The following is a 47,321-nucleotide window of genomic DNA, read 5'->3' on the forward strand; positions in this document are numbered from 1 at the left end:
ACAGTAAGGACCCGCGGAAGATAACTCATCCATTTCGCCGGTTCTAACCACCGCTGGCCATGTTCCTCCTCCTCGAAGTATCCCCAATACTCCTCGTCGTCGCGCCTTGCCAGCGGCGCCCAGTCCTCGCCGAAACACACGAGTTATTCTTCAGCGGGCCCTTAGACGTCGAGGTAGCGCCGGTGCAGCAGCTCGTCCAGTACTTCCAGCGCGCATTCGTCGCAGTAGGCGTAATGGCTCTTGAACTGCTCGAGCGCGTCGCTTGCTCTCGAACGTGGTCCCGGCTCCAGATGCTCCGCGTCGCCCCTCAACAAGGCCAGCATCCCGCGCAAGACCTCGGCGATCTGCTTGGCTCGTTCGGCAAAGTACGATGCCTTGACCCGCTCCAGGTAGCGCCCCGACACGACGGAGTGGTCCACCTTCTGTCCGGGATGATCTATGGCGTGCGCGGCGATCGCGTTGATGAGGTTGCGGCGAAAATCCTCCGCATCGCGTACTTCCAGGATGCCCTCGATCGATTTCATGAGCTGCGCGTCTGGATCCTCCAACTGACCGGTAACTGGGTTCTCGTAGCGCTCGTTCTTGACCCACAGCGACACGTGCGTGATGTAGCGCTCGAACAGGTCCCTGTACTGGGCTTCGTCGACCAGCCCTGAACAGGTACGCACCGAGTCATCGACCTTGAACAGCCACTCGTCGCGCACGCTGTCAATGAACGAGCGGTGGTCGTAGTAACCATCGTCCGGTTTCCGCTCCAGGTACTCGTAGTCCTTCTGGTCGCACAGCTCCTCAAGACACTCGAGAACAGCGAGTGGGGACAGGCAGCGGTAGTCCGGGTGCTGAGCAGCGTCGAGAAGCCGTGTCCTGATCTCCCGCGGGGACGCGCCTGTCGCGCCCTCGTACACGTCGCTTGCGTCGACTTCGTGAACGATGTCCGCCAAACCGGCACGCAGCTCCTTGCCCTCGTCGGCGGATAGACGCGAAGGAACGGTGGCGTCGGCATACAGTCGCAGCTTCTCCATCGGCGTCAGCGAACAGGCGATCTTGGCGAGTGCGTGGTTGCGGTAGTTCTTTGCCTCGGGGCGCAGCAAGCGCGTGAGTACAGCCCACATGGCGGCGACCATGGTGGTGTGGGGTGCCACCGGTCGCTGCATTTGAGGCACGATCTGCGCGTCGTAGATCTGCTGCTCCTGGCGGTAGTCCAACAGATAGGGCATGCGCACAGGCTGCAATCGGCCCCGAAAGGAGCGATACTCCGGGTGCTCGCGGAACGCTCTGAGGTGCAGGTCGTTGGAGCTTGCCACCAAGACCGAGTTCACCGGCAGAATCGAGTACTGCAAGGCCACTTCCCCGGTCTCGATCGCCAGCAGCAGGTACTTCCAGGCCTCCAGGGGACGCGTCAGCAGGTCGCTGTATTCGATCAACCCACCGGAACCGTCAACCAATTCGCCGGCGGTTTCGAAGAGCGTGACGGTGCTAAGCGATCCAGGCAACGATGCGAGGGAGCGATCCGCGGTCAGCTGGCGTTCCCGCGCATCCACAGCCATCTCAGGGCCTATGGTAACCGCCCCTGTGCGGAACCGACGGGATATGTAAAAGCGCTCGACCTGCACGTGGGCGAGTACCTTGCGCAGATCTCCGCTGTAGGCCGTCAGCAGGGCCTCGAAGATGTCCTTGTTCTTCTGGCTCAACTGGCCGTTCCAGATGAGATCGGGCAGCGTGTCGTCAAGGTCGTGCGCCCGATAGGCCCTGGACAAGAACTTGCGTCGTTCGTCCAGCGGCAAGAGCAAGAGCGGATGCTCGCGAAGCTCGCTAGCGAGCTTGACATCTATCTTACCGGGCTCGAGGTTCGCAAAAGTGTGCTGCGCGCTGGAAGCTTCATCCTCGGATCCGAAGCCGATGGTCTGGCCGTCCCTCCCTCTGGGAAAAATCCAAGCGCTCCGGTAGAGGGCGCCTTCATCCGAGGTCGAATAATGCTCTGTGGCTTTCATCAGGCAGGCGACAAAAGTGCTCTTCGCGCTGCCGTTGGGACCGTAGAGGAGCACCAGACGGTTGGCCCGCCCCTCGCGCACGAAATTCGACACGATTCGATAGAACGCTTCTTGAGCTTGCTCCTGGCCAGCGAGCAGCTCCCGTCTGCGCTGGCCGTCGCTCGCCTGAAACTCCAGATCGAATAAGCGCCAGCGCCGCGACTTGCCGTAGGGCCGCTCCACGCTGTAGTGACCGAAGTAGTCGAAGCAGCTCTTGAGATAGCGAGCCGCGTCGCGTGTGTGGCGCCGGGGGTGCTCGAGCACCTGTCCCAGGTATTCGTCGTACGACAGCACGCGCTTCTCGGCCAGGAAGCGGTCACGAACTGCAGCGCTCAAAGACTCGAGCTCGTGGTCGTCCTTGCTCATTTAGGGGTCGGCCTTGTCGGACGGGGCGACCCGCAAGGCCAACACGACCCGTCGCTCTTCGGGAATGCAGGTCTCCTCCGTGCACACGGCGAAGGCCACCCTCGCTTCAACTTCGTGGGTCCCCGGCCCTCTCGGCGTAAGCGGAACATCGAAGCGAGCGCGTCGCTCCCCGAAATGGGTGGCATCGACTTTTGCCAGGCGCGCCTTTGGCAGCATCAGATTCGCAGATGCAGTCAGTTCGACCGTGCATGGGAAATCCTGATTGATGTGGAACTCGCCGCGGGGCTCGAGCGTGATCAGGGCCTGGCCGAGCTCTCCATCACGGTAGCTGCCAACCGGCGAAGCCTGCAGCCGGAAATGGCTCTCCTGGACACGCGGCGAAGGCGGCCCCGCTTGCAGGGCTGCCTGGCCCGGGGCGCGCTGCTCGGAGGCGCTCCGTGACGATGGTGCCGGCGCCTGTTCCGAGCCTGCCGCCCCATTGCTCCCCTTGCACGCTGGCAGGGCCGCAGAGCAAGCGACCAACATGACGTACGCGCGTGCCCACCCCAGCCTGGAGCTTCCGTTTCCGGCTATGCGCTGCACAGCATTGAAATGAACCGCGGTCTTCGTCGGTGCGCCTTGCCAGCGACCGCCAGCCCTCGGCGCCAATCGATCACGATCCCTGGCAAGCGGCACCAGTACTCGCTTACGCGAGCGGGGCGGCGCAACAGCACCGCCTCGAGATGGGAAGAATCTACCCGCCAGAAGTTCCTTGCCTGAGTGGCCCGCAGGGCACGGCGGTGGTTCAACTAGCCTGCATCGGTCGCCCGTCAAAGATCGCCTCCATCTGCCAAGGGCTCGTGACAGAATAGCTGGTCGAGACCGGTCGCGCAGGGTGGATGCGATTCGCCGGCGCGCCCGGAGGAAAAGCCGCAGCAACAGTAGCGCTATTGCGAGGATTCTTGCGAGGACGAAAGCCGCGAGCGCGCCGCCCTGCACGGCCGCAACCGACCGAGTCTCCAGTTCGGTGCGCCGGGTCCTCGACCCCAGCTACCTGGCACGAACCGTACGTTGTATCCTGGTAGCCCCGGGGAGGCTATCCACGCCCCTCACCCGCTCGAGCCAGTGGGAGGTGCGCCGCAACACGGGCCGGCTCGCAGGAGCGAGATGCCAGTGAGCGGCGATTTCTCCGAGATCGTTCCGATACCACTTGACATAAGCAACCAGACGCGCATTCAGTAATCGCTGCTGGTTGCGGGCTACGCTGTCCACTCCCGCTTGCCCGTACGCCGATGGCAGTTCCAGCTCGTTCGGCGCCTCACCGAGCAGTGGCTGCTCGACCTGCGTCCGGAGCCGATAGGACGTGTGCTGTTCCGGGTCCACCTCCACGAGAATGTTCGAGACGCGAACCACGCCGATGAAGTCCGCCCATCGAACGCGATCATGCAGTTCTCGCTCCCAGTTCATACGCCAGCGCCCCGAGAGCGCTCGTGGATCGTGGACGAAGTCCACGCCGTCCTCGTAAAGCTGTGCATGCTCGGCCGTAAACTCCGAGACGGGCAGTCGAAGCGCCCCGTCCGCGCCGCACCCGACGAGGAAAACGACCATCGTCAAGCACGCACTGCGCAGCCCGCCCTTCATGCGAGCTCGAGTCCTTCGTAACCGCTCTCACGCGCTCGATGGGACGACGAGTCGGACTCCAGTGCTGGCGGAGGCAAACTGGGCGGAGACAAACTGCGCCACAAGCGCCCTAGATCGGCGGCCAGCGGGGCGGACACGCTGACGAGATCGCCCTGCGAGGGATGGGAAAAGCGCAGCGTCTGGGCATGCAAGGCCTGCCGGTGATGGCCCAACCTGGCCTCGAGCGATGGCGTCATGCCGGTTTCGATGTACTCGAGGAATGGACCTTCGCCTTCGGGACCGTAGAGCTTGTCTCCGAGGATCGGGTGCCCGAGAGCGGACAGGTGCACGCGAAGCTGATGCTGGCGGCCCGTCTGGGGCTCGAGCTGCAGCAGCGTGTGGCGCAGACTCCGGGCCAGCACCCGATAGCGCGTAAGCGCGGGCCGTCCACCCCCGGCGACGCACGCCTGCATGAGCAGGTGAAGCCCCCCTGCGCTGCGCACGACGGGCAAGTCGATCACGCCGGAATCCAGCTGCACGACACCTCGAACGATGGCCACGTACCGCTTGCGAACGAGCCGCCGTTCAAAGGCGATCTTTAGCGCGCGCTCAGACTGCGGATGGCGCCCGCACAACACTACGCCGCTGGTCTCTCGGTCCAACCGGTGTGCGATCCGGGGAGCCCCATCCGGAAAGCGTTGCCGCAGCAGCCAGCTAAGCGTGTTGCGGTGATACGTCGCCGATGGATGCACCGGAAGACCCGCCGGCTTGTCGACCGCGACGATCGAATCATCCGACATCAGGATCCTGAACTCAAGAGGAACCTCAGGCTCAGCGAAGCGCCGGCGCACCAGAAGCACCACTTCCCCGCCACGGACGAGCTCTGCTGCGCGCCGTCGAGAGCCATCCGCGCGAAAGGCGCACGCTCGCACGATCTGTTGCGCGCGAGTGCGAGACAGCCGCGGAATGCGCCAGCGAATGAACCGGTCCAGGCGCATGGCGCTCACCTGGCTTGGCACGCGAAAAGTGAGCACGATCGAATCAGGCGAACAACCGGGCGGTGGAGCCACCGGGAGACGCAGGGCTCTGTGCTGGCGCGCTCCCCGAGGCATCGGGGTCAGGCCGCCTTGGTCACCCGCCCCGAGCGAATGCAGCGCGTACAAACGACGATGTGTGTCGCTCGGCCGTCTACGAGCGCGCGCACGCGCTGCAGGTTTGGCCGCTGCCACTTGCGCGTCTTGATGTTGGAGTGACTCACCTTGTGAGCCGCCTGCCTTGTTTTGCCACACAATGCGCAGCCATGTGCCATGACGCCCTCGAAGCCGAAGCTTGGACCGCAGCCTGTAGCACCGGCGTCGTGCCACCGCAACCGCAGGCAAGGGACCTAGGTCGCGAGCGGGCCCCGGATCGCGTATAAGCGCTGAGGCATGCTTGAGGACATCGGTGGCGCATGGCTCGCGCCCCTGGTCGCCGCAGCGACCATCGCCTGCGGCGGCGCGGCTTCCGAACAGCGTCCTGCCACGACCTCCGGCAGCACTCTTCACGAGGGCTTCAGGCGAATCCAGCTGCACGAGGCCGCAATCACGCGACGGGCAGACCGGCTGGCCAGGGCTCGCCTCACCCGCCAGCAAACCTGTGCCGAGGTAACTGCCCTGTGTGCGGATGCACGAGAGCTGTGTAGCGTTGCAGACACCCTCGACGATGCCGATGCCGCCGAACGCTGCTCGAGGGCGTTGAGCCTATGCGCCAACTTTGGTCGAAGCGCCTCGCGCACGCATCGCTGCGGCGGCCGGCCGGTTCAGTGGCCACGCGGTGCCTCGTGAATGTCGATCCGGGCCATGGCGGCCAGGATGGGAGCTGGGTTCCGGATGCCCAAGACGCGCTCGATCGCGGGGGCAACGGCCAGTTCGAGGTGCTCGCGGCAAGGCGCCCGCCCCTGCTCGGGCGCGGATCACTTCAAGCCCTCACGGCACCGCTACTCGCAGCCATCGCCTGGGCCGGAGCCGTCTTCCGCGAAACCGTGGTTCAGACCCCTTTGGACCCCTGGTCGCTGCTCATGCGTATGCTTGCCCTGGCCCTCACGGTGCGTGCGGTGCTGCTCGGCATCGGTTTCGCCCGCACGCTACGCGACTGGCTCAGCGCCAGGCGCTGGGCGATCGTCCTGGGTCCGGAGGGTCTGCTCGTGCGAAGTCCACATGGCGATGAGGTGGTCGGCCGCGAGCTGATTCTGGCCATCAAGCGGCAAGGCAGCTCGCGCCGGCACGACGGGGGCGACCGCTTCGGCCATGTCTACGTCATCTGTGACGGTGCGCGGCGAACCGCCGCCGGTCCGACCCCGAGCTACCTCAATATCCCGCCCTTCTTCGAGGCGAGCTCCGGCGTGCTAGCCGAGACCCTGATGCGCTGGCTAGCCCCCATCGGTCCCCGGCCTCCGGCGGCGGCATCGATTCAGAACCGCGTGCCCGAGGTGCCCGGGCAAACAGCCGCGTCCTCGTCTCGACTCTACGACCGCGTGGCGGCCGGCGAGTGGCCCAGGGGAGTGGCGGCGATCCCCCATGGACCGGCGTGGCTCAAGCGAGGGCCCTATCTTTCGCTGCTGCTTGGGGTTGCCCTCATCGAAGGCACGCTGCGCCTGCCCCCCTCATCGCTGGCACGGCTCGGACTGCTGCATCCCGTGGTCATCGCCGCATGCCTGCTGCTCGTGTGTCTGGGGTGGATCGGCCTGACCAAGCGAGCGCTGCGGCCGCGCAAGGGAATAGCCTTCATCGTGACCCCGTCGGCCGTGCTCACGCGCACGGTCAGCGGGGTTGTCGAGGTGCCGTGGCGGACGGTGCAGGCTTTGCGCATCGACGTGCGTCGCAGCTGGTCGCTCGTGCAGGGCTACCACGAAGTGCGCCGCCTGGTGCTCGTGCGCAAGGACGCCAGCAACATCAGCCACGACGAGGCCTTCCTGGCAGTACCCGCCGAAGTGGCCCTAGCGCTCTGCCAGGCCTACAAAGCAGGCCGAGCACCGGTGCGGCCTGGGTAGTCCGCGTCGGTCACCGGCCTCCGGCCGCGAGCACTAGCACTATAGTGTGCTAGCTCCAGCGCAGCTCCGTGATCTCGTAGACGCGTAGACCCCCGGGAGCCTGGACCCTGACCTCGTCGCCGACTTCCCGGTTGATCATGGCCCGGGCAACAGGCGAGGTAACCGAGATGGTACCCTTGTCGATGTCCGATTCCACGGGTCCGACAATTCGGTACTCCAGCTGCCTGCCCGAAGCCACGTCCTCGAGCGTCACGCGAGCACCGAATTTGACCCGGTCACCCTTCATCTGACTGCTGTCCACGACGTCCGCGCGCGCCAGCTTGTCCTCCAGGTCCGCGATCCGCGCCTCGATCAGCCCCTGCTTGTCCTTGGCCGCATGGTATTCGAAGTTCTCCCGCAGATCGCCATGCTCGCGAGCCAGGCCGATCTCGTTTGCAACCCGAGGCCGCTCGACCTCCTTGAGCCGTTTCAGCTCGCCAGCGAGAGCACGGTGGCCCTCCAGGGTCATCGGTACCCGTTCCATACCTATTTACTCCCCGTACACCCGCGCCTACCACGGGGCAAGTCAGTGGAATCGGATTGGGCCTAAGGGCCCGCGGGAGAATAGCTCGGGTGTTTCGGTGAGGACTGGGCGCCGCTGGCGAGGCGCGACGACGAGGAGTATCGGGGATACTTCGAGGAGGAGCAACATAGCCAGCGGTGGTCAGAACCGGCGAAATGGATGAGTTATTCTTCCGCGGGCCCTAAGGGCGCCTGGAGCCTGCAGCTTGCCGCTCGTGGTATTCCTGCAGCGAGCGCACGCGGGGTTCTGCGTTGGTCTCGGTGGCCACGGCACCCGCTGCCGCAGCCGCAGCCGCGATCGTGGTGAAATAGGGCACTCCGGACATCAGGGTCTGCCTGCGCAGCGAGAAGCTGTCCTGAATCGCTTCCTCCCCCGATGTCGTATTCACGACAATGTCGATCTTGCCCGCCTTGAGCAGGTCCGCAATATGGGGGGAGCCTTCCTTTACCTTGTTGACGTGTTCGACAGGAATACGCGCGCCCCTCAGTGCGCAGCGAGTCCCGGTGGTCGCGATCAGGTTGAAGCCCTTCTCCCACAGGCGCAGCGCAATCTCGCAGGCTGCGGGCTTATCGGCATCTCGCACGCTGATGAACACGGTTCCGCAGTTGGGCAGGCCGTTGCCGCTGGCCAGCATGGACTTCAAAAAGGCTTCGGGAAAGGTGTCGGCGATGCCCATGACTTCGCCGGTGGAGCGCATTTCCGGACCCAAGATAGTGTCGACTCCGGGAAACTTCGCGAAAGGGAAGACAGATTCCTTGACTGCTACGTGCGGCGGTGTCAGCTCGCGATCGAAGCCAAGCTCGCTCAGCGTCTTTCCAGCCATGATCTTGGTCGCCAGCTGGGCGAGCGGCCGGCCGATTGCCTTGCTGACGAAAGGTACTGTCCTCGACGCTCTTGGGTTCACCTCGATCACATACACGGCGCTACCGCGAATCGCGAACTGCACGTTCATGAGGCCAACGACACCGAGCTCCACGGCCAGTGCACACGTCGACGAGCGGATGACCGCCAGCACCTCGGGGGGCAACGTATGGGGTGGCAGCACCATGGTCGAGTCACCGGAATGTACCCCGGCAGCCTCGACGTGCTGCATCACTCCAGCGATTACGACCTGAGTGCCGTCCGAGAGACAGTCCACGTCCACCTCGATGGCGTCTTCGAGGAATTCGTCGACGAGAATCGTGCCGATCTCGCTGTCCTCGAGCGCCTCGAGCGCCAGACGAAGGTAGCGCTCGAGCGCCTCGCGCGAATGCACGATCTCCATGGCCCGCCCGCCGAGCACGTAGCTCGGTCGAACCACGACCGGCAGCCCCAAGCGATCCACCGCGTCGATCGCCTCGTTAGCGCCGCGCGCAATGTAGCCCCGCGGGCGGCGCAGCTTCAATGCCTCCAACAAGTCGTCGAACTTCTCCCTGTCCTCGGCTCTATCGATGGCTTCCGCCGGCGTTCCGAGCACCCGGACCCCCGCTCTGGCCAGCGGCACCGCCAGCTTCAGCGGGGTCTGGCCGCCAAACTGGACGATCACGCCGCCGGGACGTTCCGCTCGCACGATCTCCATGACGTCTTCGAACGTAAGGGGCTCGAAGTACAGCCGGTCCGAGACGTCGTAGTCCGTTGACACCGTCTCGGGATTGCAATTGACCATGATGGTCTCGATGCCCAGATCCCTGAGCGCAAACGCCGCATGAACGCAGCAGTAGTCGAACTCGATCCCTTGCCCGATTCGATTCGGTCCGCCGCCCAGGATCATGACCTTCTGTCGGTTGGACGACTGAACCTCGGAGCGCTCCCCCCACGTCGAATACAAGTAGGGCGTCAACGCCTGAAACTCAGCGGCACAGCTGTCCACGCGCGCATAGACTGGATGCAGCGCCGCCTCCTGCCGCTGCCGCCGTAGCGCCTGTTTGCCCTGGCCGACCGCCCGAGCAATGGCAGCATCCGACAATCCGAGCGACTTCGCCGAGGCGAGCGTCTCCAGGGGCAGCGGCGCGTCCAGTCGAGCGAGTCGCTGCTCCTCCTCCACGATTTGCGCCAGTTGAGACAGGAACCACGGATCGATCCCGGTAGCGGCCTGCACCTCGCGCTGCGTGGCGCCACAGCGGAACGCGTCCGCGAGGAACCAGAGTCGATCGCTGAGCGGCGTGCCAATAATCTGCAGCAGGGCCTCGCGCAGCTCCTCCCTCCCCGCCGCTCCCGCTTCCGAGGCCGCGCGGGGCAAGCTGTCAAGCTGCTGGCCCTTCCCCTCGTCGTCGGCAAGCCGCCCGGCAAGCTCGCAATAATCGATCTTACCAATCAGTGATGTCAGTCCATCGCGACCATTCTCGAGCGCCCGCGAGGCCTTCAGCAGCGCTTGCTTGAAGGTCTTGCCGATCGCCATCACTTCGCCCACGGATTTCATTTGGGTGGTCAAGCGTGGATCGGCACCCGGAAACTTCTCAAACGCAAAGCGCGGGATCTTGACGACCACATAGTCAATGCTCGGTTCGAACGCCGAGTTGGTCCCGGTCACATCGTTGCGCAGCTCGTCAAGCCGGTAGCCTATCGCTAGTTTCGCTGCGATCTTTGCGATCGGGTAGCCCGTCGCCTTGGAAGCCAGGGCGCTCGATCGAGATACCCTGGGGTTCATTTCAATCACCACGACCCGCCCGTCGTCCGGGTTGACTGCAAACTGGATGTTGGAACCTCCCGTGTCCACGCCCACTTCCGTGATCACCGCCCGCGCCATGTTGCGCAGCCGCTGAAATTCCTTGTCGGTCAGCGTCATGGCGGGCGCCACCGTGATGGAGTCGCCCGTGTGCACGCCCATCGGATCCAGATTCTCGATCGTGCAGATCACAGCGAAGTTGTCGGCATGGTCTCGAATCACCTCGAGTTCGAACTCTTTCCAGCCGAGGACGCTCTGCTCCAGGAGACACTCGTGCGTTGGACTTTGTTGAAAAGCCCACTGGATCGCTGCCTCGAACTCTTCCGCCCGCTGCACTACCCCCCCACCGGATCCCCCCAACGTGTACGAGGGTCGCAGGATCACAGGAAGACCGATCTCGGCGACGGCCTCTCGAGCCTCCGCCAGAGTCCGGACAAGCATCGCGTGAGGCACGTCCAGGCCGATCCGCTCCATCGCCCGCTTGAAACCCTCACGATCCTCTGCTTTGCGGATCGCCTCGACGCCGGCGCCGATCAACCTGACGCCATGGCGCTGCAGCACGCCCCGTTCAGCCAGCGCCAGCGCTACGTTCAGCGCGGTCTGGCCACCGAGAGTTGGCAGCAAGGCGTCGGGCTGCTCCCGCGCGATAACGGCTTCGACGGTTCGCTCGTCCAGCGGTTCGATGTAGGTCCGATCAGCAAAATCGGGATCGGTCATGACCGTCGCCGGATTCGAATTGACCAGGATGACCTCGTAGCCCTCTTGACGCAGAGCCCTGGCCCCCTGCGTGCCCGAATAATCGAACTCGCATGCCTGCCCTATTACGATCGGTCCAGACCCAAGTAGGAGTATGCGTCGAATGTCGCTGCGCCGCGGCATCCGCGCCCAGCTACCAGAGCCCGCGGAGCACCGCAAGTCCGTACGGGTAAGGCGCCCTGTGGCGCTCAGCCACTCGAATCCTCACACGCGCGCAGCGTGGCCAGCAGCCGTCGGCCCATGACCCCATGCGGAATCGAGTGGACGATCCTTCCGCCTCGAGGGGCAAAATCCAGCCTCAACACAAGGGCTTGCCTACCTAATCCGTTCAAGAAGCGCTCGCCCCACTCCACCAGCACCACAGCATCGCCACCCACTCGCTCGCGCAAACCGATCTCCTCCAGCGCCCGCCCGTCAGGCAGCCGGTAGAGATCCGCGTGAACGACAGGCACCCGACCCGGCAGCTCGTGCACCAAGGCGAACGTCGGGCTTGTCACTGCCACGCTCGCGGGCACGCCGAGTCCTCTGGCCACAGCGCGAGCCAGGAACGTCTTGCCGGCGCCGAGTCCACCTTCGAACAGCAACAGGTCGCCCGGCCGCAGGGCCTTGGCCAGCGCCCTGCCGAAGCGCCGGGTATCGCGCCGTGTCGAGAGCTCCCGCTCATCGCTCGCTGGCATGGCACCGGTGCTGTCCACGTCGTCAGGACCCACCCTATCCTGCAGCGCCTCCTTAGCCGATGTTGATCCGAGTCCCCAGAGCCTCCCTGAGACGAAAATACTCGTCCGCAGTGCTGAACAGCACAAGCTCCCTGACTTTGTCACGCGGGTTCAGGTCGCCCCCGGGCATTCCCGGATCGGCTTGGATCATGCGCGAGGCGATCTCGAGATCGTCGCACATCAAGAGCCCCGCACGGCAGGCGGTGATCTCCACGGACTGCATCCAGCGCTTGAGATCGGTTTTCGCCCCTCCTTGAAGGAGCCGTTTACCAACACTCACCAGCAAATGGTGATCGGCTGGCTCGGTGCCTTTGCGGATTTGTGCGGCCCACTGCTCCACGTGCTTGTCCTGGATGTCGACTCCCGCCAGACGCATCGCTGCAAGAAGAACCAACTTGAGCTCTTCCCTGGAAGCGAAAAGGGTCCGAATGAAATGTTCCCCCCTGTAGTATGCGAGATGCCTGCCCACGACGAACATCAGGTCATTCGGGCTGAACCCCGACAGCAGCGCGCTCCCGCATACCGAGGCTGGCGGCGAGGTAGCGACATAGGCGAGCCCTCCCTGCCGATCGGGGCACACGAAGAGCCTGGGTGTGAACGGCAGCCCCAGCACCTGAGCGACAAATCCGAATGTCCGCGCAAACGTCAGCGTGGTACCGGCAAAATTGGTGACCTGCTGCTTCCGGTTGAGCCCCCACTGCTTGTCGCTCTTGTGCTTCAGCTTCAGCACCGCGGGAGCCACCCCTTCAAAGAGCTTGCCCACCAACGGATCCTCGCCAGGATGGAAAAGATCCTTCAACCAAAGCTCGTTGCTCAGACGAGATGAGGGCCGTATGGGTCCTTTGGATTTGTACTGCTCATAAAACTGCAACTGTTGGTTGTCTGCCTTCTGCAGAAACCTAGCCGTCGCCGCGACACACCAAGCCTTGTCGTAGGCTCTTGCGTCGAAGTACAACTTGTACAAATGGCGGTAGGAGTCGACTCGATAAGGATCTGCTCGTAGCAGCTTCTGGTGCTCGGCAATCGCATCGTTGATGCGGCTGGGCATCGCGGCATAGATCTCGGCCAGAATCTGATGCTCCTGCATGTTGTCGGGCTGCAGCGAGCTGGCCATCTTGAAAGCCTCCGCGGCCGCCTCGAAGTTCCGCTGCCGATCCCGGTAGATGACACCCAAAGCGTGCCAAAGGTTGAACTCGAGCCCCACATCGCCCTTGCCCGTGACACGATGCAGCATCTTGCGGTACGCCCGCTCGAGTCCCTTCCAGTCTTTCTGTTGCGTCGCCAGCCTGTTGATGGCCTCGAACGCCTTCAGCTGGCCCATCGGATCAGCATCCAGCGCAGCGTCGAAGTGCGAAATCGCCCGCTCGGGATCCTTTAGCTCATCGCGTACGATGACCCCGACGGTGTAGGCGTATTTGCCCTTCGCCTCGGGGCGCTGCTCGAGCTCCGACACACGCTCGATGATCTCGATCGTACGCTCCCATTGCCGCGTAATCTGATACAGCGATAGCAGCTTATGCAGCACGCGATGGTCCTGGGGGCGTAGTGTCGCGGCTTCCTCGTAGGCGTCGATCGCCTTCGGGGCCGCGTTGAGCTTCTCCTTCCAGAGGTCGCCAATCCTCACCAGCATGTCGAAGCGCTCGGACTCCTCGGCCACTTCCAGGATGCGCTTCTTGAAGTGAACGACCTGCTGGAAGTCACCGACCTTCTCGTGTGCTTCAACGAGCGCCTCGAGCGTAGGACGATGATAGCCGTCCTCCTCCAGCGCCTTATCGAACATATTGAGCGCTTTGCGATGGTCGCCTTGCTTGAGCTTGACGACTCCCAGCTTGTGAAAGACCTCGGTGATCTCGGGACCGTCCAGCTCGTCTCGATGGTGGACCAGCAATGTTTGAAAGTACTTGAAAGCGTGGTCCCAATCCTGGGTCCGGTAGTACGTGGCAGCAAGCCCCCACAGCGAGGGCAGATGCGTCTTGTCGAGCTCGTAGGCCTGAGCATAGGCCCTGATCGCCTTGTCGTCGTTGTTGAGCTCGCGCTCGCAGATCGCGAGCTTGTACCACAGCTCTTGTCGTTCGCCGTGCTCCCGCTCCGTACCCCTCCTAACGAGCATCTCGAGCAATGGTTCTGCCGCCTGCCAGCGCTCGTGTTTCGCGTACTCGTCGACCAGAGGCAGCGCGGCCTCCTCGTTGTCCGAGTCCCGAGCCAAGGCCCGCTCGAAGCTCTCAATCCCCCGGTCGTGCTCATCAAGCTGATCGTCGTATATGCGTCCCAACTCGACGTGAAGCGCGGATACCTGGCGATCACTCTGATCGATTTCAGCGGCCCGCTCCAATACTCGCGCAGCCGCGCGCCATTCCCCCGCGTCCCGGTGGATCGCAACCATCGCCTGCAATGCGGGTAGGTGATCGCTCTTGATCTCGACTGCCCGCTCGAACGCTTCCAAGGCGGCCTTGCGGTCCCCCATCTGCCCGTCGAGGATTTGGCCCATTCGGAAATGCAGGCTTACCAGCCGGTCGGGATCGGAGATCACCGTGGAAAGCTGCTGCATGTAGTCCAACGCCTGAGCCGGCTCTCCTTGTCTGTCGTAGAAGGTTGCCAACGAGTCCAGCGCCTCGCTGTTGCGGTCGTCGAGGGCGAGGATATTCAGGTACGCGTCGATAGCCCGATCGGTGTCCTTGAGCTCCTTTGAGTAGACATCCCCAATGCTGCAATAGAGCTCGATCTTCTTGCCACGATCGGGCGTCGCGGCGATGTGTCTCTCGTACGTTTCAACCAGCCGGTCCCAGCGCTGCAACGAACGGTTGAGCTTGCTGAGTGCCTCCAGCGTTGGCAGGTGCATGGGGTCGATGTCTACGATTTGCTCAAGGCGCTCAGCCGCTCGGTCCGGCTTTCGGAACTCATCTGCCCACATCGTGGCCATTCGTTCGAGCAAGCCGATCTGCTCCTTCTCGGTTGCGCCTACCACAAGCATGCGCTCCAGCACGCCCAGAAGCTCCTGCCAGCGCTGCGTCTTGCCGTACAGACGCTCCAGCCCTTTGAGCGCTGCGATGTTCTCCTCGTCCGCTTCCAGAACCTTCTCGTACAAGCCAACAGCGGAATCCAAGTCCTCCAGCTGCTCCTCGTAGATTGCCGCTATCTGAAGTCGTGTGGCCTGAGCCGCCTCCACGTCCTCTTGCGCGTTCAGCTTTCGCTCCAGCACATCGAGCAGCTGGGACCACCTGCGCTCCTATCCATAGAGATGCTCGAGCGCCTCCAGGGCCCTCGGCTGGCTCGGAAACGCTTGCAGCGCTTGCTCGTAGTAGCCGATCGCGCGCTCGGGCTGTCCCAGATGCTCTCCGTGCAGCTCGCCCATACGAACGAGCACCTCGGCGAGATCGCGAGCCTCCTCCGTCATCTCGGAAATCTTGGCGAGCATCTTGCCGTAGACGTCCCACTGTTCAGTGCTCTGGTAGAGATCCGCCATGCCCTTCATCGCGGACAGATTGCGAGGCTCGATTGCCAGCACCTGCTCCAGATACGGAATGGCGTAGTCGGGGCGTCCTTCGCGGTTGTACCAGCGCGCGCACTTGAGACAGACCGCGATCTTGGTATCCGTCTGCTCCTCGCCAAGCGTCCCCAAGACCCCGTTCGCCGTTGTCAGCAGCTCGTTCCAACGTTGGGTCAGGCCCGCGACGCGTTCCAGTCGCTCGGCGACCTCGTCCCGCGTGAAATCCTGAGTCCATGCCAGCTGCAGCGCGTCGAACGCCCGATCGCGGTCCCCCAGATCCTGTTCGTAGATCTCCGCGAGACCGCATAGCAGCCTCACGCGCGCCTCGAGGTCCTCGTCCGCCTCGATTCGATGCAGATAGAGGTCCACCAGCTCCTCGAAACGGGCAGCCTCGCGGTAGGCGCCATCGAGGCGCTTGAAGGCTCGCTCGTGAAGCGGATCGATCTCCAAGACCGCATGCAGCGCCTTGGCGCTGCGGTCTTCGTCGCCAAGCTGCTCATCCGCCATCTCGGCGACTGCCAGCAGCACTTCGATACGCGATTGGTCTTCGGTGAGGGCCTCGGCGCGCTTCTGCAGCACAGCTACACAATCGTCCCACTGTCCCTCCCGTCGGTGAATCAGCTCCAGAGCATCCAGGGCGGCCAGGTTGCGTGGGTTCACATCCAACACAAGCTGGTAGGATTCCACCGCCTCAGCGGGCTGTTGGAGCTTGTCGAGGTACAGTGTCCCTAGCTGCATATGAACTTCCTCGAGCGTGGCCTCGTCCAAGGTCGTCGCCCCCACCTCGCTCACACGGTGCAGTGTATCGACCAAGTCGTTGAACGAACCCGCCGCACGATGGATCTCGGCGATTGCGAACAGCGCGGCCGTGCTTCCCGGCTCGATGTCGAGCACCCGCTCCCAGCTCTCGAGCGCGCTTCGGTCCCGCCCGAGCTTCTCGTACCAGATTCTGCCCAGGTCGGCGTAGATGCTCACGCGCAGGTCGTCGCCCTCCACCACCGCGGCTTCGCGCTCCAAGACTTCGACCAGATCCGTCCAATTCTCTCGGGAAGCATGGATATTGCCCAGTGCGTTGAGCGCTTCAGGTTGCTCGCCTCCGAGCTCCAACACCTGCTCCCAAAGCGCGATGGCACGGACGGGATCGCCGAGGCGGTCGTGAGCCAATCTCGCCATGCGCCCGAACACCTGCGCACGCTCGGAATCTCCAAACACCGTTTGGCTTTCAAGCTCGAAAGCCTTGTATAGACTCGGCCAATCCGCTCGTCGCGTGTAGATGCTCTCGAGCGCGAAGATCGTTGGCTGGTGATCTGGCGCGAGGTCCTCGACGATGTGGACAAAGACGCGGATCGCGTCCTCGCCGCGGCCGAGGTCACGATCCAGCACCTGTCCTAGCCGGAAGTTGAGCTCGACCAGATCCAACGGATCCTCGGTGATGGCGATGCGTCTGGTCAGGATCTCGGCCAAGGCCTCGTGGGCACCGTGCTCTTGGTAGAGCCGATCCAGCGTCTGCAGGACCTCCGCCTCCCCCGGGTCGTGGGAGATGACAAAGCGGCCGGTCTCCTCGGCTCGATGCACATCATGCAGCTCGTGCTCGTAGATCCTCACTAGCGCCCTGCCGCAGCCTGTAATGACCTCGGGATCCTCGCTGGATTCCAGAACACTGGCGTAGGTGTTGGCCAGGATGTCCCAAGCCTGCAGGGAGCCGGCCAAGCGCTCCGCCTCGTGACGCGAGTGTTCGTGCAGCGGGTCCTCTAGAAGCGCGCGCTGCACCCAGAAAAACGCCTTACGAAGGTCCTCGGCACGGTCTTCGGCGGTTTCGGCCATACGGTGCATCATGGCGACGCGCTCCGAAACGTCGGCCTGGTAGCGCAGCTGAATCTCCTGAATGTCCACCAAGCGCCCGTAGTTTTCCTGATCGCGGTAGAGCGGCTCTAGGATCTCCCCCACGGCGAGCGGTTCGATACCCGCATCGAAGAGGCCCTCGAGTGCTTGGATCGTCTCGGCGTGATCGGGTGCGGCGGCCAAGACTTCCTGGTACTGCTTCAGTGCCTCGCCTACCCGACCCAGAAACGTCTCGTGGACCTTGCCCAAACGATACCGCAACGAAAGCACTTCGTCGGGCGTCCCCGCAAGCTCGACTTCCTGCAGCAGGATCTTGGCCAGCTCCCCCCAGCGACGCGTAGCCCCGTACAAACGATCCAGCGATTGGATGGCCTCGACGTGTCCCGGGTCAGCTTCGTACACAGCGCGGTAGCGTTCGATTGCCGTGTCCTGATCCACGACGCGCTGCTCGTAGATCTCAGCGACGCGAAACATCAGCTCCACCACCGAATCGGGATCGATCTCGCTTAGAATCTGAAGTTGCGCGTCAAGCAGCCGCGCCACTTCCCCCCAGGCCTGAAGCTGCTCCGCCAAACGCTCCAGGGAGTGCAAGGTATCGGGGTTCTCCCTGTCGGCCGACAATGCCCGAGCGTAGGCGTCCAGCGCATCCTGCGGGCGGTCGAGATGCACCTCGTTGAGTTCTGCGACCTGGTGCAAGAGCTCGACCTTGCGTACTCGATCCTGCTCGTGTGCAGCCTGCACTTCCAGCACACCAACAAGCTTCGCCCAGTCCCCTTCGCCTCGATACAGCGGCTCCAGGACCTCCGCCGCACTCAGCGCCTCGCGGCCACCTGCCACCATGCGCTCGAGCGCCTTTACGCTGGGAGCATGCCACCCCAGATCGTCAACGATGGCCCGATAGCATTCGATGGCCCGTTCGGAATCCTGCAGCTTGGTGTCCCAGAGCTCACCGACCCGGAAGCGGAAGGATGCGCTTTCGTGCGGATCGCTTGTCAGGGCCGCCTCTCGCTCCAGGACCGAAAGCAAGTCTCGCCAGCTCTCGGTGGTGTGATAGAGCGCATCCAACCTGGCGAGCGCAGCCACATCATCCGGATCCACTTCGAGGATGCGCTGGTAGGTATCGATCGCCTGGGGCACGTCACCGAGCTCGCGCTCGTACACGGCCCCGACCTCGGCGTAGAGCGCCTTCTTGTCCTCGGGGTCGTGGACCATATCGGCCTTGCGCTCGTAGACCGCGAGCAGCTCCTGCCACTGCTCGAGCCGAAGGTGCAACTCGATCAGCTTGTCAACCGCAGCCACATCTTCGGGATCAACCTCCAGAACCCTCCTGAAGGTTTCGACCGCGTCTTGTGGGCGATCAAGGAGCTCCTCGTATATGAAGGCGGCCCGGAAACAGTGCTCTTTTCGTTGCTCCGGAGCCTCGAGCATCGCGGCCTTCTTGAAGTAGATTGCCGCGAGATCCTCGTAGCGCTCTGCCAACTCATACAGTCGCTCAAGAGCAGTTGCCGCCTCGAGATGCTCGGGCTCTAGCTCCAGCACCTCGCAATAGTGAGCAATAGCTCCGTCGGCGTCGGACAGGTGCTCCTCTCTGATCCCGGCCGCTTTCACGTGCAGCTTTGCGGCGAGCGCCGGGTCGTCGACGTGCCCGACGCGTTCCTCATACACGCTCGCCAACTGGTCCCAGGTGCCTGCGGAACGAGCAATGCGCCCCAGATGCTCTTGCGTTTGCTCGTTCGCGGGGTCCTCCGCAAGCGCCCTAGCGTAGGCGGTGAACGCTCCTTCGAAATCGTCGAGCGCTACCTCGTACAGTTCAGCCACATCGTGCAGGAGCGCGACACCATAATCGGGCGAGTGGCTGTGCTCGAGACGTATCTCCTGAATACCGATGAGCTTGCGGAACTCACTGTGAGCGCGGTAGTGCGGTTCGAGGATGTCGGTAACCGTAAGCCGATACTCGGGGTCCTGGAGCAGGCGCTCGAGTTCCGCCATGCTGTCGGCGTTGTAGGGGTCGGCTTCGAGCACCTCCCGGTAGATCTCGATCGCCCCGGCCGTGTCCCCGAGATGCGTTTGTCGAATCCTCGCTAGCCGGACCATGCACGAAGCGCGTTCCTGAGAATCCTCGGCCAAACGCAGTTGTCGCTCCACGTTGTCGGCCAAATCCGTCCAACGCTCCTGGCGTTCAAAGAGTCCGTCCAAAGCGCGCAGCGCCGTCAGGTCGTTGGGACTGAGCTCGAGGATCTCGATATAGCGGGAAATCGCCTCGTCGGGCTCAGCTAGCTCATGCTCGTGTACCTGCGCCATTCGAGCAAGCAGCTGGATCTTGTCCTGCTCGTTGGCCAATTCGCTGCGCTGGCGCAGCAGCGCGAGCAGCTCTGCCCAGCGCCCCGTGCGCTGATACACGGCGTCGATCGCCTCCACCACCTCCGGATCGTCGGGATCGTACGCAAGTGCCCGCTGGTAGGCTGAGATCGCGCCGTCGCTGTCCTCGAGCTGTGCCTCACGCTGGTGAGCCGCGCGCATCCACAGCTGCCGTCCCAGCGCTTGGTCTTGCACCGTCCCAGCCAGCTCCTCCAGCAGCTGTACCAGCTCTGCGACGCGATCCTGCTCCGTTGCGAGCACCTGCAGTCGCGCGAGGATGTCGTCGTTGTGGGGCCGCTCACGCCATGCGCGGCAGAGCATATCGAAACCCCTGGCGGGGTCTTGCAGCGGGCCGATGTAGACTTCCGCGGCCTTGGTGAAGTACTCCAACCGCTCGTCCGGGCTCTCGCTATGAGCCATCAGCGCTTCAAGCGCGCCGGCCAGCTTCGGCCAGTCGCCGACCGCCTCGTAAATCGGCTCCAGCACGCGTGCGACTTCTCCCCCCAGTCGCGCGTCGTTCAGCAACCCCTCCAACGCATCCCTCGCTCCCTCGTGCTCGGGCGCCAGCGTCACGACCTCTCGATACAATTCAACGGCACGCGCGCCGTCGTCCAGGAATCCAGCCGACGCCTTGGCCAAGCGAAACTTGAGCGTAGCGAGCTCATCCGTGTCGCCGGCAAGGGCGATGCGACGCTCCAGCACCTCGGCGAACTCCTGCCAGCGTTGGGCGCTCTCGTACAGACGCTCCAAGGCCACGTAGGCCTCGGGCTCCTCGTTCCCATACTCCTCGATCAAAGCCTGATAGCTTTGGATCGCGCGCTCCCCATCTTGCAGCCTCTCTTCCAGCAGCCGAGCGATCTGGTAGCACAGTCCCCGCCTCGTCTGCGGGTCGTCCTCCAGGTCCGCACGTCGCTGCAACACGTGCAGCAGGCCGGCATCGTTGGCTGTATCCCGATACAGAGCATCTAGTGCTTCGATGGCCTGCGCGTTGTCCGGGTCGATCTCCCAAACCGCTTCGAAGCAGGCGATGGCCTCCTCGGCGCGCCCCTCGCGCGCCAACACGCTGCCCAGATGCAAGCGCAGGCCCACGGTCGCCTCGGGATCGGTGGCTTCCTTGATCGCCTCGGTCAGGACCTGTACGACCCGACTCCAGCCGCTGACGCGGTCCGCGAGTCGTTCCACGTCTTGCCGGATGGCGTCCTGGACCGGGTCCAGCGAGTAGGCCTCCAAGAAGGCCTCGAAGGCCCGATCGGGCGCCCGCAGCTGCGTTTCGAACAAGAGGCCGAGCTCTCGCAGCATCAGCAGTCGCTCCGGTCGCTCCAGCTGCTGTTTCAGACGCACCTGGTAAACAGAAGCCAGCTTGCGCGCGTCGCCGCTTGCCTCGTAGACGGGAATCAAGGCTGCCGCTGCGTCGCTATTCTGGGGATCCAGCGCCAACACCTTCTCGTAGGCACGCGCCGCCCTATCCGGTTTGTTCCTTTGGGTGCCCCACAGGCGCGCCACCCGGAACAGCAGGTCCAGCTTCTCGCCCGGTTCGGCGGCCGAGGAGTCTGCAGCACGCTCCAGCGTGCGAATCAGCTCGTCCCACTTTTCTGTTCGGGCGTAAAACTCTTCGAGCTCGTCCCAAGCTTTCTTTGCGACATAGCGTCGCTTCAGCTGTTCCTGCGCGCGCCGGTCATCGGGCTGCACGTCCAGCAGGCGCCGAAACGCTCGGATGGCTCCCTCGTCGTCTTTGAGCTTGTCCGCGTAGGTCATGCCGAGCTTCTGGAGCGCGGCAATCAGTTCCCGTTCGTCCGCGATGAATTCAACTTGACGCTCGAGCGCTTCGGCCAGCGGCGCCCAGTTTCGCGCGCGCTCGTGCAGCGCGGACAGCGCCGTCAACGCCTCGGGGTTGGACGGATCGTCGTCCAGCAGAGCCTGCCACAGCTCGATGCACACGGCGGGCTTTCGCACGCGCTCGGTGGCCAGCCGGGCGATCTCGAGCCAGCGTTCGGGGCGCTCGTCCGGTTCGAGCAGCTCCGCCTCGAGTTTCATTGTTCCGATCAGCCGCTCCCAATCGCGACGTTTCTCGTAGAGCCCTTTCAGCCGTGTGATCGCCTCGACATCGTGCGACGAGTGCTCCAGCACGCGCTGGAAACACTTGATCGCTTCCGACTGGTTCGAGGACTTGTCCAAGTACATTCGCCCGGCTTCACGCAGCAGCTCGATCTTCTGCTCTGGGTCGCGGATCAGTTCGGCCTTGGCAATCAGCGTCCTTATGAAGTCCGACCATCGGCGCTGCGTTTGGAACCTCTGGAGACGCGCATCAAGCTCCCGGAGCTTCTCCTGCTCCTCCGGGCTCGGCTCGTACCCGACTCCACCACCATCGGATTCCGCGCCTACGTCGAGCCCGGGCTCTCCGGAGCCAGCGTTGGAGTTCACCTCGCCCTGTTCGGAAGAGGGAGGATGCGTTTCCCCAGAAGCAGGAACGTTTCGTTCTGGCACCGGTGCCTCCTAATCAAGCGCGCCCATATCGAGCGGACACCCACGAAGATCGACCGATCGGACTTCCGGCGGCGAGCACAGGCCCGCATCGGTCACCAACTTCGATTGGAACGGAACCGGACTTGTTCGGAGACACCAGGTTCGGGCCTGTTGGGTCGTACAACTAGAAGCCCTCCGCCAGCTCGCTGAGTCGGTCCTGGGCCGCCTTGACGTAGTGCGCCGGCGCTTCCGCTCCGGCGACGTCGACAAACTTGCGCAGAAAACGCTTGGCCTCGTCCACCTTGCCCATTTGGTAGTAAGTCCAGCCCAAAGAAAACAGGGCATCGCGCAAGCCCGGTACCACATCAAGCGCGGCACGAAACTCGCGCACGGCATCGTCGAACTTCTGTTGCTCCTGGTAAACCGTGCCTAGGAAGTGGTGCGCGCGAGCCTGCTCCTCGGTTCCCTTGAGGGCGACCTCAAGCGCGCCCTGAAGCACCTGCACCGAGTGATCAAGGTAGCCCAGGTCCGCGTAGAGCCTGCCGAGAGCATTGTAGGCTTCCAGAAAGCGCGGACCTCTTCTTACCGCCTCGGTGTAATGCTTGAGAGCAGCTTGCTGGTCGTCCAACTCCTCGCAGACTTGGGCTAGCTTGTAGTACGCCTTGAACAGGCCGGGCTCCAGCTGGATAGCCCGCTCAAATGCCTGCTTCGCTCCAGTCCAGTCCTCGAGCTCGAGCAACACGGTCCCCAGCTTCTCGTGCATGCCTGCCGAGTCGGGGTTCACCGCCGCGGCCTTCTGGAGCTCATCCCGCGCGCGCTCGAATTTGCGCAGCTCCATCAACACTATGGCCAGGTTCCAGTACGCCTTCTCGTTCTGCCCGTCGATCGCAATGGCGCTCTCGAGGGACTTGATCGCATCCAAGTAGCGCTTTTGCTGCGCATAGGTCACCCCCTCGTTCATCTTGTTCATGGACTCCACGCGAGCGCGGGAGCACTCGCTCCCCATCATCACCCCAGCCGCCAGCAGCGCCACAGCAATCCTCGGCCCCGATTTCATCGCACTCTCCTTCGAGACCGGACCCGATCCCAGGCCGATACTACGGACCCTGGGGGCCCTACTCAACCGCATCTTTGGAGTTTTCTGGGCCGAGCGAGGCAAACCGATCGCCGGATCGATGGGCTAGCTTCAGGCTAGCCACCCACCTGCTGCAGCACAAAGGGATACGTCACGACTACGATCCCGCCACCCTCGGGTGCCGGGAATGTCCAGCGACGCACGGCTTTGGCTATGCAGTTCTCCGCACGCGCATTGCCCAGGGAGGACTTGGCCACGACCGCGCTTTGCACGGCACCGGTGGGCGAGATGATGAACTTGACGGCTACGCGGCCCTTCAAATCCGGCCGCATGTTGAGCTCCTGCTCGTAGCAGAACCGCACCTCGTTGATGTGGCGCCGGATGATGCGTCGGATCACTTCCTTGGAGAGCGAGCCTCGAACATCGGCCCGTCCCGTGCGAATCCGTGGCACCTTGGCCCGACGGCCCCTGAAGCCGCCCGCTCCGCGACCGTACCCGGAGCCCTTGCCTCCGCCCGCTCCGTGACCGATGGTTCCAACGCTCCCCAACCCGATGGTACCCTCACCGGTCCCGCCGCCGCCGCGACCGGTTCCACGCACGCCGAGTCCACCGAAGCCGAAATTCTGACCGATCTGGTCGCCCATCAGGGCACCGAGAGCCGCCATGGGATCAGCCCCGAGAGCGGTTTCGGCGCCATACGGTGAGGTGGGTGAGTTCCAAGCACCCGAAACCATCTTGAGAACACCGATGATGCCGGCGTTGCGAGCCTCCTCCTTCGCCTCCTCCCGCGCCATCTTGAGATCCTTGTTGTCCTGCGGTCCCTCGATGGCGTACTTGTCCTTGGTCTTCTTTTCCTCCTTCTTGCCCATTTGCCCCTGCTCGTCCTTGTGTTTCTTGCCTTTTCCGCCCTCGTCGTCCTTGTTGTCCTTCAACCACTCGGGGGTCTCCTCCTCGAGGGTCTCAGGAGGTTCGATCAGGTACTTGACCAAGCGCGAGTCGGCATTGAGCAAGTCAAGGGACAGCGACGAAGCGTATGGCGGCAGAAAGTAAAACAGCAGCAGGAAGGCACCGTGCAGGAGCAAAGACAGCATGGTCCATAGGTAACGCTTCCACTCGATGCCCCTTCCGCCCACTCCGATTGGCCTGGCGGCAGACACGGGCTTCACGACGAACTGAAAGCCGTTGTACATCACGCGCGCCAGGGAGTTGGCGGGGAGCTGGAACTGCTGAGCGCCCTCGAGCTCCGGGCAGGGAGACAGTCGACCCGTGGCGGCGAGCTCCTCGAAGGCATAGTACTCGTCATCGCCTATGGTGACGTCGCCGACGGCACCCGGTGGTATGACCACGGCTCCAGCCGACGTGGTCACGGGCAGGCGCTCGGTCCCCAGGGACTCGCTGCCCACCAAGAAATCGGTCTGAAGCTTGCCTTTCGCATCGGTGGCATCGCCTACAGAAAACGGTTGCGAAGGAGGCTGGTGAGCCACGTGGAGCACGCTCAGCTCACCCCACATCACCACGATCTCCAGGATCTGCTCGCCGGAGTCGATATCCTCGGGCGCAACCGGTGGCTCGCTGGCGACGAGCTGATACTGCGCAACCTCGCCCTCGCTCACTCCCGGCGGAATCTCCGGCGCGTAACCAGCGCCGTAGGCCGGTTGGGTGTAGCCGCTTGGGTCCCCAGCGCCCATGGACTGCTCCATGGAACCGTACGTGCCGGGCTGCGCTCCAGGCGAGCCGCCGGCCGCGCTCGCGCCGCTGGCAGTGCCGGCCACGGCCGCGCTTGGGGCAACGGCGTCGGCAGCCTGCGCCTGAGACATGTCAACCACGATCCACGTGCCGCCAAGGAGGATCTGATCGCCGTGACGCAGCGGCGCCTTATTGACCTTGGCACCGTTGACGATCGTGCCTGCCGCCGAGCCAAGATCGATGATGTAGACGTCGTCCGGCGCCGAGACCTCGATCACGGAGTGCATCTTTGAGACGTTGTCGTCCTCGATCCTGAGATGACTGGACTCGAGTCGCCCGATCTTGATGATGTCCTGCGCCAGGGTCTCCGAGCGAACGCAGCGATCCCCCTCGTAGAAATGGAATGTAATCGGGACTTGCACGTTGCCTTGGCTCACCGCTACCTCCGCCCCGCTTGCCGTCACTTCTTAACGTCCGACTGCCGTCGGCCAATCAGCTTTTCCCTCGCGGCCAACCCCGGTCGGGCGGACCGGACCGCCTATCCCAACACTAGCTAGACCTTGGTCTAGAGGTCCTCCACCGATTTCAGCATCTCTGGGATGAAATGCTCGCGGATCCTGATCAACGAGCTTCTCGCGCCACGCCGCCTGACGTGAAGCATCTCTCCGTCCGGACGCACCAAGTCGCCCTGAACCAAATCGTCCTCGAAATCGTACGTGGTGGCGTTGTCCGCGCTATCCTGAGCGGCGGCCGGCCCGCTGCCCAACGCCACCAGCACCCCTGCAAACAGCACACTTCCTACTGCCCTCATCGTTTCCTCCGCACGCGGGCACCGCTTGCCTAGCAAACCCACGCTCCTCGATGTCGCCGCTCGAAACGCACATTTCTTCAACGGCCTGTCATCAACGGCCTGTCATCAATGGCTTGTCCACCGAGGCTTTTTGGGCGCAGTGTACTATCCTGACACGATCAGGACAATCCCACCAACGAAGCCTGAGCTCCCTGGCCAAACGCCATCGGTCCGGCGATTTGCCCGCGGAGTCATGCAAATACTTGCCGCTTCAGGGCGCTAGCCATACGGCCCTCAACCCCGATCCAAGCTCTCACTTCTTCCTTTTCCCTTTTTCCTTTTTCTTCCCTTTTTCCTTTTTCTTTCGTTCTTCTTCGCGCTTCAACTGCTCCTGCTCCCGCCGTTCTTGTTCCTTCTGCATCTCCTGCATTTTTGCCATCTCGCGCTCCATCTTCTCCATCTCGCGGAGCGCCTGCAGCGTGTCGCGAATGTTCTGAAGCCTGCCGGCAATGCACTTGTGACTCTTTAGCTTGCGCTTGCGTCGCGTCTTTTTGCGCTTGCAGACTCTCGTGATCTCACTGACCTGACTCGCGTAGCGTCGTGCTTCACCAGCCTTGGCCAAGAAGCTCCGATAGTATTTTGCGGCCTGGTTAAGCTCCGCCGGTTGCGCATTCATGAAGTCTTGGTGGAGCACGCCAAGGTTATAGTACGGCTCTGCTCTCCGCGGCCGCAGCTTCATCGCCTTTTCGTATTCGGCCTTGGCCTTGTCGTTCTCCTCCAGCCCACGATGAGCCATGCCCAGGCCAATATGAGCGTCGAACTTGTCGGGATGCGCCTCCAGGGCCTTGATGAACGCATCCTTAGCGTCCGCATACCCCCTGAAACCCAGCGTGAGCTGCCCGAAGTTCATGTATGCTTCGAACATCTGAGGATCCAGTTCGATCGCGCGCTTGAACTTGGCCGCGGCCGCAATGATCTTGTCACGCCGCAAATCGATTAGCCCCCAGGTGTTATAAATGGGTGCGTAGTCCTTGTCGATCTTCTGCGCCTGACTGCACACAACCTCCGCAAGATCGAGCATCTTCTTGTTGCCCCGAGCTTCGTCCAGATAGATCAGGGCCATCTCGTTGAAGGCAGGCAAGTACGACGCGTTGATAGCCAGCGCGCGACGCAGGTTATTGAGCGCTTCCCGGTTGTTCTCCTCCCCGCCCGCACGGTGCTGAACGATCGCCAAGTTGACATAGCCTTCCGTGCACTGCGGGTCTGCGCGCACAGCTTCGTGAAGCTCCCGCCGTGCGTGCGAGTCGTCCCCTCTCTTCATCGCCTCGATCGCCAGCGCGACCCGCGCACGGCAGTACTTGGGGCTCACATTGTGAGCTTTGCGATAGAATTTCAGCGCCGGGCCGCTCCGGCCGCAGCGCTCGTGGGTCAGGCCTGCCATGTAAAGCGCCTCTACGAAGCCCCCCTGCGCGTCCGACGCCTTCTGAAAAAGCTCGATCACTTCTGCGCATTGCTCGTCGTTCCAGGTCCCCTTCTCGTACTTGGCGAAAGCCTCCTTGCCCTCGAGCCAGTAGTTGTGCGCATCCACACTCACCGTTTGGCCTCCGGCCACGCGCACCACGCGCCCGCGCTCATCCACTGCACGCTTGTCCCTAGTGACTCGCGACACCTTGCTTCCACCCGTTGCCGCCGCGCCCCCTCCGCATCCGACCATGCTCGGGGCCAACAGCCCCAACCAGAAACCGACGACCACGCGCCTGAGGCGTCGCCTAACCATCGCTTTGCTCCTCTTCGTCGCCCAAGCCCAAATCCACGACGTCCGGTCTTGCCTCCGCCGTGTGAATGTAGCGACCCCTGCCCCTGAGCTCCGCCGCCCTTGGATACTTGCGTGGATCGAGCCTGAACAGCTCCGTCTCACATTGCGTCATGAACTCATTGAACCAGCGCACCTTCGTTGCCGTGATCAAACAAAACTCGTAGGCGTCTTTGGCCCTCATCACCCACGGCTGCGACTGCTCGTCCAGCGACTGGTAGTAGATGTCGACCAGTTCCTCGTCCTTTTCGAACACCGGCGGTACCGGTGCCTCACGGAACTGGTCCACGATCTCTCGATACATGTCGCCGATGCGGGCAGCGGCAGCGATATCCCATTGCGGCACCTTCAGCTTCGCAATCTGCTCGTAGGACACCCTTGCCGCGGTCAAGGCCTTTTCTTTGCTCTTCATCCACTTGACGAAGTCGTTCTGCAACCACTTCTGAAACGTCTCCATCCGCTTCTTCTGAGCCTTCTGGAGCTTGCGGCTCCAACGTCGCGACTTCTTCTTCTTTTTCTTTTTGCTCTTCTTTATCTTCCCGGTAGCCTTCCCTTTGAATATGGGAAACTCTATCGCTCTAAACCTCTCGAAAAGCTGATCGGATTGGCGAAAAAGGGCCTCCCCGACCGCGACCTTGGCTACAGCCGAGTAGCGCTGCTTCTTGGCCGCTTCAACCGGTAGCTTGGCGATCCTCTTTGCGGCTCCCTTGCGCCACAGATCCGACGCCACCTTGTAGGCCCGGACGCTCTTCTTCCTGTCGCCCAGCTGCCAATAAGCACGACCGATCTCCACGTTCGCCTGGATCTTTTCGTGCGGCATGGCCATACGACCGTAGGTCCGCAGGTACTTCTGATAGTGCGAAACGACCTTGCTCCAGTTCTCGTCTCGCTCGTAGATCGAACCCAGCGAGTACACGACCTGCGATGTTTGCCGCGGGTGCTTGCGCTTGAAGTGTCTTTCGAAGAGGCTCGCGTCCTCGACTGCCTTTTCCTCGTCGCCTAGACCCAGGCGGAAGAACACCGCGTTCTGCAACGCATCGTGAGCAATTGCGCACACGCCAGTGCGTTTTTCCTTCGCGGTGCAGCTCCGTCCATCCTCCTTGGGGTACTCGCGTGCAAACTGCTCGTAGTAGTCCGCGGCCGTGCTGTAGATGGCGAGCGCGTGATAGTTGGCACCGATTAGAAAGACGGCGCGCCGGGCCAGCTTGCTCTTCGGAAAGCGCTCCGCCAGCACCTTGCGCACCTTGATCGAGCGCCCGAGCAGCCGCGCGGCCTCGAAGTTCAACGCGGCATTGTACAGCACCTCGTCGAGCCGGCCGCACTCGGCGTACTTGCGGAAGATGCCCACGTAGACCTTGGCGGCGTTCTTGTACTCCTCGTTCTCCTGATACGCTTCGGCCTTCTTGCGCAAGAGATCGCATCGCAGCTGTTCGAGCACTCCGCACAGGTCCTGGTGATCCTCCTTGGCCTGTTCGCCGGCACAATAGATGCCGTAAAGGGGCTCGATGCTGTCGTTCATTTCATCGTAACAGCTGGGACGTCGCGGCTTCGTGAAGCTGGCGAGAACATTCAAGGAATCCAGGTACAAGTTGGCGGCATAGACCGCTAGATCGCTTTCTTTGTGGTTGTAAGCGATGTCTTTGAACAGGAGCGCCGCCTCTTCAAAGTGATTGGACTCGTAGTAGATCCGAGCCCGACGATACTTGATTTGCGGCAGATCCTGGCTATCCGGAACAAAACAAACGTAGCGCTGGAACGCGCTGAGCATGCCACTCTCGAGCTTGGTGAAGTCGCGAGGCCTGAACTTGGCGATCTGAGCCGACTTCTGCCCCCTGCCCTTGCTGCCTCGGAGCTGCGTCTCCCTCCGCTTGAACGTCTGCTGGTACAGATTGTTGTAGCAAAGCACGGCAGCGTAAGCGGCGTCGGAGGTGAATTCGCCTTGCGGGTTGATCTCGACGACCTTGTCGAAGGCGGGACCGCACTGTCCCCAGTCCTCCATCTTCCACAACAGCTCGGCCTGAAAGTAGCTGACACGATAGAGCGTGGGCCAGTCCCTGCGGTCGATCTCGGGAAACTCCATCTGCTCCATCTCGGGGAATTTCTTCGTGATCAGTCGATACAGTCGCGACGCCAACTCCATGGTGCTGCGATCGTTGGTGCCAGGCTGCGAATCGGTGCCGATGGCCTCTCGGTGCCAGGCGGTAGCCAGATCGATGAGGACCGAGGCTGCCGCCTGCTTGCACTTGCGCTTGTCCTCGTCCGAGTACGACCCTCCGACAAATGCCTCGTACAGATCGACAAGGCGCTCGATTTCGGTGACCTGCCTGTTCTTGGCTCTGCTGGAGACGACCGCGTTGGTGACTCGACTCTGCCAGAAGCAGACCCTGCCCGACCGTGGCTGCTCGGCCATGAGTGCGTGGTAGACGGCGATGGTGTTCCGCCAATTTCCGGTATCGTAGTAGATTTCCGCCAGGGACTCGAGCAGCTCCAGCGCGTGCTTGTCGTTATCGGCGTAGCGCCGGAAGAACTCCAGCGCCCGGGTCGGATTACCTACCTGCGCGTAAGGCATCACCATCTCGCGCCGGGACTGCTTGGCCAGATTCTTGACGTCCTTCGCCTCGGGGTGTTTCTGCGCGAATTCGACGGTCTCGACAAACGACTGCAGTGAGCGGCGGTAGTCCTCCAAGTTGTAATGGCACCAAGCCTGTTTGTAGACCGCGTATCCGTAAACCGGATTACGCCCAGGTGGCACGTCGGTCACCTTCCGATAGAAGGTCAGCGCAGCGCGCATCTCTCCGTTGCCGAAGTAGTGCTCCGCAAAGGAAAGGTAGGCATGCGGAATGAAGCGGCTCTGCGGATAACCCTTCACCAGCTTGCGGTAGACCTTGAGGGCCCGGTCGTTCTGGCGCATCTCCTCCAACGCGAAGCCGAGCTGGAACAGCACCTCGTCCATACGCCGGAAGTGCGGGTGGTCCTGCACGAGGGTGGCCAGGGTGCGGATGTTCGCCTCGCGAGTCTTCTTGAGCGCCGCAAATGCGGTCTTCTGTTGTCCTTGGAGGCGCCTGCATCTACCGGCGTCCTTCTTCTCCTTGCACGCGGCGAAAATGGGATCGTCCAGGTTGCGCAAAGCAACTGTTTGCTGCTGCATGAGCTCGAAGTAGCCCTCGCCCAAGCGCAGCAAGTAGTCGGGACGCTGGGGGTGATTCTTGCGCGTGTTGCGGATCAGCCGCTGCGTGATGCGGATCTCTTTCTTTAGCAGCGACTGAGCTTTGCTCTTGATGCGGTCTCGGGCGGTCAAGGTGGCCAGATCGATTTCGAAGGAAGGTCCCTTGGGCCTGGTGTCCTTCTTCGGCTCCGCCTTGCGCTTGGCCTGGCGCAGGCGCGACCGGGGAGCCCGACTTCTTCTCAGCCTGCTCTTGGGCTGGTAGTCCGGGCACTCAGAGATCGCCTTGGGTGCAGCCGGTGAGATGCAGTAGCCGCCTTCCGGTTTCCGTTCCTTGCCTTCGGCTTTCTCGTCCTTTGCAGCCGCCTTTGGCTGCTGCGCGTCGAGGGCCGCGGAAGCCCGCGAGGCTCGCTTGACCTGTGACCGGCGCTTCTTCGCGCTTGCGCTCCCAATCTCGAAACCGAGCAACGACGCGAACGCCAGCGAGATCAAGATGAGCAGCGCCCTTCGGTACCTCTGCATGTTAGCTACCTCCCGCACCGATAAGTGACCTGCTGGCGATAGAAGCCGAGCTCGTCGCGCCAGTACTCCCCATCGAACGGCCAGAGCTGATGCTCAGAATCAACCTCCACTTCACCTCCCGTCGACTCAGCGGCGATCTTCGACTGAGCCTGCAGCTCCTGGGACAGCTGACCGCGCTCGTACGTCGCGACCTCCAGGTCCACGGTGTCGATTTGGTTGAACAGGTCCTGCAACTCGTTCAGCAGACGGTTGTAGCGAGCTTTGGCCAGGTCGCCGGCCTGATCTATCGCAAACGACTTGGCCACCAGGACGTCTTGCAATATGCGCGCCCCGACGCCCGAATTCCTGAACGCGGCCGGGGCTCCATTCATCCTCTTCTCCTCCTCCTCCAGCAGGCGTACGTACTCGAGGTTGCGCACGACGGTGCGATCCGACAGCGCAGAGGCCACAACGGCGCGAACTGCCGTCGGCAGCTCTGCTTGCCCCGAACGCACTCGCTTGAGGAACGTGAAGAACTGTTCGTTATCTTTGTATTTCTCCAACAAATCCTCCAGTCGCCGCTTGACTGGATCGTAGTAATTGTGAAAAAGCTCAACCATTGCGGCGGCATTGTTCATTTGACAGTTGGAAAAGAAGACCACCGCCTTGAGCACGAGGGCCTCCGGATAGAAGGCGTTCTCGAAATAGGGAGAAAAGAGCGTGTGCACGTTGCCCAGCGCTCGAGCGTACTCGTCTGCCAAGAACAACGCCCACGACGCCTCGAACAATGCATCAAGCCAGTACTCGCTGCCCTGGCCGATCCGGTTCCAAGCCTCCACCGCGTTGCCTAGCAGCTGCGGGTTGACATCCCGCTCACCCTCCTCCGTGGTTCGGTTCGCCGCCGTGTAGTATGTGCGCGCCAACGAGATCCAGGCGAGATCGCGCATGCGCTCCTCGTCCTCAACACCTTCGACGCCACGCTCCAGAGCATCGAGAATGGCGCGAAACGATCCGATAGCCGGCTTTGCCCTGCGCATTCGGATATGTGAGATCCCTTGAAAGAACCGGGACTGGACGTACCACCGCGACTCTCGACTGACACGCTCGAACAGGGCGATCGCCTGACGAAACTCCCCCTGTTGATACTTGGAGCGACCCATGAGGTACAGCAGCTGGTTATACAGATCGAAATTGTCGGGTGTGTTGAACCGATCCAGCTGCTTCATGCCGAAGCGACCGATCTTCTGGATTATTCCTGCCGACTCTGGAAGCTGCGAAGCCAGCTGAGCCAACCATTGTAGCGTCTGGTCGAAGAACACGTGGCGCCTGCGTTTCTCGCTGATCTCGTCGAAAAGCGAGAGAGCAGACTGGTAGAACTGCAGGTGATACAGGGTCTTGCCCAGAAAAAACTGGGCCTTTTGTACGTTCGCAGGGGCGTCGCGGGTTTCGCCTTGCACTACTCGCTGGAGCTGGACGGCCGCCTCCTCGTAGCGCTCGCGCTGGTACATGCGAAACGCGTTGGCCAGGACCCGCGACGGCGGCCCCCCTCTGACCCGGCCTCGGCGACCGGTCGAGGCCTCGTCCATGCCAAAAACCATGTCCTGCGCCTTGACCGGACCTGGTGAAGGGAAGTGCGAGCACACGAGCAGGGTCGCCAACGACGTCACGCTGGCGCTCATCTTCGTTAGGCTATGGCTCATCGTTCCTCCGCCCGCTGCTGCCGCCGACCCGGTATGTCGCCGCTCGCGCTGGATCGAACCCGTACTCAAACCGGCCCGCGGCCCGTTCTGACTCCGTCGCGGGGTGAAAGAAATCAGGAAAGCCTCAGCAATCTCGGAAGGTTAGCCTCTGTAGAGCCGTGATAATAGTGACCGGAAAAAGAGCTTGTCAAGGGGGCCGCCCTCGAAAGGTTGCAAGGCACTTCGCGCCGGCCGGACAACTGCTAGGGCACTAGTACCGCTTGCCAGGGATGTGATCGATTGGCGTCGAGGGCTGGCGGTCGCTGGCAAGGCGCACCGACGATGACTGCGGTTCATTTCGATGCTGTGCAGCGCATATTCGAGGAGGTGCAACACCGCCAGCGGCGGGCACGAGTTGTCTCGCTTGAAGAGCGTTCATCGCCCGGGATTGCTGGGGGCCGGCTTTGGTGAATGTGCTGCTCTTGCGTACAGGGCGGCTGCCGGGCTCCGCGTCTCCGTAGCGGACAAGCAAGTCGTGCAGCCAATCATCAAAAGTCCTAGCTGTGAGGGAAGAACCACTCGTGATGCACGAGACGACCCTCTCGAAGTCGGAGCGCGTGTATGCAAGGGAGGCAGGCGCCGAATGCAATAGGATTGACTCGAATCGCTCATTGTATTAACCCCGGAGCGGCCTTGGCACGACAGACGGGGAGAAGGCGTCCCGAGTCGTGGAACGCACAAGACCCGAGTCGTGGAACGCACAAGAGTCGTGGAACGCACAAGAGTCGTGGAGCGCATGGGAAAATGAGAAACGTCAACACGCTTACAGCGAGACGGATGCTCGGGGTGGCCGGTTGGCCGTTCATCGCAGCCTTGGGACCAGTACTCGTGATGCCCGCTTTCGCGGCGGCGCAAGAATCGCTCCCTCAAGATGCCGCGGCTGGCGATTCCGAGTCATTTGCCCCGGTGGGCTCGGCTGGGGAGCGTCCTGCTCCGCACAGCGGGTCGGAGGCTTCCGGCACGGCCGGCGCCGAGGCGGAGACCGGGGATTCGGAGCCCCCCGAGGAGTTGCTCGTGACAGGTACGCGCTTCGGGGGCCGCACCAGCATGGATTCCGCGGTTCCTATCGACTCATTCAAGGTCGAGACGCTGCAGCAGCAGGGCAACGGGGATATGACGGAGATCCTGAAGAACATCGTGCCTTCTTTTGCCGCCACGTCCTACACCGGAGACGGCAGCGCCTTCATTCGTTCGAGCTCCCTGCGTGGCTTGCCGCCCGACGAAACGCTGGTGTTGGTTAACCGCAAACGCCGACATCGTTCCGCGCTGGTGGCCCTTGGCGGCGCCGCCATGAACCAGGGCGCTCAGGCCGTCGACGTCGGCATGATCCCGACCATTGCCCTTAGGAACATGGAAGTGTTGCGTGACGGTGCGGCGGCGCAGTACGGCTCGGACGCCATTGCCGGCGTGATCAACTACATCCTCAAGGACAATGCACAGGGCGGTGAGGTGCAGGCCCGAGTCGGGCAATGGTACGGCGGCGAGCACGAGTTTCAGATCGCTGGCAACCTGGGCCTGCCCCTGGGCCCGGAGGGCTTTCTCAGCCTCAGCGCCGAGTACACGGATTCCCAAGAACTGTCCCGAGGTGGCCAGCACGAAAAGGCGCGAGCATTGACGGACATGGGAGTGCAAGACGTGCCCGATCCCGCCCAGGTGTGGGGCCGTCCCCAAAGCCGGGGCCTGCGCTTGTTCTGGAACGGCGGGCTGCCGGTCACCGAAGACGTCAGGCCCTATTTCTTCGGCAGTTTTGCTCGCACCTACGGCAACTACGGCTTTTTCTACCGCGAGCCCAACAAGTCCGGCGTGAGCACCCCGTTGCCGCTCGATCCGATGGATCCCTCGAAAGGCAATTTCAGCTGGTCGGACCAAGGCCAGTGGCCCGTCGGCTTCACGCCGCGCCTTGAGGGCTTCATCACCGACTTCAGCCAGGTTGCCGGTGTGGGCGGTGCCTTCCCGTTCGGTGTTCAGTACGATCTCAGCGGCGCCTTCGGCATGAACCGGATCAGCTACACGCTGAACGACAGCATCAATCCGTCCTGGGGCCCCGAGTCACCCACGGTGTTCAAGCCGGGGGACTTACAACAAAGGGATCTCAATTTCAATGCCGACTTTTCCTATGGCATCACGGAGGGCCTCAATCTCGCCTGGGGCGCAGAATGGCGCAGCGAGGAGTTCACCATGTACCAGGGTGACGATGCCTCCTGGCAAGCCGGAAGGTGGAGCGGCGTGAGCAGTCTCCGCGACCCGACGGCGATGATCGACCCGATGACCATGATGAGCATGCCGTACACGGAACCGCTCATCGGAGCCAACGGCTACCAGGGCACATCCCCAGACATGGCGGGCGCATGGACTCGCACCAATTGGGCCTTCTATGCGGACACCGAGTGGGACGCGAATGAGGATCTGCTTCTCCAGGGTGCAGGCCGGTTCGAGAACTTCTCGAGCTTCGGCTCGACCCTGAATGGCAAGCTGGCAGCTCGCTACGCCGCCACGGACTTCTTGACGCTGCGCGGTGCCGCGTCTACGGGCTTTCGTGCTCCGACGCCGGGCCAGTCCAACCTGACAAACGTTGCAACGGTCTTCGTGCCCGGAACCATCGAGCAGCAGCTAACCGGAACCGTGCGGCCAACCGACGAGGTGGCCCGGCCGCACGGGGGCCGGCTGTTGCAGCCGGAGAAGTCGGTGAACGTGAGCTTCGGCTTCACCACCCAACCCACCGGCTCTCTACGGCTGACGGCCGACGCGTATCGCATTGCCGTCGAGGGCCGCATCGTGATGGCGGCCGACATCGATGTCTCGGCCATGGCGGCCCCTCCGGGCTCGCCGACGTATCAGAAGATCCGCTTCTACACCAATGGTCTGGATACGGTGACGACTGGCCTCGATGTGGTGCTGCTCTACGATCTTGACTGGGCAGATTTCGCCTTGGAGGGTGCCGGCGATATGAACGTCAGCCTGGCCTACAATTTCAACAGAACGAAGGTTGCCGAACAAACGAACATCGCCGTGAACGAACGGCGCAAAGCCAACATCGAGAACGCCTTGCCCAGGCACCACCTGGCTGCCACCGCAACGCAGAATCTCGGCAAATGGTCGTTGATGCTGCGTGCCAACTACTACGGCTCGCACCAAGACGAAGATCCCCAATACTCGGTCGGTGGCGAGGTGCTCTTGGATGCCCAGCTGACCTACCGCATCGACCGCCGGTTCTCGCTAATGCTCGGCGCCAACAACATGCTCAACAACTTCCCCGATGAGGTACCCACACGTATGGCGAACGGACTTCCCTGGCCCCGCCGCAGTCCGGTCGGCTATCACGGCGGTATGGTCTACTTGCGTGGCGTTGCGCGACTGTGAACATGGTGCGCCTTCGTAGCTGGGAAGGGACGCCCGGGAAACAGCCGTGACCGCCCAGGAGACGCGGAGGGCAGCAGCCACCCCAAACATGCAGGCCCGGTGGTCGGGATGTTTTGCGGGGGCGCAGCGCGCGCCGACCCGCATGCCAGTTCGCTCGCCGGGTTGGCGCGCGCGTCGAGGCCGGCGTGCGCGCGCCTAGGCTCAGCTCGTGGGCTTGACTACCGCGCGCACATCGTGCACGTCGGCCGACCCCGCAAAACGTCCCGACCACCGGGCCGACCCGGCAGCGGTACATTCCGCTCTTTGCCGTTCACTCCAAAAACACCTACAAAAGTGCTGAACTCGAGACTAGAGAATCAGCATGCTTCCTCCCGATGTAGTGAACCGGGTCTGGATCGAGGGCGTTCGGCCGGAGATCGATGGCGGCCGTTGGCCGGTCAAGGCCATTCTTGGCGATCGGTTCGCGGTCCAGGCCGACTTGGTGGCGGATGGCCACGACGCCGTGGCAGGCGTGGTGCTGTATCGGTTTGGGCAGGGCGGGAGCTGGAGCGAGACGCCCCTTGATCTCCTGGTGAACGACCGCTTCGAAGCCAGCTTCGACCTCACGGAGCTCGGCCTGTGGGAGTACACGCTCGAGGCCTGGGTCGACGACTTTGCAACTTGGCGCGCTCGCCTGCAGAAGCGGATCCAGGCAAAGCAGGAAGTAGCGCTCGAGCTGCTCGTCGGGGCAGACTTGGTAGAACAAGCGGCCGAACGCGCTTGGAGAAAACACGAGGGGGATCACGCCCTGCTCGAGCGCTTCGCCCTGGATTTGCGCGATCCCGACACCACAACGGCCAAACAGGCTGCGCTGGGCATCGGTCTCTCCGACCTGATGGCTGCCTATCCGGACCGCAGTCGTGGTACGCGCTACGACCATGTCCTGCAGGTACGCGCCGAGCGGACCAAGGCGCGATTCTCGGCCTGGTACGAGCTCTTTCCACGCTCGACCGGCAGCAACGGCAAGCACGGCTCTTTTGCGGATGTCGAGGCCGTGCTGCCCTACGTGGCCTCCATGGGCTTTGACGTCCTGTACCTGCCACCCATTCATCCCATCGGCAGGAGCTACCGCAAAGGCAGGAACAACGCTCTCGAAGCCCAGCCTGAAGACCCCGGCAGTCCATGGGCCATAGGCTCCTCCCAGGGCGGCCACAAAGCGATCCACCCGGAGCTCGGAACCCCGACCGATTTTCGCCATCTAGTGTCTGCGGCCCGCGAACATGATTTGGAGGTGGCCATGGACATTGCGTTTCAAGCTTCGCCGGACCACCCCTACGTGAAGGAGCATCCCGAATGGTTCAAACAGCGTCCGGATGGCACGATTCAGTATGCCGAGAACCCGCCCAAGAAGTACCAGGACATCTATCCTTTCGATTTCGGCTCCAGAGATTGGTGGCCACTATGGCAAGAGCTTTATAGCATTCTTATCTATTGGATCGAACAGGGTATCCGGATCTTCCGTGTCGACAATCCACATACCAAGTCGCTTCCCTTCTGGGCCTGGTGCCTGTCCGAAATCTACAAGCAACATCCGGATACGGTGTTTCTTGCCGAGGCCTTTACTCGACCCAAGCTCATGGCCGCGCTCGCCAAGGCAGGGTTCTCTCAATCGTATACGTACTTTACCTGGCGAAACACCCGTTGGGAAATTCAACAGTACCTCGAAGAGCTCACAACCACGCAGCTGGCCAGCTACTTTCGACCTAACTTTTGGCCAAACACGCCAGATATTCTGCCGGAGCACCTTCAGCACGGTGGCCGGCCGGCCTTCATCGCTCGCTTCGTCCTAGCCGCTACACTCGCAAGCAACTACGGTATCTACGGACCCGCATTCGAGCTCATGGAGCACGTAGCCCGGCCTGGATCCGAGGAATATCTCGATAACGAGAAGTACGAAATTAGGTCATGGAACCTACGCGAACCGAAAAGCCTGCGCTCGATCATAACCCGCATCAATCAAACGCGCAAATCCCAGCCAGCCTTGCAGGATAATCGCAATCTACGTTTTCACCCCACGGACAACAACCAGCTCCTATGCTTCAGCAAGCATAGCGACGACTGCGAGAGTCGGGTTCTAATCGTAGTCAACTTGGATTATCGCTACAAGCAATCAGGATGGGTTGAGCTGGACCCCAAGCTGCTTGGTGTTGAAGAAGACAGCGCTTACGAGGTCCACGACGTCCTCACGGGTGCGCGCTACCCTTGGCGTGGCGGGCGCAACTATGTGGAGCTGGACCCGCAGCGCGTCCCGGCCCACCTTTTCATCGTGCAGCAACCGGCTACAAGCGCGTGAGGACGAAGGAGCAGCTAGCCCGTCGCCAATTGCTCGCCGCCCTCCGCACGGATACAGGACACTAGATGAGCCGTCGCCGCCCGCGTCAGGAGCCAGAGAGCGAACCCCAGTGGTACAGGGATGCCGTCATCTACGAACTCCACGTCCGCGCATTTTGCGATTCCAATGCAGACGGCATAGGAGATTTCCAGGGCCTTATCAGCAAGCTCGACTATCTCCGGGATCTGGGTGTCACCGCCATTTGGCTGCTTCCCTTCTACCCGTCGCCGCTGCGCGACGATGGCTACGACATTGCGGATTATACGAGCGTGAACCCGGCGCATGGCACGCTTTCGGACTTCAAGCGTTTTCTACGGGAGGCGCATGCGCGCGGCCTGCGCGTGATCACGGAGCTCGTTATCAACCACACTTCGAGCGAGCATCCGTGGTTCCAGCGCGCGCGTGAAGCCCCGCCTGGCAGCCGGGAGCGCAACTTCTATGTGTGGAGTGATACGGCGGAGCGCTATTCCGACACCCGGATTATCTTCAAGGACTTCGAGACGTCGAATTGGACTTGGGATCCGGTGGCAAAAGCCTACTATTGGCACCGCTTCTATTCTCACCAGCCGGATCTGAACTTTGATAGCCCGCAGGTTCATAGGAGCTTGCTCAAGATCGTGGATTTCTGGATGGATATGGGTGTGGACGGGATGCGACTGGATGCCGTGCCGTACTTATATGAGCGGGAGGGAACCAATTGCGAGAACCTTGCGGAAACGCACGCATTCCTTAAGGAGCTTCGGAGGCATATCGACGGGAAATACAAGGATCGCATGCTGCTTGCAGAGGCCAACCAATGGCCGGAGGATTCGGCGGCATACTTCGGAAATGGAGACGAGTGCCACATGAACTTCCATTTTCCTCTGATGCCGCGGATGTTCATGGCCTTACATTTGGAGGACCGGTTTCCGCTCGTCGATATTCTGGATCAGACACCTGCGATCCCGGAGAATTGTCAGTGGGCCATCTTTTTGCGTAATCATGACGAGCTGACGCTGGAAATGGTAACGGACGAGGATCGGGACTATATGTGGCGCGTATACGCGGAGGATCGGCAGGCGCGGATCAACCTCGGCATACGCCGGAGACTGGCACCGCTGCTTAGGGCGCGACGGAAGATCGAGCTGCTGAACGGGCTGCTGTTCTCGCTTCCGGGCACACCGGTTGTCTACTACGGGGACGAGATCGGCATGGGGGACAACATCTACATGGGCGACCGCGACGGTGTACGAACACCCATGCAGTGGAGCCCGGATCGCAACGCGGGTTTTTCGCGGGCCAATCCTCAGCGGCTATATCTGCCGGTCATAATCGACTCGGAATACCACTACGAAGCGGTGAACGTGGAGACAGCGCTTGGCAATCCATCGTCGCTGTTGTGGTGGATGAAGCGAATGATCACGCTGCGGACGAGACACGCGGCCTTCGGGCGGGGGGCCTTCAAGCTGCTGCGGCCGAACAACAACAAGGTGTTCGCGTTCGTGCGGTCCTACGAGCAGGAGCGGATTCTTGTAGTGGCGAATCTTGCGCGTTTCTGCCAGCACGTGGAGCTGGACTTGGCGGACTACGCGGGGTCGGTTCCGGAGGAGCTCTTTGGACGCACGCCGTTTCCTGCGATTTCGGAGGGACCATACTCGCTCTCGTTGAGCCCACACGCTTTTTTTTGGTTTCAGTTGACGGAGCCGAGCGCTCCGGCCACGGGCGGGGGGGATGTCCCGGAGTTGCGGGATGTGGGGGAGTTGAAAGTGCTTTTGGAGCGGCCGGGGAGGGGAAGGCTGGAAGGGCTGCTCACGCAACATGTGACGCGGCAGCGTTGGTTTAGATCCAAGGCCAGGCGGATACGGAACGTACAGGTGGTTGACGAGGCTGCGGTTGGCAGGGCGAGCTTGCTCGTGCTGCTGCAGGTGGACTTCTATCAGGGGTCGAGCGAGATCTACCTGCTGCCGCTGGGGATATGCAGCGGTGCTGAGGCAGCCGGTGTGCTGAAGGCACATCCGGCGGCGGTGTTGGCCAAGGCGGGCAAGGATGAGGATCTTTCCAACGAAGCTGCCAGCATCGTCTGTGAGGCCAGCCTGATCGAGGACTTTGCACGACAGCTTTTGGCGGTGATGGCGAGCCGCCGGGGCCTGAAGACCGGCAAGGGGCGCTTGGTGGGTTGGGTGCAGCAGGGGACCGAAACCGCGCGCGAAGCAGCTCGAAGTACCCCGCGTTCGATGGGCGTGGAACAGACCAACACCAGTATCGCGTTCGGTGAAGTTGCGATCCTGAAGCTCCAGCGCCTGATCGAGCCAGGGGTCAATGCGGACGTGGAAGTCGTCCGTTTTCTCAACGAGAGTACGACGTTTCGGCAGGCACCGGAGGTGCTCGGGACGCTGCAGTACGAAACCCAGAAGAAGGAGCCTGCCCTGGTTGGGGCGCTGCAGAGGTTCATTCCGAACCGCGGTGATGCCTGGACATTCACATTGGAGGTGATCCAACGCTACTACGAGCAGGCGCTGGCACAACCGGTTGATGTCAAAGCGGAGTTCCCGGAGGGTGGATTGGTGAAACGGGCGCTCGAGACGCCGCCCAAAGTGATGGAGGAGACGCTCGGACCGTACGTGCCGCTGGTTCGGCTCCTCGCAGAGCGAACGGCGGAGCTGCATGTGGCGCTTGGCTCGCGGCGCCGTGACCCGAGCTTTGGTCCCGAAGCATTCTCGGAGCTCTACCAGCGTTCGATGTACCAGTCCGCGCGGTCGCGGCTGGCGGCGAGCATGGACTCCCTGCGCTCCAACGTGAACAGTCTTTCGGACGCGGACCGTGACCGTGCCAACGGATTGTTGAGTCGGAGCGATGCCATCGACCACAAGTTGCGCGCGATCGCAGCCGGCAGGATCGCAGCCCAGCGAATTCGTTGCCACGGCGATTATCACCTGGGGCAGGTGCTTTACACCGGTAAGGACTTCGTGATCATCGACTTCGAAGGGGAGCCAGCGCGGTCGATCACCGAGCGTCGCTTCAAGCGTTCGGCCCTGCGCGATGTTGCGGGTATGATTCGGTCGTTTCACTACGCCGCGGAAACCGCGTTACGGGAGTGTCAAGAAACGGAAACCGAGATGCAGCGGCTGGGTGCCTGGAGTCGGGCCTGGGCGGAGTGGGTGAGCGCGCTATTTCTCGGCACGTATCTCGATCGCGCCAAAGCAAGCCCTGGCGTCCCGGCTCGCGAGGAGGACACTGGCAGGTTGCTGGAGTTCTACTTGCTCGAGAAGTGCATCTACGAGCTTGGCTACGAGTTGAACCATAGGCCGGACTGGGTGTGCATTCCGCTGTCCGGGCTGGAGCAGCTTCTGGCGCAGGGCGCGGTGCAGGGATGAGCAGGGGACACGGGATGACCTATGAGGGCGACTACTCGCCGTTCCGCAAGCGTCGCCACGGGCGCCGAAGTCCTGGCTCTAGCGTGCGCGGGGCTGTGCCTCAAGGCGGGAGTCTTCCCGGCGCACGCTTTGGCTGCGAACGCTCGTCGGTCCGCTGGACTTCGTGGACGGAGGGTTCTTGGCGAGCACCACGATCGCGGGGAGCTCGGACTTGCGGCTGGCGTTCCGGCTTCTCATCCCCGGCTTCGGCGTGCTTGGCGTTCACGCGATCGCCTCGCTGAGGGGAGTTGCGCGGCGCCTACCCCTGACAAATCCTGCCCTTTCCGTCGCCGCCTTCGGCATGATCGGCTTTCCACCGATGGCCGGCTTTGTTTCAAAACGGCATTGCCGGTGAGATCGGTGTCTTTGTAAGCGAGCACGGTCGGCATCATGGACGCACGTCAAGCCCTCGAACACCTTGCCCGGCTTCATGAAGTCGAGACCTGCTACGAGGACGCCTGGCGCAACACCAGGCGCGCAGGCGAAGCGGCGCTATTGGCGATTCTGCGGCAGCTTGGTGCGCCGATGGATTCGCTTGCGGACGCGCCGGATGCGCTGGTTGTTTGCCGGCGACAGTGGCTGCGTCAATGCCTGGAGCCGGTGACCGTATGCCAGGTCGACCGGCGGCCAGCCCTGACGCTGCGTGTGAGCGGCCCGACAACGGGTGGCTACAGGGCTCGCATCGAGCTCGAGGACGGCGAGGCCCTCGTCAGCGAGGGGGCGCTTTCTGACCTGCCCGGCGTGAAAGCGCACGACGTGGCCGGGGAGCAGGTCGTCGACAAGCAGCTTCGGCTCGATCGGCCGCTGCCGTGCGGCTACCATCGTGCCCGGATCGAGCTAGCTGACCGGCCGTGGGAAACGCTCATTCTCTGCCCGCCCAGGCGGAGCTTTCAGCTCGAGGGGCGTTCATGGGGCCTTTTTGCACCCGTGTACGCTCTGCGCGGGGATCGGAGCCTCGGAGCGGGTGACCTGAGCGATCTCGAAGCCATCTTGGACTGGCTTGCCACGCTCGGAGGCCAGGTGCTCGGCACGCTTCCCCTACTTGCCACGTTCCTCGATGAGCCCTTCGACCCGAGCCCGTACGCGCCGGTAAGCCGGATGTTCTGGAACGAATTCTACCTCGACCTCCACAAGCTGCTCGAGACCGCGGAAGCACGTGCGGCCCGCTCTGCAGTCAAATCCGAAGTGTTCATGCGCAAAGTGGATGCTCTGCGCGCGCAGCCTCTGGTCGACTATCGTCGCCAGATGGCGCTCAAGCGCAGCGTGCTCGGCGAGCTTGCGCGCGCAGCCTTTGTGGAAAATGGTGTCGCCAAAGAATCGCTCGACGCCTTCATCCGCGCCAAGCCTGCGCTGCGGGACTATGCCGAGTTTCGAGCGGCAACCGACCTTTCGCGCAAGCCGTGGCAGCTATGGCCCGAGCCTCAACGCTCCGGCCGGCTGGCCAGCGCCGATTACCGCGAGGCCGACGTCCAGTATCACCTGTATGTTCAGTGGCGCTCTTTCCAGCAGATGCAGGCCCTCGGTGACAGAGCCCGCTCGCTGGGGGTCGGGCTGTACCTCGATTTGCCGCTCGGAGTACACGACGCCGGCTACGACACGTGGCGCGAGCGCGACGCGTTTCTGCAAGGCTGCTCGCTGGGCGCCCCGCCCGACGTGGTGTTCACCGCGGGTCAACATTGGGGCATCACCCCGCTCGACCCGGGCGGCCTCAGGAGACAGGGCTACCGGTATTTCATCGAGTGCATTCGTCATCACATGCGCTGTGCGGGTGCGCTCCGCATCGACCACGTGATGGGACTGCATCGCGCGTACTGTATCCCGGAGGGCATGCCTGCCAGCGAGGGCGTGTTTGTCCGCTACCGTCCCGAAGAGCTCTACGCCGTGCTGGCCATCGAATCGATGCGGCACCGTACCCTGGTGGTCGGAGAAGATCTCGGCACGGTGCCGGCGCAGGTCCGACACAGCATGAAACAAGCCGGCGTGCACCGCATGCACGTGCTGCAGTACGAGCTGGAAGGCAGCCAGCGCGATCCCCTCGAGCAAGTCCCACCGGCGGTTGTCGCGAGCATCAACACCCACGACATGGTGCCGTTCGCGAGCTGGTGGCAGGGCTCGGACATCGAGGATCGAGTTTCAAGACATCTCATCGCACCAGGCCAAGCCATGGACGTCTACGAGGAGCGGGCCCAGGCCCGCATCGTGTTGATGCAGAGGCTAGGGCTTGCCGCCTCGACCCAAGAGCGGAACCAGTTGTTCGAAGTCCTAGCGGCGATTCTCGTGAGGTACGCCTCGAGCCCCGCGCAGGTGCTGCTCGTAAACCTGGAAGACCTCTGGCTCGAGCGCGAGCCCCAAAACGTGCCGGCCACGGCCGAGGAGCGACCCAACTGGCGCAGGAAACTCCAACTCACGCTACCGGAGATCAAACAAAGACACGAGCTGATCCGGCTGCTGGAGCGGATCGACGCGGCAAGAGCTGTTACGGATGGCGCCGGTTGAGCGCCAGATCTATCGAACGCAGCCGCGCCCGCGGGTCTGGAGATCGCTCGGCGCTTAGGTTAGCGTGACCTCATGAAGGCTTCGTGGATCGCAATCGTCTGGCCATTGCTGTTAGCAGCCGGCTGCGGGACGCGCTCCACACCCAGCGGCTCGCTGCCAGCGCGCTCGAACGCGACTCGGCCGCCGGCACCCGTGCGATCCGCGCCATCTGCCGTTCATGCGAGCTCGTCAAGCAGGGCAACGCCTCGGCCGCCCGAAGTCCCGCTGAACACAGGGCGGGACACCGATCCAAACCTATGGTTGGAGGAAATCACCGGCCAAAAAGCGCTGGCATGGGTGCGGACACACAACGAGCGTTCGCAAGCTGAGCTCGAGGCCGAGCCCGGCTTCGAGCCCTTGCGCAAGCGCGTACTCGCCATCTTGGACTCGTCGGACAAGATCCCGTGGGTCAGGAAACGGGGACGCCACTACTACAACTTCTGGCGTGATGCGGACCACCCCAAGGGGCTGTGGCGGCGCGTTTCAAGCCTTCGGGCGTATCGAAAGGGCAAGCCCAGGTGGCAGACCGTGCTCGACGTGGACGCGCTCGCCGACAAGGAAGGGGAGTCTTGGGTCTGGAAGGGCGCCGTGTGCCTCTACCCCAAACGCACCCGCTGCCTCGTACGCCTGTCGCGAGGTGGGGCAGACGCCACCGTTGTCCGGGAGTTCGACACCATCCGCAGAGCGTTCGTGAAGAACGGCTTCTATTTGCCCGAGGCCAAGTCCCACGTAGCCTGGCGGGATCGCAACACGCTTTACGTGGGAACGGACTTCGGTCCGGGCTCGATGACCGACTCGGGCTATCCACGGCAGGTCAAGCTCTGGAAACGCGGAACGCCGCTGAGCGCGGCCAAGCCCATCTTCGAGGGGAAGCGTAGCGACGTGACCGTGGGAGCGTACCGATCTTGGGACCATGGCCACGTGCGCGACTTCGTGTACCGCAACGTGACCTTCTACAGCTCACAGCATTTCCTGCTCGAGCAAGATGGGCTCGTACGCATCGAAGTTCCGGACTCGGCCATGATCGACACCTGGGATGATCAGCTGCTGGTGACTCTGCGCGACGACTGGAAGCTCGAGGACCGGACGTGGTCCAAGGGCTCGCTGCTCGCGACCAACCTTTCGGCTTTCCTGGACGGGCGACGGGGGTTCACAGCCTTGTTCACGCCGGAACCAACCAAGTCGCTGGAGGATGTCACACGGCTCAAGACAGCCCTGATCGTCAACGAGCTGGAGCACGTCAAAAGCCGGCTCTGGATCTGGACGCTGAAAGGCAAGCGCTGGCGGCGGCGCCCACTCGAAGGGTTGGGTCTGGGCACGTTTTCGGCCGGTGCCGTCGAAGCGAACGAGTCCGATGCGTACTGGTTTACCGCCACGGACTTCACGCAGCCTTCGACGCTGTCGCACGCGACCTTGGGCAAGCGCCGCAGGCAGCTCAAGCAGACTCCTGCGTTCTTTGACGCTTCCGGCTTGGAGGTCTCGCAACATTTCGCCACCTCGGCGGATGGCACGCAGGTGCCCTATTTCCAGGTCTCGAAGCGAGACCTCAGGCTCGATGGCAATAACCCGACGCTGCTCTACGGTTACGGTGGTTTCGAAATCAGCCTCAAGCCTCGCTATCGAGCGGTTGCGGGAGCGGCTTGGCTGGAACATGGCGGGGTGTACGTGCAGGCAAACATCCGTGGCGGCGGCGAATACGGTCCGAGCTGGCACCAGGCGGCACTCAAGAGCAAGCGCCAGCGTGCCTACGACGATTTCGCGGCAGTCGCACAGGACTTGATACGACGCAAAGTGACTCGTCCCGAGCGTCTGGGTATTCAAGGCGGATCCAACGGCGGCCTGCTGATGGGTGTGATGTTGACCCAGCGCCCGGAGCTCTTTGGCGCCATCGTGTGCCGAGTGCCGCTGCTCGACATGCGTCGCTACTCCGTCCTGCTTGCCGGCGCATCTTGGGTCGGCGAGTACGGCGATCCCAGCGATCCCGAGCAATGGGCGTGGATTTCGAAGTACTCGCCCTACCAGAACCTCAAGATGCAAACCAACTACCCGCCCGCGCTCTTCATGACCTCGACGCGCGACGACCGCGTGCATCCCGGACACGCTCGCAAGATGGTCGCGCGCATGGACCGAATGGGCTACAGGCCGCTGTACTACGAGAACATCGAGGGTGGCCACGGCGGCGCCGCCAACAACGAGCAGCGCGCACACATGGCGGCGCTGGCGTACGTGTTCCTGGCCAAGCGGCTGGGCCTGGAACTTCGAACCCCGGAACCCGGAACCCGGGGTCCCATGTCCGAACCCGACATCCGTCTTCGCAATCCGCAATCCGCAATCGCAATCGGACCTCGGCCTCCGCATCGGACCTCGGCCCCCGCATCGGGCTCCAATGCCGATCACTTTAGTTCCGAAGAGATCGGAGTCATTGGGAAAAGCCGAAAATAGCTGCGAAAAGCGCTCCATTGATCAGCATTGGTATCGGGCTCCGTATCGGGGTCGGTCCCGCGATAGCACCCCAAGACTCGGCTCGAGTTCAGCACTTTCGTAGGTGTTTTTGGAGTGAACGGCAAAGAGCGGAGATGGGTAGGGATGACCTGGCGTCGTCCGGGCGGGGGGTCTCGTGCTCGGGCCCGGCGGTACCCCCGGACTCGCGCCCTGTGCCGGAGGCACACCGGGGGGCCGGCTCGGAGATGCTCGCTGCACGATAGCGTCCGTCAGCGCTCAAACATCAGGACCCCCCGCCGGTCCCTGCGCGCGAGACCCCCCGCCCGGACGACTTGCGTGGTGACTGGCTCGGGGGCGTTGTGGGCGGCGAGCTGGCCGCCACCACCGCACCCGCCCGGATATCCCCAAGCCTCAACGCTGAAGCTGTAGAGCGGCCGGCCCCTTCCTGGCATCGTTGGATTACTGTCGCCGGGGGTGGAAAAGCGCGTCTAAACGGCGCTGGCCAATTGGATCAAGCAAGGCACCCACCGAATCCCGGGGCTTGAAGCGCGTCTTTTTGGCGCTTGGTTAGGCGCGCGGGCGAAGATCGTGGCGGAGCCAGCC

Annotated in this window: 24 protein-coding genes; 8 read left to right on the forward strand and 16 right to left on the reverse strand. The window is 62.7% G+C overall.

Going from position 1 to position 47,321, the window contains the following annotated elements; translation table 11 throughout:
• Positions 1-161 precede the first annotated feature (161 nt).
• From MJD61_01005 to rpmB, 5 genes are all read right to left on the reverse strand, one after another.
• Positions 162-2,396 (reverse strand): serine protein kinase PrkA, encoded by a 2,235-nt coding sequence (locus MJD61_01005; GenBank protein MCG8553859.1) that lies wholly within the window; start codon positions 2,394-2,396, stop codon positions 162-164.
• Entirely contained in the window at positions 2,397-2,921 is a 525-nt protein-coding gene (locus MJD61_01010; GenBank protein MCG8553860.1) for a hypothetical protein, read from the reverse strand.
• Positions 2,922-3,425: 504 nt separating this feature from the next.
• Entirely contained in the window at positions 3,426-4,016 is a 591-nt protein-coding gene (locus tag MJD61_01015; protein ID MCG8553861.1) for a hypothetical protein, read from the reverse strand.
• On the reverse strand, positions 4,013-4,993 hold the full coding sequence (locus MJD61_01020; protein MCG8553862.1) for an RluA family pseudouridine synthase: 981 nt from the start codon (positions 4,991-4,993) through the stop codon (positions 4,013-4,015). Before MJD61_01020 ends, MJD61_01015 begins: the two co-directional genes overlap by 4 nt.
• A gap of 119 nt (positions 4,994-5,112) precedes the next feature.
• Positions 5,113-5,304, reverse strand: coding sequence for a 50S ribosomal protein L28 (gene rpmB / locus MJD61_01025; protein MCG8553863.1), 192 nt, complete (start codon positions 5,302-5,304; stop codon positions 5,113-5,115).
• A gap of 118 nt (positions 5,305-5,422) precedes the next feature.
• Here rpmB and MJD61_01030 point away from each other — a divergent pair, with 118 nt between their 5' ends.
• Complete coding sequence (locus MJD61_01030; GenBank protein ID MCG8553864.1) at positions 5,423-5,818, forward strand: hypothetical protein; 396 nt, start codon at positions 5,423-5,425, stop codon at positions 5,816-5,818.
• Complete coding sequence (locus MJD61_01035; GenBank protein ID MCG8553865.1) at positions 5,815-7,023, forward strand: hypothetical protein; 1,209 nt, start codon at positions 5,815-5,817, stop codon at positions 7,021-7,023. The genes MJD61_01030 and MJD61_01035 overlap by 4 nt, the downstream gene beginning before the upstream one ends.
• Positions 7,024-7,072: 49 nt before the next feature.
• On the opposite strand, the gene greA is transcribed toward MJD61_01035, so the two are convergent.
• The 11 genes from greA to MJD61_01090 form a co-directional block, all read right to left on the reverse strand.
• A complete protein-coding gene (gene greA / locus MJD61_01040) occupies positions 7,073-7,546 on the reverse strand; it encodes a transcription elongation factor GreA (protein MCG8553866.1) in 474 nt (157 codons plus the stop codon).
• A 220-nt stretch (positions 7,547-7,766) separates the two neighbouring features.
• Positions 7,767-11,108, reverse strand: a complete 3,342-nt coding sequence (carB, locus tag MJD61_01045; GenBank protein ID MCG8553867.1) for a carbamoyl-phosphate synthase large subunit — start codon at positions 11,106-11,108, stop codon at positions 7,767-7,769.
• Between the two features lie 65 nt (positions 11,109-11,173).
• The gene (tsaE, locus tag MJD61_01050; protein ID MCG8553868.1) at positions 11,174-11,695 is read right to left on the reverse strand and encodes a tRNA (adenosine(37)-N6)-threonylcarbamoyltransferase complex ATPase subunit type 1 TsaE; all 522 of its coding nucleotides are present in this window, start codon (positions 11,693-11,695) and stop codon (positions 11,174-11,176) included.
• Positions 11,696-11,714: 19 nt separating this feature from the next.
• A complete protein-coding gene (locus MJD61_01055) occupies positions 11,715-14,900 on the reverse strand; it encodes a tetratricopeptide repeat protein (GenBank protein MCG8553869.1) in 3,186 nt (1,061 codons plus the stop codon).
• Positions 14,901-14,927: 27 nt separating this feature from the next.
• Positions 14,928-21,872 carry a tetratricopeptide repeat protein gene (locus MJD61_01060; GenBank protein ID MCG8553870.1) on the reverse strand — a complete coding sequence of 2,315 codons (6,945 nt, stop codon included), beginning with the start codon at positions 21,870-21,872 and terminating at the stop codon, positions 14,928-14,930.
• A 163-nt stretch (positions 21,873-22,035) separates the two neighbouring features.
• Positions 22,036-22,908 (reverse strand): tetratricopeptide repeat protein, encoded by an 873-nt coding sequence (locus MJD61_01065; protein MCG8553871.1) that lies wholly within the window; start codon positions 22,906-22,908, stop codon positions 22,036-22,038.
• Positions 22,909-23,042: 134 nt separating this feature from the next.
• Complete coding sequence (locus tag MJD61_01070; GenBank protein ID MCG8553872.1) at positions 23,043-25,049, reverse strand: TonB family protein; 2,007 nt, start codon at positions 25,047-25,049, stop codon at positions 23,043-23,045.
• Between the two features lie 128 nt (positions 25,050-25,177).
• Positions 25,178-25,423, reverse strand: coding sequence for a hypothetical protein (locus MJD61_01075; GenBank protein ID MCG8553873.1), 246 nt, complete (start codon positions 25,421-25,423; stop codon positions 25,178-25,180).
• 292 nt (positions 25,424-25,715) lie between these two features.
• A complete protein-coding gene (locus tag MJD61_01080; GenBank protein ID MCG8553874.1) occupies positions 25,716-27,179 on the reverse strand; it encodes a tetratricopeptide repeat protein in 1,464 nt (487 codons plus the stop codon).
• On the reverse strand, positions 27,172-30,900 hold the full coding sequence (locus tag MJD61_01085) for a tetratricopeptide repeat protein (GenBank protein ID MCG8553875.1): 3,729 nt from the start codon (positions 30,898-30,900) through the stop codon (positions 27,172-27,174). The genes MJD61_01080 and MJD61_01085 overlap by 8 nt, the downstream gene beginning before the upstream one ends.
• 5 nt (positions 30,901-30,905) lie before the next feature.
• Positions 30,906-32,579, reverse strand: coding sequence for a hypothetical protein (locus MJD61_01090; protein MCG8553876.1), 1,674 nt, complete (start codon positions 32,577-32,579; stop codon positions 30,906-30,908).
• Between the two features lie 783 nt (positions 32,580-33,362).
• Between MJD61_01090 and MJD61_01095 the strand changes: the two genes are divergently transcribed.
• The 6 genes from MJD61_01095 to MJD61_01120 all read left to right on the forward strand — a co-directional run bounded on the left by MJD61_01095 (position 33,363) and on the right by MJD61_01120 (position 46,718).
• Positions 33,363-35,978 (forward strand): TonB-dependent receptor, encoded by a 2,616-nt coding sequence (locus MJD61_01095; protein MCG8553877.1) that lies wholly within the window; start codon positions 33,363-33,365, stop codon positions 35,976-35,978.
• A gap of 361 nt (positions 35,979-36,339) precedes the next feature.
• Positions 36,340-38,310 carry an alpha-1,4-glucan--maltose-1-phosphate maltosyltransferase gene (locus tag MJD61_01100; protein ID MCG8553878.1) on the forward strand — a complete coding sequence of 657 codons (1,971 nt, stop codon included), beginning with the start codon at positions 36,340-36,342 and terminating at the stop codon, positions 38,308-38,310.
• A gap of 65 nt (positions 38,311-38,375) precedes the next feature.
• Positions 38,376-41,702, forward strand: a complete 3,327-nt coding sequence (gene treS, locus MJD61_01105; GenBank protein ID MCG8553879.1) for a maltose alpha-D-glucosyltransferase — start codon at positions 38,376-38,378, stop codon at positions 41,700-41,702.
• A gap of 211 nt (positions 41,703-41,913) precedes the next feature.
• Positions 41,914-42,096, forward strand: coding sequence for a hypothetical protein (locus tag MJD61_01110; protein MCG8553880.1), 183 nt, complete (start codon positions 41,914-41,916; stop codon positions 42,094-42,096).
• A 35-nt stretch (positions 42,097-42,131) separates the two neighbouring features.
• Positions 42,132-44,237, forward strand: a complete 2,106-nt coding sequence (gene malQ, locus MJD61_01115) for a 4-alpha-glucanotransferase (GenBank protein ID MCG8553881.1) — start codon at positions 42,132-42,134, stop codon at positions 44,235-44,237.
• Positions 44,238-44,573: 336 nt separating this feature from the next.
• Positions 44,574-46,718 carry a prolyl oligopeptidase family serine peptidase gene (locus MJD61_01120; GenBank protein ID MCG8553882.1) on the forward strand — a complete coding sequence of 715 codons (2,145 nt, stop codon included), beginning with the start codon at positions 44,574-44,576 and terminating at the stop codon, positions 46,716-46,718.
• Positions 46,719-47,321 lie beyond the last annotated feature (603 nt).

The organism is Pseudomonadota bacterium, from assembly GCA_022361155.1.
GTDB lineage: Bacteria > Myxococcota_A > Polyangia > Polyangiales > JAKSBK01 > JAKSBK01.

Excerpts from the sequence above, each read along its gene's own strand:
- greA (MCG8553866.1), bottom strand. The coding sequence starts at position 7,546 with ATGGAACGGGTACCGATGACCCTGGAGGGCCACCGTGCTCTCGCTGGC.
- malQ (MCG8553881.1), top strand. The coding sequence starts at position 42,132 with ATGGACGCACGTCAAGCCCTCGAACACCTTGCCCGGCTTCATGAAGTC.
- MJD61_01095 (MCG8553877.1), top strand. The coding sequence starts at position 33,363 with ATGAGAAACGTCAACACGCTTACAGCGAGACGGATGCTCGGGGTGGCC.
- MJD61_01010 (MCG8553860.1), bottom strand. The coding sequence starts at position 2,921 with ATGTTGGTCGCTTGCTCTGCGGCCCTGCCAGCGTGCAAGGGGAGCAAT.
- MJD61_01065 (MCG8553871.1), bottom strand. The coding sequence starts at position 22,908 with ATGAAATCGGGGCCGAGGATTGCTGTGGCGCTGCTGGCGGCTGGGGTG.
- rpmB (MCG8553863.1), bottom strand. The coding sequence starts at position 5,304 with ATGGCACATGGCTGCGCATTGTGTGGCAAAACAAGGCAGGCGGCTCAC.
- carB (MCG8553867.1), bottom strand. The coding sequence starts at position 11,108 with ATGCCGCGGCGCAGCGACATTCGACGCATACTCCTACTTGGGTCTGGA.
- MJD61_01075 (MCG8553873.1), bottom strand. The coding sequence starts at position 25,423 with ATGAGGGCAGTAGGAAGTGTGCTGTTTGCAGGGGTGCTGGTGGCGTTG.
- MJD61_01085 (MCG8553875.1), bottom strand. The coding sequence starts at position 30,900 with ATGCAGAGGTACCGAAGGGCGCTGCTCATCTTGATCTCGCTGGCGTTC.
- MJD61_01100 (MCG8553878.1), top strand. The coding sequence starts at position 36,340 with ATGCTTCCTCCCGATGTAGTGAACCGGGTCTGGATCGAGGGCGTTCGG.
- MJD61_01015 (MCG8553861.1), bottom strand. The coding sequence starts at position 4,016 with ATGAAGGGCGGGCTGCGCAGTGCGTGCTTGACGATGGTCGTTTTCCTC.
- MJD61_01020 (MCG8553862.1), bottom strand. The coding sequence starts at position 4,993 with ATGCGCCTGGACCGGTTCATTCGCTGGCGCATTCCGCGGCTGTCTCGC.
- treS (MCG8553879.1), top strand. The coding sequence starts at position 38,376 with ATGAGCCGTCGCCGCCCGCGTCAGGAGCCAGAGAGCGAACCCCAGTGG.
- MJD61_01030 (MCG8553864.1), top strand. The coding sequence starts at position 5,423 with ATGCTTGAGGACATCGGTGGCGCATGGCTCGCGCCCCTGGTCGCCGCA.
- MJD61_01080 (MCG8553874.1), bottom strand. The coding sequence starts at position 27,179 with ATGGTTAGGCGACGCCTCAGGCGCGTGGTCGTCGGTTTCTGGTTGGGG.
- MJD61_01005 (MCG8553859.1), bottom strand. The coding sequence starts at position 2,396 with ATGAGCAAGGACGACCACGAGCTCGAGTCTTTGAGCGCTGCAGTTCGT.
- MJD61_01090 (MCG8553876.1), bottom strand. The coding sequence starts at position 32,579 with ATGAGCCATAGCCTAACGAAGATGAGCGCCAGCGTGACGTCGTTGGCG.